This is a genomic window from Herbihabitans rhizosphaerae (assembly GCF_004216555.1).
GTDB lineage: Bacteria > Actinomycetota > Actinomycetes > Mycobacteriales > Pseudonocardiaceae > Herbihabitans > Herbihabitans rhizosphaerae.
On sequence record NZ_SGWQ01000012.1, the window covers coordinates 111,740 to 164,797 of the forward strand.

Sequence of the window (53,058 nt, forward strand, 5' to 3'; positions counted from 1 at the left end):
GGTCGGTGGCAGCGACAGCCGCTCGACCTGCCCGTTCAGATCGTCGATCTCCGAACGGGCCAGCTCCAGTTGCCTGGCCAGGTCTGCCGTCTGGGACGCGGCGGCGTCCCGGTCGGCGGCGAGCAGGCGCAGCTCACCGTCCAGCCGTTCGAGGTGCTCCTCCACCTGAGCACGGCTGTAGCCGCGCTTGGTGATGTCGAAGCCCGCTCCCAGCGGTACGAGATCGCGTTCGTCGCCAAGACCCATGTGCACCACGCTACCGGTTGTGATTGCCTGAACCGTTACTTGTCGAGCAACAACCGCGAGCGTACCGGTGAGTCACTGACCCCTGAAACGATTGATCTGGGTCAGATGCTCGTCCCGCAACTCCTGGTTGGTCACGCCGAGACCTTCCTCTGGCGCCAGGCAGAGTACGCCGACCTTCCCCTGGTGTGCGTTGCGGTGCACGTCCAGCGCGGCCTGGCCGGTGTCCTCGAGCCGGTAGGCCTTCGACAGCGTGGGGTGGATCATGCCCTTGGCGATCAGCCGGTTGGCCTCCCACGACTCGCGGTAGTTCGCGAAGTGCGAGCCGACGATTCGCTTGAGGTTCATCCACAGGTACCGGTTGTCGTACTGGTGCATGAATCCGCTGGTCGACGCGCAGGTGACGATCGTGCCGCCCTTGCGTGCCGCGTACACCGACGCGCCGAAGGTCTCCTTGCCAGGGTGCTCGAACACGATGTCCGGGTCCTCGCCGCCGGTCAGCTCGCGGATCTTCTTGCCGAACCGCTGCCACTCCTTGGGATCCTGGGTGTTCTCGTCCTTCCAGAACTTGTAGCCCTCGGCGCTGCGGTCGATGATCAACTCGGCGCCCATGCTGCGGCAGATGTCGGCCTTCTCCTGGTTGGACACCACGCAGACGGGGATCGCGCCGCCGTTGAGGGCGTACTGCGTGGCGTAGCCGCCGAGGCCGCCGGACGCGCCCCAGATCAGCACGACGTCGCCCTGCTTCATGCCGGAGCCGTTGCGCGAGACGAGCTGGCGGTACGCGGTGGAATTCACCAGCCCGGGTGAGGCCGCCTCCTCCCAGGTGAGGTGCGCCGGCTTGGGCATGAGCTGGTTCGCCTTCACCAGCGCCACCTCGGCCAGCCCGCCGAAGTTGGTCTCGAAGCCCCAGATTCGCTGCTCGGAGTCGAGCATCGTGTCGTTGTGCCCGTCCGGGCCCTCCAGCGGCACGTCCAGGCAGTGCGCGACCACCACGTCGCCCGGCTTCCACTGGTGCACGCCCGGGCCGGTGCGCAGCACGACGCCGGCCGCGTCCGAGCCGACCACGTGGTACGGCAGGTCGTGCCGCTTGGCCAGCGGTGACACCCGGCCGTAGCGCTCGAGGAACTTGAACGTGGGGATCGGCTCGAAGATCGAGGTCCACACGGTGTTGTAGTTGATCGCGCTCGCCATGACGGCGATCAGCGCCTCGCCCGGCCCCGGCTCGGGCGTGGGCACCTCGTCGACGTGCAGCGACTTGCGCGGGTCCTTGTCACGGCTGTCGAGGCCGTCGAACATGGCGACCTCGTCGGCGTGCACGGTCACCCCGCGGTAGCTCTCCGGCACGGGCAGTTCGCCGACGGCGTCCGGCTTGTCGGCCTGGATAGCGGCGAGGATCTCTTGCACGGCATTGCCTCCCGGGTGTCTGACGGCTGTGGCTTCACTGGCTGTGAGTTCACAGAGCCGAGGCTTCGAGGTGAGGCGCAGGTTACCGATGAGTAAGGTCAGCCGCGCCCGCGATGTGAGGGATGGCACGCGACAGCCTGCGAGGTTACCCCAACCGTGGCGGCTCCGGCGTTGCCGAAGTGTTGCACAGACGTGGTTGACCGGCCGGCCAACCAAGGCGGATCATCGCAGGTGGGGATCTCCTGAAACTCCTCACTTGGAGGTGATCCCATGGCCGATACGTCGGTACGTCCGTGGACCCGCCCGCATGACTGGGCCGAAGTGGTACTCGGACTCGTCGCACTGCTCTCGCCGTTGTGGATGGACACGACGGACGGGGCGATGTGGACGATGATCATTCTGGGCGCCCTCGTCACCCTGGACGGGCTGGCCTCCCTCGCCATGCCAGGCATGGTCTACGGCGAGATGGTGCAGATCGTCATGGGTGTGCTGATGTTCATCTCGCCGTGGGTCATCGGCTACACGGAGATGAACGGCATCGCCTGGACGTCCTGGATCGTCGGTGCGCTGATCGTCATCGCGGGTGGCGCCGCGCTGCCGATCGCACAGGAGGCACACCGCAGCGGTATGGCGGGACAGCACTGACCATCCTCTCCGGGAGCCAGGGCACGTCTCCCAGTTCCATGGTCGCGGGCTTCGCGCCGAGACGGCCCCTGACTGCGTTGTCGAAAAGCCCAAGTACGGCCCAGTAGGGTTTCCGATATTTAGTGACCTTATCGTAACCGTCTCCGTCGGGGGTCGGCCCTACACCCCTGGACAAGAAAGTTCGTGCTCGCTCTACCGGGCCTGGAGCGAGCTGCCGAACGTAAGCGTAGAGCGGGGATGCGCCCGGGAAGACTCACGGGCGCGTTCTCCTTCTTGCACGGCCGGACACGTGCGTGCCCGTGTCCGGCCGGATCGATCAGGCTGTCAGGGTGACCCGTTGGGCGTTCATTCCTTGCGAACGGCTGTGATCCATTCGCTGTCCGTGAGTACGAATTGGTTCCGTGTCAGGACTTCATCCAATCCCCACAGGTGTGCACCACCCCACATCGACACAACGTCTCTGTCGGTGTCAAGGATCGCTAGGGCGGCACATAGTTCTCGGTAGGTGTAGATGACGAGTTGGTCTATTGGGTCCTCGCTGGGATTCTTCTGTCTATTCCGGTCGAACAGCGCAAGATAGCTGTTCATCATCGCGTTGCGGGCGAGCCTGAACGGCATTGATCCTGGTTTGAGTCTGGACAACTGTGTGATCTGCTTTTTAGGTTGCGTGACTTGCGGAGCGAGCATCATTCGTCGGGGGCCATAGAGCCTCACGAGGTTCATAGCCCCGGCGTCGATCAGTTGCCAGTCGGGGCCAACCTCGTCAAGCACGCTTTCCGGCTGGCATTGCCAGCCTAGGTCAAGGATATGCAAGGGGAGGTAGCGATCCGAGATTGAGTCGCCGAACGCCCGTACGGCGTCGCGTTCCTCGTCAGTTCGTGCGTTTTCCTCTACACCTTTCCAGTCGGTTCGCTCATATTGGATCAGCGCGCCATCAGCTTCGGCCTTGTCGACCCGTTCACGAATGTTCTCGTAGTAGCCACGTTCGGCCATGTGTGCGAGACCAACGAGCGTCACCGTCCGGCCGTCCGGATGCGAATATCTGTTGATCGCTGTCTGGCCCTGATCTTCGAAGAGTCGTTCACCTCGACGCGGGTCCGACTTCTGTTGCCGCTTCAACGATTCCCTTTCACTCGTGATACCTGCTGTTTTGAATCAACCGCCGTATACGAAGAACACGGTCATGTCCCGGTGTGGCGGCGTGTCGTAGTCCATCGAAACCCCGACAACGGTGTTGACTTCCCGGTTGTCGGAAAACCACTCGCCGGCCGCTTGAAAGACCTCTTCCCAGGAATCGCCGCCAAACGTGACGCTTTCCACGGCCGTGACCCGCCATTCGCCCTCATACCGCGCGAGCCCGTCGAGGACGTTGCGTTGTTGGGAGCGTGACATGTACTCAAAGCGGTTTTCCGCGTTTGTCGCGGGGTCGGCGGGATAATCGGTGTGCCAATCGACCGTGTGGAACTCGGGAAGAACGGCGGCAATCCGGCTCACCAATTCGGCGGGATCGGTCGTATCCACCTCGGCGGCTTCCAGTCGGCGGACCCGCACACTGCGGAGGTTGCCGGTGATCCTGATCTCGATACGGATGACCGGGGACTCTGCCGTTTCATCGCGCCCAGTCATTTCAGAGACCGCCAGTCGGTAGGCACAACAGGATCGCTGTCAGGATTGCCGAATCAACACACAAGATAATCGCCACCTCGATGACCTTGAGATGGCGCAGAGCAGTGACCGGAAACCTCATCTCGACGTGGCTTAGCTCGGCGGGAGATTCGCCCGCACGCGCTACCCATCGATACGCCAATCTGGACAGCGCCTGCGGAATGCCGATGTTGTGCAGGCCGAGCCACACCGTCAGGCCAACACAAAACACAATGATGGTTTCGATCATCGGTCTAACCCTCAACGCTTGTTCGACGCGGTAGCGCGGAGTCGCAAACATCAGCAGGAACGACACCAAAGAAGCGGCACAAGCACACGAGCCGCGCACTCGTCAGCGCCCGTGAACCATACTCGTAGCGGGCAAGCGCCGTTTCCGAAAAGGGGTTGCCGAGTTGTGCGACCACCTCTTTACGAGTCAGACCTGCGCGTTTACGAACGCGCTGCAACTCAGCGCCTATCGCAACCGCTGCATTACGCTCCAGCGCACCAAAAGCTTCCTTGGTAAAGGTCGACAATTCGCAAGCCGCCTCATTCGGTGTCGCCGAGATCATCGGCTGGGTGCCGGTGCAGCCCCGGGCGCACTGGTCATCGGTGACCGCCTCCACGTACAGGTCGTGACGCTCGTTCTCATCGGGCGTGTAAATGTCGGTGTAAATCGAGTCGCCGCGCGATGCGATCAATGCGTGTTCCTCGCGCAGGTGCTGGAGGTCGTCCTCGTCGCCGATCGACACCCACATGCGGTTCTGAAAGGCGAAGGACTCGGCATGCAGCACATGAGCACGGGTTTTCTCGTCCAGCCACGAGGCAACCGCCCACGGATCACACAGCACCGCATCCGGTTCACGCGCCAACCGGACAACCCGTTCACCCGTCGGAACGCTGCCGTCATACGGACGCGTGTCGTGATAGCCGTGCCAGTGCACCCGAGGCGGAAACTGCCACTCGTCAGACGGCAAGAAATCGCTGAACCTGTTCACGACGTCTGCCCATCGGGCCTATCGGACAACGCATCGAAGAACCGCATGGGCGCTTTCATCGGCCCTTCGGTCGTCTCCGTCACCGCGATCGCCTCCGCCACCGTGCGAAGTAACCGGGCTTGCGATGCCGCACTCGCGGAATCTCGACAGTGGGCGACTGAACATTGCGGGCAAACTGACGCAGCCGTCCCCAGCACACCGGACAAGCAGGGCCGCGCGGATCAGCCATCGATCCCGGCGTAACCGTGTTCCCGCACACGGCCAGATACCGGCCATCACCCGCGCACATATCCTCATCCGTCACCGCGTGGTCGAAGCCGTCGCCAATGTCGGTATGCCATGTCGTCCACAACCACGCCACCGTCAGAACGCCCGTCACCCCGGGCTCACCTCCCTTCGCTGGACCACGGTTGAGGCCGAACGAACGACCAGTCCGACCCCAACCGCGAGATTCAGCGACACAGCGCGTGCTCTAAATCGATCGCTGTGTCAGACTGAAATCATCCTGACCGGAGCGGCGATCAGCCGTGAAGGACGGGAGCGCGCCATGTGCACGACAAGAGGACGACACGCGGGATCGGCGGAGGGCCGGATGCCGAACTATTCGAGGGGCGGCAACGCCGTGCCCCGCACGAGGCTTGAACAACTGATACGTGAACGACAGCAGACGTTCGAAGAGTTCGTTGCTTATGCGGAGAACTACGCGCGAGAACACGGCGAGACCGGCACGCTCAGCCATCGGCACCTTCAACGGCTTGTATCGGGCCGGCACCCGAAGGGCAACCAGATTCCCAACGTTCGGCCAGCAACCGCCCGCCTACTGGAACGAATTCTCGGCACGAGCATTCGTGAACTACTCGGTCCGCCCACGGCGAGTGTCGAAACGCCCCGCATGTTGACTGTGGCAGTCGCGATTGTGCTCCAGGGCTCAGAAGTTCTTCTTGTACGGCGGCGCGGGACAGCCAACAGCGGCGGCCTGACGTGGCAGTTCCCCGCCGGCATCGTGAAACCTGGACACGTAAAGGAAACGACAGCAGTTGACGAAACTTTCAAAGAGACGGGGGTTCATTGTGTCGTGGTATGCGAGCTGGGCGCACGACTCCATCCGAAAACCAACGTCTTCTGTCACTATTTCCTCTGCGACTACATCGGCGGCACAGCAACAAATGTCGATCCCGACGAGAACGATGCCGTCACTTGGATCGCTGGCCGCAAACTGGAGCGACTTATTCCACAAGAAGACGTCTACCCGCCAATTCATGATGCAATAGGCAAAGCTGTGCGACTTACTACGACCGACTAGCCGACCACCCTTCGGTCGCAGACTCAATTCGCGGCGCACTCATGACGCCGCGCTGTAGTCCTCGGCGTGGAGGCGCACCTGCACCCGCCTACTTCCGCCCCTCGCCCTGGTCTGCCAGGTACGCGCCTAGCGGGGTGGTCTTCACGCATCATGAACCGCCTCACGACTCCTCCATCCACGTCGGTAGAATCCGTGGCGTCATCAAACGAAAGGATCAAATGCCATGGCTGACTTGTCAAACCTCGGCGTAGAGCGGACTCTTGTATTGCTCAAGCCGGACGCCGTTTCTCGCGGCTTGGTGGGCCGTATCGTCGCTCGTTTCGAGGATTCCGCGTTGAAAATCGTCGGCGTGAAGATGAAGCAGATGGACGCCGAGTTTACGCGCAAGCATTACTTCGACCTCGAAGAGCGTGCCGGTTCCGAAATCTACAACTGCACGGCCGACTTCATGCAGAGCGGACCGGTTATTGCCGTTGCGTTTGAGGGTGTCGACGCAGTGGCCAAGGTTCGAAAGCTGATCGGTCCGACCTTCCCCAACGAGGCCGCTCCCGGCACCATTCGTGGCGACTTCGCACATCAGACGAAGGCATCCTCAGAAGTCAGCGGCAAAGCTGTAATGAACCTTGTGCACGCCTCCGGTAACTCCGAGGAAGCCAAGTACGAAGTCGAACTTTGGTTCGGGTCTGATGAGCAGTTCGATTACGAAACCCTCGCCGAGAAGCTCGCATACTGATGACCGACGACCTTGAAGACCGTCGCGTGTCGCTCGATGAGCTTCACGCGGCGTTTGATCGCGAGATCACCAGCGACAAACGGGCAGCGGCCGAAACCGCTTACGCTCTGGCTTTCCGTTACCGCAACGAAGATGTCGGTGGCCAGCGACATTTTGATATCGCGAAGATGTGGGCAGCTCGCGCAATCGGGCTTTTGGATAGCTTGCCGTCGTCAACGCTGGCCGAAGTCGCGAGCACGCGTATAGCTGTTGGTGGAGTTCCGATCCCAGAGCTTCTACATTCCGACGTGGTTCGCGACCGGCTCGGCGACGTGTTGCATTGAGTCCAATGGACGAGAACGAGCCCGTCGCGTTCACTTGAGGGTCAACGCGACGGCTCGTTCTGTATCCGTAAGTTGCATACGGCCGCCGCTTTGACGAATCCCTGGCCGAGTGACTCAGGCGTCGAGCTTCTTCTGTAGGTGGTCTTGAACTGGGCCGAAGAACCCGTACGGCACGTACTCGTTCAGTTCGCCCTTGCTTACCCATGAGAATTCGGCGAGCTCTTCATCGTCGACTACGCGAGCGTCGCCAGATACGGCCTCGCACGCGACATATACCATCGTGCGACCGGTATTAGGGTGCACCCTCTCGCCGAGTACCTCGGATGCCTTGACGACGAGACCTGTTTCCTCTTGCGTTTCTCTGACCGCGGCTTCGACCGAGGTCTCACCTTCCTCAATCGCACCCGCAGGGAATTGCCAGGAAAGGCTACCTTCTTTGACGCGGCGACGCACAAGAAGGACTTTGCCGCCCTGTACGACTACGGCGGCGGAGATCGGCGGTGTGGCGTGCTCACTCATTGTTGGCAACCTCCAATGCCTCAAGAATCGGCGAATAGATATGTTCAGCGGGTATAAAGCGTGCCAGTTGCGACCTTGCCGCCCAAGTGACACTCACGTTCTCTACGGGGTCCATGTTCTGCGCGTCTCCAGTGAGGTAGTCGCAGAGAAGATAGTCACAGTACACGTGGGTTATTGGGTGGAGTCTGCGCCCGAGGTGACGAACGACCGAGCAGTGAACGCCGGTCTCGGCGAGCGTCTCGCGGACGGCGACCAGGTCCGGTGAGCCGCCCGGCTTGACGACGCCGGCCGGGAACTGCCATGCGATCCCTGCTCCGTCCTCGCCGCGCCGCTGGACGATCAACACCTCGGAGTCTCGGACGACGACGGCGATCGCAACCGTGAGTGCTTGAGCGGTGTCAGCGTCACCGGTCGGCGGCGTGGCCTCGCGTTGAGGCGTCGTCGTGTCGAGCAGGGCCGCGAAGCGGGCTCTGGCGTCGTCGGGTGCCTGCTGTAGCAGGGTGTCGAGTGCCTGCTGCATGGTCGGGCGGAGCACGATGTCCGGCTCCTTGTGCCACTTCGACACGGTGCGCACATGCGCGCCGAGCTTCCGGGCGAACGCCTCGTTCGAGTACCGGAGCGCCTCCCGTAGCGCGCACGCGGCGCGGCCAGTCCACGTCTGCACCAAGTCCATGATCAACCGCCCCCAGAAACGCCGAAGGCAGTGTTAGTGCACCGGTAGGGCAGTGCTGGTGTGTTTGCAGTGCATGGGTAGTTCCTCGCTTTCGCCGTTGACTCATTGGCATGGAAAGCAGCCACGGGAACCCCTCAGCGACCAGGCCGTTTGCGGTCCGCGCGAAGTTGTTCGGCGAGGACGGTCACCTTTTCGTTGATCTCGCCGAGCCGCTCATTCGCGACGTCGACCTGGCTGAGCTTTTCCGTGATTTCGCGCAAATGGTGCTCTATCGCGGCGAGGCGACCGGGGACATCATCTTCGGTGCGCGGTGCAGGTTCACCGATACGCGGCGGCCGGCGGCCGGCGAGCACGGCCGCGAGATGTCCGGGGTTCCATTCGAGCGCGATCGACAGCGCTTCGAGCGTCCTCGTGCTGCGCCTGCGCTGAACGGTGTTCTGCCGCAACTCGCGCACGATCGCCTTCGAAACGCGCGACCGCTCGACCAGTTCGTGCGGGGCAAGGCCGAGTTCGGCCATTCGCTGGTTGATCGCCCTCGCGACCGCCGCCCAGTGCTCCGACACCAAATTCCTCCGCGCGCTCCGCCGTGTCGCCGAGAGTAGCGCGAGCGCGACAGCAGCGCGTTCCTACACGCGCATTGCGGCTCCGCCCTGTCTTTGTGGGACGAAATCATCCCGCTGTGTCGAATGAAATAGACCTTACTTCCTTAATCAAAGGACTTCATCATGAGTACAACTGTGTCTAGTGCCGGTTCTCCGGCGTTCTGTTCGATTCGAGAAGCCGCGTGGGCGCTCGGCGTCGCCGAGTCCGAGGTGTGCCGGTTGATCCGCGCCGGTGTGCTGCCCACGGTTCGGCGTCGGTCCCGCCTTGTGGTTCCGGTGTCGGCCCTTGCGCGGTTGCTTCCCGCTCCCGTCGAGGGGGTGGCGCTGTGAACGAGTACGAGGAGGAGTTCAGCGAGGTCGTTGCCGATCTCGATCAGGTTGAGGATGTGCCGACGGATGACCTGTTCGCGGTGTTGTCGCGGGACGGGGCGTGCATGTGGGTGCGCACGACCGGCGAGGAGCCGCAGTGGACCGGCGACGACCGGGTTGATCGGGCGTTGGCCGCGCCGATCTGCGGCGGGTGTCCGGTGCGGCGTGAATGTCTGGAGTTCGAGTTCCGCACGTCCGGCTACGCCCTGTCCGGTGTGTGGGGTCCGCTCTCGGAAGAGGAGCGCCGCGCGGCGTTCGTGGTGTGGCTGGATCGCCGTGACGGACTCGGCGACGAGGCCAGCGCGGGTGGTGATCAGCCGTGAACGGGTCGGACTTCACTCCGACGCAGATGTTGGCCGGGTTGGCCGTGCTGTTGATCGTGTTGTGGCTGTGGCGAGCTTCGACGCGGCGGGCGCGTGCTGCTGCAGACGCGGCACGGGCCGGGGGGCGGCTGTTCTCCCTGACTGGGCGTGTGGTCGTGGGTGCGGTGTTGATCGCGGGTGTTCAGTGGCTCGCGTTGTCGCACCCGGGCTCGGGCGGCGCGGTGAAGGTGGCCGCGCTGGTGGTGCCGGCTCTGTTGTGCTCGTGGGTGCTGGTGAAGGCGTTGACGATCACCACTATCGACAGCCGGCCCAATCGTCGTGCTGGTCGCCGGGGTGGTGGTCGCCGATGACCACGCGCACCCAACGGTTGGTGACCGACGCGGCGCAGGCCGCCGAGATTCGGGCGTATCAGACGCATCCCGATGTGGTGGCGTTGCGGATCGAACGAGTGCGGTCTCAGGTGGACCGGATGTGCTGGACGGGCATCGTGCTCGGGCTGGCGTTCACGATGACTAACGTTCAGCAGTTCGCGTCAGCCGGAACCGCGCCGTGGTCGCTGGCGTGGCTGGCGGCGTGGGTGCTTGATCCCACGGTGTCGCTGGTGCTGCTGGCGATTCTGCGGGCGGAGCAGGTGACCGCGCGGTATCGCGTTCGCACCGGGCCGTGGGTGCGGCGGGCGAAGTGGTTCACGCTCGCCGCCACGTATGTCATGAACACCTGGGAGTCCTACGCGTCGGGTGAGCCGGCGGCGATCGTGTTGCACTCGGTGCCTCCGCTGGTCGTGTTCGTCGCGGCGGAGGCGATCACTGAGGTTCGGGATCGGTTGTCCGAGGCAGTGGTCGCCGCGCACGCGGAAGCACAACAGCACGGCCCTGCCGTGTCTGCGGTGTCCACTGTGGACAGAGCCGTACACGAGGGTGCGGCATCGCAGCCACGGCCGAAGCCACGGCGGCGGAAGCTGTTCGCGGCCTACCTCGTGGACGCGCGGGCGGCGTGGACACCGGATGTGGTGGTCACGGCCGCGTGGGTTAGGCGGGTAACCGGGTGCTCGCGTGGCTTGTCGCCACGGTTGGCCCGCGCGCTCAGCGCCGAGCTGGACGGCGGTGAGCGGCCATGAACGGTGATGAACGGCGACCGTTCATGAACGGTGACGGCGGCGACAACGGCACGAACAACAGCGCGGGCAAGGAGTTGGCTCCGCACGTTTTCGAGGGTGAGATCGTGGAGGCGGGCGACCGTCCGGATTCTGTTGTGCCGCAACAGGAAAAACCGTCTCGGGTGCGGCATGTCGTGGGCCGCAAGATCGTCACCGCGGTGAAGGTCATCGGCGCCAACGATCACGTCGCACGGGCACGTTCGGTGCTCGGGTACCGACTGCGGAAGGCACCCCGCGATGTGTTGCGGCTGTTGTGGTTCTTCGTGCGGGGTGTGGGGCGCTGGATCGCCACGGGATGGCGGTGGGCGTCGTATGCCGACCTGCGCAGCGACGCTAGGGCGGCACGGTTGGCCGGCGATGTGGAGGCGCGGCGAACAGCACAGGAGCTGATCCGCGCCGACGCGAAAGCCCGCTGGGCGAAAGCGGGCCTGTTTCTGCGGCGGACGGTGATCACCACGGCCGTGGTGATCGTGCTCGTGGTGCTGCTCGCGTTGATGGAGATGGTGTTCGACCGGGCCGGGATGCCCGGTTGGCTCCAGGCCGTCTACGACGTGCGCGACGCCATCGGCACGGCCGTGGCGGCGGTGTGGCCGTGGCTGCCCACCATCGGTCTGCTGAGCATGCTCGTAGCGGCGGTGTGGGAAGGACGAGACCGCACACCCGGGGCCGGCTGGCTGACCCGTCCTGATCGGGACGACGCGGACTCGTGGGTTGACGAAAGGATGATCTCCAAAGCCCTCGCGCATCTCGGTATCGCGCCGCTCAACGCGTTCTTCAAGGACGGCGGCGAGCTGGTCTACACCGTGCCGGCCCGCAAGGACGGAGACGGCACCTACACGCAGGTGCGGCTCCCGCTCGGCGTCACCGCCGCCATGGTGGCCGACCGCAGGCGGGTGCTCGCCGCGAACCTCGGACGGGCAAGCCTGGAGACGTGGCCCACCACCGGGGCCGAGGAATCGCTGCTCGATCTGTGGATCGCGGACAAGGGCACGCTCTCGGGTGGCGCGGGTGACTGGCCGTTGCTCACCGAGGGCACCGTAGACCTGTTCAACGGGGTGCCGTTCGGGCTGTCTCAACGCGGCGTGATCATCAACGCGCCGTTGATCGAAAGCAACTGGTTGATCGGCGGAAGACCCGGGCAAGGCAAGACATCGGCCATGCGGGTGCTCATGCTCGGCGCATGCCTTGACCCGACCGTCGAGGCGTGGGCGTACATCCTGGGCGAGAGCCCTGATTTCGCGCCCCTGAAACCGCGCCTCGCGCGCTATCGCATGGGCTTGGACGACTCGGTTGTCGCCGACGCCGTACAGGCGCTGGAAGACCTTCTCAAGGAAATGGAGCGGCGCGGCAAGGTCCTGTCCGCGCAGCCGGGGCAGCCACCCAAGGTGTCCCGCAAACTGGCCGACCGGCCGGGGCTCGGGCTGCACCCGATCGTTCTGGGCATCGACGAGTGCCACGAGCTGTTCATGCATCCCCGGTACGGCAAGCTGGCCGCCGAGTTGTGCGTACGGCTGATCAAGCGAGGCAGGAAGTACGGGATCATCCTGCTTCTTGCCACGCAGTCCCCGACGCGGGATTCGATCCCGAAGGAGATCACCCGCAACGTCTCAGTCGGTGTCGCGTACTCGGTTGCCGATCATGTCGCCAATGACGGACTACTCGGAGCGGGCCGATACCGCGCAGGCGTACGAGCGACCGAACTGAGGACCAAGACCGACCGGGGAACCTGCGTCGCCGTGGGCGTCAGCGACTCCGCGTGGGAACTCGTCCGCTCCTACTACGTGGCATACGAAGACGGCCGCGACGACGTGACCATGATCGTCGCGCGGGCCATGGCCGCCCTTGCCGAGCACGGCCGCACCGTCGCCGCAACCGACCCGACTGGAGAGATCGAAGCGGCACCGGTCGACCACCTCGCCGACATCGCGCACGTGATCAACGGAGAGCCCCGCCTCCGGACTCAGACCGTGCTCTCACGGTTGGCCGGGCACAACCCCGGCGAGTACGAACCGTGGACCGCGCGGGACCTCCGCGCCGTTATCCGAGAGCACGGCATCCGACCCCGCAAGGTGCGCGGCCACTGGTACCTCTACCCCAACGATGTGGCCCACGCGATCACCCGCCGCGCCGCCCACCACGAGGACGACACGGCGGGGGACGCAGCGGGGGAAGCAAGGGGGAACGGGGGAACTTTCCCCACCACCATCCCCCAACCGAATCCCCCGCTTGACCTGGGTAAACCTCGCAGGGGGACGCAAAACGGCGCAGCCGCCGATGACCCCGAGAACCCCGGAAATCCGGGGTCGGATGGTACGGCGGATGGCTCCCTCCCCCGTGGTGGCGGGGGTGATCAACAAACGCCATGAGCGACCGCAACCCGCCAACACCCGGAGGTGACACCCCCAGCAACCGTTTCCTGTCCGAGGAGGACCACCAGGGCCTAGCCCGCTGGCGTGCCATCGTCGCCCAACGCCCACCGATGACCACCGAACAGATTGAGTCCGTCGCCGCGCTACTGCGCACCATCGGCACCGACCCCGCCGACCACGACCGCTGACAAGAAGCTGCCCAGCACGACGCAGGAACGGCCGACCCCGCCAACGGGTCGGCCGTTCTGGTTCCGGCTGTCGATCAGGTGGGTGGGTTCTTCGGGTCGATGAGTTGGACCCGTTCGCGTTTCCACCCGACGCCCCGTCGTCCCGGCATGATCCAGATTTCGTCGGTGCCGGTGGCGTCGGCGATCATGGAGCGGCGCTGATCGATGCCGGCCTTCTTCCAGTCGTGCGCCACCTGTTCGGCGGACATGGCCCGGACCTCACCGTCCGCGCCGCCGCCGCTGGTGCCGGTCAACTCCTTGCGTTCGGCCAGCAGCGGCGCAAGATCGTCGTTGAGCTGCCGGTTAGCCGCGTCGAACCGGTCCAAGGTGACCTCGCGTCGGGCAAGCCGGTCCGAGTAGGCATCCTGGAGCTTCTCGATCTCGCCGATCTCGGTGTTGAGTTCGGTCAGCCGTTCCGACACCCGTGCGCGTGCCGCCGTCAGGGCTTGCGCGTACCGGGAATCCGACAACCGCGCGATCACCATCAACCGCAACTCGTTGTCCACGCGACGGGCATTCGCGTACAGCTTGCCGCACCCGCGCTGTTGCCGGTTGCACCAATAGACCGCGACCGGCTCACCGCCGTTGCCCGGGTCCTTCATGCGCCCCGACAGCTTCCGCTTACACACCCCGCACCGGATCAACCCAGACGCCAGATACCGCCGACTCACCTGTGCCCCGCGCCGCCGTCCCTCATACATCGCGCGCAGACGTAGCCACGTCTTCTCATCCACGATCGGCTTGCCCGGCAACCGACCGACCAACACCCCGTCGTACTCGATCCGACCCGCCAACGCGGGACGCAGCAACGTCGCCCGCACCGTGTTGTTCACCCACTCCTTGCCGTTGACCGTGCGCAACCCCTGGGCGTTCCACGCCCGCACGATCTCCATCTGCGGTGCCGTGTCCTTGTCCGCCGCTGTGATCACCATCGCGTTCACCGCACGCCGCAACGCCGTGCGTTCCCGCGCGATCTGCCGCGCCGGCAACATCGGCCGGTCCTCCTCCGACTCACCCGGACCGGGCACCCAGTCCGGGTCCATGCGCGGGAACCCGAACCCCGGACGTCCGCCCGTGGTCCGCCCCTTCTCCCGATACGCGGCAAATCGGCGCTTGACCCGCCGCGACATGTCATCCGACGCCTTCGCAGCCTGCGCCACCTCGATACGCAAGATGTACCGGTCATCCGGGTCGGACAAGTCACGTGACCCGTGCGAGCTGATCACCCGGAAACCCTTGTCCGCCAAGTCGATCAGCCGCTCAAGATCACGCGGCTGACGAAACAGGCGGTCCACATGCCACACCGCGATTCCGTTGGACAAGCCTTGCTCGGCGCGCTCCAACAGCTTCTCGAAGTCCTTACGTCGAACGCCCTTCTTCCACGCGCTCAGCCCGTCCGACAACTCCAGACCGACCACGCCGCCGTGACGACCGATCGTCACGCGGTTGTCCGCCCACTGCGTCTCGATCTTCTCCAGCTCATGCGTGTTCGGGTTCCACGACAGCCGCCCATACGAGTCGAACACAGGGGCCTGGCCGCCCTGACCTGCGCTAACCTTGCTGTCATCAACCATGACCCAGATTAGGTCAGTAAATGGGCAAAACCCTACGAGGACTTTCCTCCGCCTTGTCAGGAACCGCCTCGATCACGAACCCCATCGACCGGGAACCGGGAGACGCGCCCACGGCCCACGACGTCAATTACGTTGTGGGCCAACGCTTCCTGTGTCAGGAGAGGAGTCCACATGCGACGGTCGGGCGCGGAAGACGATCCGTCGGCACGGGAGCGGATCCTCGTCGCGGCGGAGGAGTTGTTCGCCGAGTCGGGTTTCGACGCGACGCCGACCTCGCGCATCGCCGAGCGGGCCGGGGTGCCCAAGGGGCTCGTGCACTACTACTTCCGCCGCAAGTCCGACCTGCTGGCAGCGCTCGTGGAGCGGCTGCCGGACGAGAAGATCGAGCCGTCGCACGTCGTGGTCCCCGGCGACGTGGCGGCGAGTCTGCGCAAGCTGGTCGCCGAGTTGGACGCGCGGATGAGCGCCTCGCCGCTGCTGTCGCACCTGCTGTGGCGTGAGGCGGACACGCACCGGGCCGTGCGGGAGGCGCTGCAGGAGCGGTTCCGCGGTGTGGTGCGGCAGGTCCACGCGGTCATCGTCGCGGCGAGTGCCGGGGGAGTCGCGGTCGCCGATGTGGACACCGCGTCCGGGCTGCTCGCGCTGGCCATGAGCTACCGGCACTCGGTGGCACGGCACGCCGAGGCCGCCGGTGCCATCCCACCCTCGATGGACCGCGAGGTCGCCTTCATCGCCGACGCCCTGTCGCTGGGTGCCGGCGCGCCGCCGCGACCCGCGTAGCCGCCCTTCTGTTCGTGCCCTTGACGAGACATGTGATGCAATGGCATTGTATGCACATGCATGAAACGTCGAAGGGTCAGTCAATGTCGAACCAACGGTTCCTGTTCATCACCGGCAGTGCCCGCCCGGACGGCAACACCGATGCGCTCGCCCGACAGGCCGCCTCGCACCTTCCGGACACCGCGCGGCAGGAGTGGCTCAACCTCGATGACCTGCCGCTGCCGCCGTTCCGCGACATGCGGCACGCGGCCGACGGCGTGCCCGACCCGGTCGGCAACGAGAAGATCCTGTTCGACGCGACGCTGGCCGCGACGGACATTGTGATCGCCTCGCCGCTGTACTGGTACTCGGTGTCCGCGAGCGTGAAGTTGTACGTGGACTACTGGGCCGGCTGGCTCTACCGCAAGGACCTCGGCTTCAAGAGTGGAATGCGCGGCCGCACGCTGTGGGGCGTGACCGTGCTGGCCGAGCGCGACGAGGCCCAGGCGGACCCGCTGGTCGGCATGCTGCACAAGACCGCCGACTACATGCACATGGACTTCGGCGGCGTGCTGCTCGGCAACGGCAGCCGCCCAGGCGACGTGCTGCGCGACGAGCGCGCGCTGCGCCGGGCGGAGCAATTCTTCGCAGCCGCCCGGCACGGGCTGCCCAGGGTTTCCGTTCAGGTCTAGTCTTCTTTGCCGACCTCGGTGTCCGACAGATCAAGCCCGATCGAAAAATCGGCGGCGTATCCGTCCTGGGCGCTTGTCGGATCCAGTAGCAACTGGTCGCCGTGGGAGCCGGTGAAAATCCAGTCCGCGCTGTTGGTCGTGTCCGGCATTCCCCGGCTCGCGTACGGCTCCTTGGTGAAGTAGCCGGCTTTGAACTCTTCGTGGAAGTAGAGTTGTGATGTGAACTCGTAAGGCTTGCCGTCGGTTCCAGTGGTCCGGACCTTGATGTGGTGGTGAACCGCCCGTCCCTGGTACCACCCCGGCAGGATGGTCACGAACTGGACTTTCCCGTTCTCGTCGGTCACCTGGTATCCGCGTAGGTACTTCTTGCCGACCGTGCCTTGGTCCGCGACGTCGGAATACACACCGAGGGCGTCGCATTGCCAGGTATCGACGACAGCTCCCTTGATCGGGCGGCAATCACCGTCGACGATTTCCTGGATATCGAGGTTCAGGGTGAAAAGCGTGCCCGGCCTCATCGTTCCGTCCGAAGGATCCGACCGGATGTCGGAGCGATTGAGCTTTTCGTCTACGAAGTACGGGCCCTCCATCTGTTCGGGCCGGACAACGCAATTCAGGTGGTGGATGCCCATCGGCTTGGTCGCGGCCGCGGCGGGCCGGCTGAGGACTCCCGCCGTCGTCGCGAGCGTGGCACCGGCGATGCCGAACAGGGCCATTGCCTGGCGCCGGTCGAGCAAGCGGCCGACGGGTACGTCGTCGTCGTGCATGTGCGCCTCCAGTGGTGGCAGTTCGGGGAGGTTACGCACGGTAAAGGCTACGTGGCTCGGGGTGCTTTCGTTACCCGCCAGAGGATGGGTGTAGCGGGTGCGCGGCGAAGAACCGCTCGATCACCGGCGTCGCGTCCATCACCGACGGGACCTCGGAGTCCGGGTTCGGCCGGGTGCTCGGCCAGTCGTGCCCGAGGCCGTCGATCCGGTAGTGCGTGACCGCGCCGCGCCCGGCGCAGGAGTGCCACCGGCTGCGCCACACGCCGTCGCCGAGGTCGTGCGCCCGCGGCTCGGTGTCGCAGCCGTTGCGCGCGGACCAGGCGGCCAGCCAGTCCGGCAACGCTGGCAGGCCCCGCTCGGCGTCGCCGTCGTACGGAATCGTGGTGTCGGCCGTGCCGTGGATGGCCAGTACCGGCACCGGCCGGCGTGGCGCGCACTCGCCGGCCTGCGGGTAGAACGCCCCGGAGACGGCCGCGAACGCGGCGATCCGGTCACCCATCCGGCAGGCCAGCAGGCCGGTGAACCCGCCGCCGTTGGACTTGCCGGCGGCGTGGATCCGGCTCGGGTTCACGCACAGCGTCCGTTGCAGCTCGTCGATCAGGTCACCGGTGAACTGCACGTCGTCGACCGCGGCCGAGTAGGGCGCGCCCTGCCACGCGCTCTTGCCGTCGGTCCCGGTCAGGCCCTGCGGGTACACCGCGATCACGTCCGGCCTGGAGAAGTCGGACAGCTCGCGCTGGTACTCGGATGTGCGCCCGTGGCCGTGGAAGGCGAGCACCACCGCGTGCGGCCGGGTCGGCCGGTGGTTCTCCGGAAGCCGCACCAGGAACGTCCGCTCGACTCCGCCGGAGGTCACTGTCCCCGTGTAGCTCTGGCCGGGCGGCGCGGGCTGCCGGCACCCGGCGGACAGCGGCGTGTGCTCGTTCGACCTCGGCTCGGCCTGGGCGCTGACACCGCCCGCCAGCACGGCGAGGACCGCCAGCAGACAACTCGTTACGCGCCTCATGTCGTGGCTCCGATCCACCTGGACGGTGTCGAACTCGTCGGTTCAGGCGACTATGAGCCGTGCTGTGAACGGGGTCACGTTTGTGGTCATTGAGTTCGTCAGTGCGCGTCGGCGGCGGGCTCGACCAATTCGATCAGCACACCGCCGGCGTCCTTGGGGTGCACGAAGTTGACCTTGCTGTCCGACGTGCCACGCCGGGCCTTCTCGTACAGCACTCGGATTCCCTTGGCGCGCAGCGCGTCCGTGGCCGCCTCCACGTCGGTCACCCGGTAGGCGAGCTGCTGCAGCCCCGGCCCGTTGCGGCCGATGAACTTCGCGATGGTCGACTCCTCGGACAGCGGCGCGAGGAGCTGGATCGCGGTGTCGGCCGCTGATCCGCCCGGCGCGCGCAGCATGGCCTCCCGAACGCCCTGTTCCTCGTTGGTCTCGGTGTGCGTCACCTCGAGCCCGAAGGTGTCCCGCTGGAACGCGATCGCCTCGTCGAGGTCGGGCACCGCGATGCCGACGTGGTCGATGGCCGTGACGAACGGGGTCAGCGCACTGTCCATCGGTCCAGTCTAGGGCAACGCTACCGGCGAGTAGATTTGCGTTGTGCGGCTGCTCACATGGCATCGTGTCCGGATCGCTACAGCCGAGTATGGTCCGAGTTAACGCTCGCTAGCACGCGATATGGAGGCCGTTGTGTCCGGTTCCGTCATCCTCGCCGGGGCTCGTACCCCGATCGGTCGTCTGCTCGGCTCGCTCAAGGACTTCTCCGGCGCACAGCTCGGCGGAGTCGCGATCAAGGCGGCGCTGGAAAGGGCCGGCGTCAAGCCCGAGCAGGTGCAGTACACGATCATGGGTCAGGTGCTCACCGCCGGCGCCGGCCAGATTCCCGCACGTCAGGCCGCCGTGGCCGCCGGCATCCCGATGGACATCCCGGCGCTGACCATCAACAAGGTGTGCCTGTCCGGTCTGGACGCGATCGCGCTGGCCGACCAGCTCATTCGCGCCGGCGAGTTCGACATCGTGGTCGCCGGCGGCCAGGAGTCCATGACCCAGGCGCCGCACCTGCTGCCGAAGTCCCGCTCCGGCTTCAAGTACGGCGACGTCACGCTGCAGGACCACCTGGCCTACGACGGTCTGTTCTGCGCGTTCGACCAGGTCGCCATGGGCGCCTCCACCGAGAAGTACAACACCCGGTACGGCCTGACCCGCGACGAGCAGGACGCGTTCGCCGCCGCGTCGCACCAGAAGGCGGCCACGGCGATCGCCGAGGGCCGGTTCGCCGACGAGATCGCACCGGTGAGCGTCCCGCAACGCAAGGGCGACCCGGTCGTGTTCGACACCGACGAGGGCGTGCGCGGTGACACCACCGCGGACAGCCTCGGCAAGCTGCGCCCGGCGTTCTCCTCGGACGGCACGATCACCGCCGGCTCCGCGTCGCAGATCTCCGACGGCGCGGCCGCGGTCGTGGTGTGCAGCAAGGCGAAGGCCGAGGAGCTGGGCCTGTCCTGGATCGCCGAGATCGGCGCGCACGGCGTGGTCGCCGGCCCGGACGCCAGCCTGCACGAGCAGCCGTCCAACGCGATCAAGGCGGCGCTCGCCAAGCAGGGCGGCAGCGCCGAGGACCTCGACCTGATCGAGATCAACGAGGCGTTCGCCGCGGTGGGCGTGGTGTCCACCAAGCAGCTCGGCGTCTCCGAGGACAAGGTCAACGTGAACGGCGGCGCGATCGCGCTTGGCCACCCGATCGGCGCGTCCGGCGCGCGGCTGGTCGTGCACCTGGCCTACGAGTTGAAGCGTCGCGGCGGCGGCACCGGTGCCGCGGCCCTCTGCGGCGGTGGCGGTCAGGGTGATGCCCTGATCATCACCGTGCCGAAGGCCTGACTTGGCCCGAACCTTCGACATATCCGACCTGATCGACCGCGCGCGGCGCAGTGAGCCGCGCGCGGTCGCCAGGTTGATCTCGCTTGTCGAGGACAACAGCCCGCACCTGCGCGAGGTGGCGGCCGCACTGGCCCCGCTGACCGGGCGTGCGGAGGTCGTCGGCATCACCGGGCCGCCCGGCGCCGGCAAGTCCACCAGTACTTCGGCACTGGTGACCTCGTTGCGCGCCAAGGGAAAGCGGGTCGGCGTGCTGGCCATCGACCCGTCGTCGCCGTTCTCCGGCGGCGCGCTGCTCGGTGACCGGATCCGCATGCAGGAGCACGCCACCGACCCCGGCGTGTTCATCCGCTCGATGGCCACCCGCGGCCACCTCGGCGGGCTGGCCGTCGCCACGCCGCAAGCGCTGCGCGTGCTGGACGCGGCCGGCTGCGACGTGGTGATCATCGAGACGGTCGGCGTCGGACAGTCCGAAGTGGACATCGTGTCGCTGGCCGACACCACCGTGGTGCTGCTCGCGCCCGGCATGGGCGACGGCATCCAGGCGGCCAAGGCCGGGATCCTCGAAGTGGCCGACGTGTTCGTGGTGAACAAGGCCGACCGGGACGGCGCGGACGCCACCGTTCGCGACCTGAAATACATGATCTCCTTGGGGCGCAGGGAGATTCGCGGTGCGAAGTGGCGGCAGCCGATCGTCAAGACGGTCGCCTCGCGCGGTGAGGGTGTTGACGAGGTGCTGGACGCGATCGCGTCGCACCGGCAGTGGATGGCCGAGCACGGTGAACTCGAGGACCGCCGGCGGGCCAGGGCGGCGGGCGAGGTGGAGGCGATCGCCGTGGAGACACTGCGGGCCCGCCTCGGCGACGTGCACGGCGGCGACAAGCTGGAACGGCTCGCCAAGCAGGTGGCGGCCGGCGACCTCGACCCGTACGCGGCGGCCGACTCGCTGATCGAGGCGGTCCGGGCGGACTAGCCTGATTCTCGTGTCACACAAGGAAACCAGCTTCGTACTCGACGGTGCCACCCGGCGGTGGGCGTGGGCCGGCGTGTTCCTGTTCCTGCCCGGCGGGGCGGCGCTGACCGCCGCCGGCGTCCTCGGCCTGACGGGCGGGGAGCCCGGTCGGCGGCCCGCCGCCATCGGAATGGGCCTCGTCCTGCTCGCGCTCGGTGGCGGTGCGGCGTGGGCGCTCAGCCGAGGCGAGAACAGGCTGGTGCTGGACCGGCAGGGCCTCACCGTGCCCCAGGTGCCGGACGTCGAGTTCACCGTCGGTTGGTCCGAGTTGCGCGAGGTGCGGGTGTACCGCGAGCGGCGCGGCGGCGGTGAGACTCGGATGTGGCACTACGACCTGGTGCTCGCGCCGCGACTCGGAGACTTCGCCGAGCGGCACCCCGAGATGGCCGACTGGCACTCACTGGACGGCTACCGGTACTCGCTCGGCGCGCTTGGTCTGGCCGGGCGCCGGCTCGACCGGGCGTTCACGCGGTTCGCGGGCGGTTCCTGGACCGGCATGAGAACCGTTGACACATAAGGGAATCCTCAGCCCTCGACCCAGTTGATCGGGTTGTCCGCCCAGTCCTCGTCGTCCTCGGCGGCCGGCCGGGGCGGGGCGGGCGCGTGCCGGGGAGCCGGCTCGACGTCGTCCTCGATCTCGCCGAAGGAGTACACGGCCGGGTCCGCGTTGGGCTCCGGGCGCCGCGGGGTGGACCGCTGCGTGGGCGCACGGTCGACCAGCGGCTCGAACAACGGCTCCTCGGGTTGTTCGGCGACCGGGGCCGGCGCGGGAACCGGCCGCGTCTGGGGTGCGGTCCGCACGATGGGGCGCGGCGGCGGAGGTGGCTCGGGTGCCGGCTCGGGCTCGTCGTGCAGCAGGATCTCCTCGGCGAGCACCTGCGCCGCCTCCGCGGCCCGCGCCTGCGCGCGCTGGATGCAGCCGAGCACGGTCGGGCCGACGCGCACCGGCGGGATCGCGCCGAGTTCCGGCGTCGTCACCAGCTCCACGACCACGCCCTCGCCGTCCACGGTGACGCGCACGCCGGGCTCGCTCTCCGACACCCGCAGCGCGGCGGTTCTCCTGTTCAATTCGGCGAAACTGTCGGACATCGCGGCGGGCCCCTCTCCCGTTCGTATTGCACATGACCACGTTGCAACTGTAACGACTTGTTGTAGCTGACGGCCAGACGGCGCGATCGGTTCCGTTGATTTCCAACAGACCTCGAGCCGGTGTGACCTGGTCGTACACGGTGTGCAGCTGAAAAGCTGATAGAAAGACCGCAGTCGAGGAAGTGCGGAGGATCTGATGCGAGACGCGGTGATCTGCGAACCGCTGCGAACACCGGTCGGGCGGCTCGGCGGCGCGTTGAAGGCCGTGCAGGCGCACGAACTGGCCGCCGCCGTCATCACCGCGCTGCTCGAGCGGACCGGCCTGCCGCCCGACGCGGTAGACGAGGTGATCCTCGGCCAGTCCTACGTCAGCGGCGAGGCGCCCGCGATCGGGCGGGTGGCCGCGCTGGACGCCGGGCTCCCGGTGGAGGTCGGCGGCTCGCAAGTGGACCGGCGGTGCGGCTCCGGGCTGCAGGCGATCCTGGACGCGGCGATGCAGGTGCAGACCGGCGTCAGCGACGTGGTGCTCGCCGGCGGCGCGGAGAGCATGAGCAACGCCGTGTTCTACGCGACCGACGCGCGCTACGGCGCCCGCGGCGGCAGCATGGTGCTGCACGACTCGCTGGCTCGCGGTCGGGTCACCGCAGGCGGCAAGCACTTCCCGGTGCCCGGCGGGATGCTCGAGACGGCGGAGAATCTGCGCCGCGAGTACCGCGTCCCGCGCACCGAGCAGGACGAACTGGCCCTGCGGTCGCACCAGCGGGCGGTGGCCGCGCAGACCGACGGCCGGTTCGCCGAGGAGATCGTGCCGGTGACGATCAGGGGCAGGCGCGGCGAGTCCATTGTGGACACCGACGAGCACCCGCGCGCGGACAGCTCGCTGGAGTCGCTCGGCGGGTTGAAGCCGATCATGGTGAAGGACGATCCGGAGGCGACGGTCACCGCGGGCAACGCCAGCGGGCAGAACGACGGCGCCGCCGTGTGCGTGGTGACGCACCCGGCCCGAGCGGCCGAACTCGGCCTGAAACCGTTGGCGCGCCTGGTTTCCTGGGCCCGCGCCGGGGTGCCGCCGCGCACCATGGGCATCGGCCCGGTGCCGGCCACCGCGACCGCGCTGGACCGCGCCGGATTGAAGCTGGCCGACGTCGACCTGATCGAGCTGAACGAGGCGTTCGCCGCGCAGGTGCTGGCGGTCACCAGGGAATGGGCGTTCACCGATGCCGACTGGGCGCGCACCAATGTCAACGGCTCCGGCATCTCGCTCGGCCACCCGATCGGCGCGACCGGCGGGCGGATCGTCGCCACACTGCTGCGCGAGATGCGCCGGCGCGGCGCGCGCTACGGGCTGGAGACGATGTGCATCGGCGGCGGTCAGGGGCTCGCCGCCGTGTTCGAGACCGTCGGATAGAGCCCGTCCGGCTCAGCGTTTGAGCGTGAAGGTGAAGTCGCCGGAGAGCTTGCCGCTCAGCCGGACCGCCGACACGAGCCTTCCGTCCGCGAGCAGCCTCTCGACCTCGGCCCGCGAAAGACCGCACCCTTCGGCGATCAGTCGCACCGGCCGGACAGGGATCCGTGCCGCGAAGCGGACCGCGACGTCGATCACCTCGCGGCCCAGGTAATCCGCTCCGCCGGTGTCGAGACGCCAGGCGTCGTCCCAGTCCAGCGCGATGCGATTGCGGCGCAGCACGACCGAATCCTGGAGCAGCTCAGCCGCCAGGCCGGGGTCGTTGTCATGCAGCCGGTCCAGCAGCTCAGGTCGTACGGAGCGCACCTTCACCCGCTCGAGGACCGTGAGCTTCGTGGTCTCCCCGCACGCGGTACAGAGCGCGAGGAGCCAGGCGTCGATGAGCTTGTGGTTAGCGTTGACGCGAAATTTGCCGCCTGTCCGGAAGCGCTCGGACCCGCACACGTGGCAACGGCGGCGAACGAGCGGCAGACAGACGGGTTCGACTACCCAGTTTTCGAGCATGGAAGTACACCGGTCTCAGTGAGAAATCCGCAGCAAAAGGAAGCGCGGCGCACATGCGCGACGCGCGACGAATCAGCGCTTGGGAGGTCTCACCGGATGTACAACGGCACGTCCTTGACTAGACGACTCGGCTCGGCAGCACGGTAATCGCGCACAGCGGCGCTGCTCCACTGGTTTTCGGGCGGGCCGGTTACCCTCGACGTGTGAGCGCAGAGGGGTTCTCGCTGTTCGACACGCGGATCGGCACGTGTGCCGTGGCGTGGGGCGAGCACGGGATCGTCGGCCTCGGGCTGCCCGAGTCCACCGCCGGTGGGACGCGCGCGCGGATGCGCCGCCGCTTCCCGGACGCGCCCGAGGCCGAGCCGCCGTCATCGGTGACCGACGCGATCACGGCGATGGTGGCGCTGCTGTCCGGGGAGGCGGCCGACCTCGACGGTGTGGCGCTGGACATGGACGGCGTGCCGGAGTTCCACCGCCGGGTGTACGAGGTGACCAGGGCGATCCCGCCCGGCGACACGATGACCTACGGCGAGATCGCCACCCAACTCGGTGATCCCGGCTCAGCGCGCGCGGTCGGCCAGGCGCTCGGCGCGAACCCGTTCCCGATCGTGATCCCGTGCCACCGGGTGCTCGCCGCGGGCGGCAAGGCCGGCGGGTTCTCCGCGAACGGCGGCACCGCCACCAAGATGCGCATGCTCACCATCGAAGGCGCGCTGCCACCCACCTTGTTCTGAGACAGCGCCGCACAACGCCGTCCTGCCCGGGACTTGACATCTGTCCAGGCGCCGTCGACGTACTTTAGCCCGCTAAAGTCCCACGCCCACGGAGAAAGCCCAGGTCAGACAAGATCAACAGGTGGTGGGAAACGTGAAGGTGGTGCACGTCCGGCGGTGGGCGGCGGCGAGGTCACCCTCACGGCACTGCTAAGGCCAGCGGCCGATCAGGCCGAGCAGGCGTTCTTGGGGTGTCGCGCCGGCCGGGACGGGCACCTCGGGGCCGAAGACCTCGATGCCGGGGCCGAACGCGTCCGGGGTGCGGTACTTCTCCATGGTTTCCGGCGGAATGGACGACGTGCTGGCCAGCAGGCGTTCGACGGTCTCGGCGCGTCTTCGGTATCGGCCGGTGATCTCGCCCATGGCGATTCTCCTTACCCGGCAAGGATTTCAGTTGCCTGTCGCGGTGAAGTGCTGGATGTCCAGTGGTGAGGTCCAGGTGCCGCCCCAGCCCCAGCCGATCACGGCGAAGGACCGCACGGCGACGTCACCGGCGAACACCATTCCCGGTCGCGCCACCCGTCTGTCCACATAGGATGACGCCAGCTCGGGCAGCACGAGGTTGCCCTTCACGTACGGGTTGCAGAACGGGTTGAGGTCGATCGCCAGCCCGAACGCGTGCGCCGACCAGTGGTTCAGCCCGGTCGCGGGGCGGCACACGAACGCCGTGGTGTTGTTGCCGTCCCCGGTCGGATGCAGGGTCAGCTCCGGCCGCGCCACCACGCGCATCTCCTCGATCGGGAAGCGCGCCGCGTACAGCCGCTCGAACACGCGCGCCACGGCGTCGGCCACCCGCGCGTTGACGATCATCTCGCCGGTGTGCGGGCGGTCGTCGAAGCCCCAGAACGACAGGCGCAGGTAGCGCAGATCGTCCGGCCGCACCGGGCAGCCCGGCTGCCAGGTGCTCCTGGCCAGCACGGTGGCCGGCACCGGTGTCACGGACGCGGCGAAGCGCCCGCCGGCCGGCGGCGGGAACATGTCCGGCGAGGGCAGCCGGCGCCGGGCCAGCTCCGCCGGAGTGGGCCTGACCTGGCCGAATCCGTCCGGTCGCAGCGGCAGCGGAGTCGCCCCGATCCGCCAGCTCGGTGGGGTCGGTACCGGCACCGGGCTGGCCGGCGCGACCGGTGGCGGCGGCGCCTGCACGGCGGACGGCGGGGTCGCCGGCGTGATCACGGGCGGAGTCGGCGAGGTCGACGGGGACGGTGGCGCCGCCTGCGGCGTGTCACACGCCGCGACGACGGCGATGGCCAGCGTCGTGATCAGAACCGTTCGCACCCGCACCCGACCAGCGTGGCACGGATCCGCGCGGCGGTGCTATCAAGGACCGGTGAGCGAGATCCACCGCGCGTCGGGGAGCGAGCTGTCCGCGAAGGACCTGCACGACATCCTCGAGCTGCGCGTCCGCGTGTTCGTCGTCGAGCAGACCTGCCCGTACCAGGAGATCGACGGGCGGGACCTGGACGCGAGCACCCGGCACCTGTGGTTGCGGGCTGGCGCGTCGAAACCGTTGGCATACCTGCGAATTCTCCGGCCGGTGGACGCGCCCGTGCGGATCGGACGCGTGGTCACCGCACCGGAGGAGCGCGGCCGGGGGCTCAGCGCGACGCTGATGGCCGAGGCGCTCGCGGAGATCGGCGACCAGGAGGCCGTGCTCGACGCGCAGGTGGTCGCGCAGGGGCTCTACGCGAAGTTCGGCTTCCTCGCCGAGGGGGAGCCGTTCGACGAGGACGGCATCCCGCACATCACGATGCGGCGGCACCCGGTGGCGCACACCGTGTGATCACCTCGACCGCGCGCTCCACATCGGCTTCGCTGAGGTCCGCGCGCGCGGCCAACCGCAGCCGGGACACCTTGTCCGGCACCGACGGCGGGCGGAAACAGCCGACCCACACCCCGGCGGCGCGGCAGTCGTCCGCCCAGGTCACCGCGGCCTCGGGGGACGGCGCGCGCACCGAGATCACCGTCGCGTCCGGCAGGCTGGCGGCCAGGCCCGCCGCCCGCAGGCCGTTGGCCAGGTTCGCGGCGTTGTCCAGTGCGCGGGTGGCCCGTTCCGGCTCCTCGCGCAGCACCGACAGCGCGGTCAGCGCCGCGGCGACGCTGGCCGGCGCGAGGCCGGTGTCGAAGATGAAGCTGCGCGCGTGGTCCACCAGATGGCGGATCACCCGGCGCGGGCCGAGTACCGCTCCTCCTTGTGCGCCAAGGGATTTCGACAGCGTCATGGTCGTCACGACGTCCGGCCCGCCGATCAGCCCGGCGGCCGCGACCGCACCCCGGCCGCCGTCGCCGAGCACGCCGAAGCCGTGCGCGTCGTCCACCACGAGCCCGGCTCCGGTGCGCCGGCAGGCCGCCGCCAACTCGGGCAGCGGGCCGAGATCGCCGTCCACGCTGAAGATCGAGTCGGTGACCACCAGCGCGCGCTCGGTGCGGCGGGTGGTCAGCGCGTGCTCCACCGCACCCGGATCGGCGTGCCCCACCACGGCCACCTCGGCGCGGGACAGCCGGCAGCCGTCGATCAGCGACGCGTGCACGAAGGAGTCGGACACGATCGAGCTGCCGCGCCCGCCGAGCGAGGTCACCACGCCGAGGTTGGCCGCGAACCCGGAGGAGAACACCAGCGCGGACTGGGTGCCGCAGAACCTCGCCAGCTCGTACTCCAGCTCGGCGTGCAGCTCGGTGCTTCCGGTGACCAGCCGCGACCCGGTCGAGCCGGCGCCCCAGCGCAGGGCGGCGGCGGCCGCGGCGCCGGTCACCCGCTTGTCCCTGGCCAGGCCGAGGTAGTCGTTGCCGGCAAGGTCGAGCAGGTCGGAGTCGCTGCGCCGGGGGCGTAACTGGCGTCGGAGGCCGGCACGGCCGCGCTCCTCGGCCAGCGTGTCCAACCAGGCGAACACGTCATCGGGGTCGCGTCGGGTCACGGCTCGAGTCTCGCATCACGGCGGACCGGCACGGGTGTGGGATGCGATACGGTCGCGTCGTGAGTGACACCGCGTCTGATCTGGCACAGATGCCCGAGGACTGGGAGCGGGCGCTGGCCGTCGTGGCTCACCCGGACGACCTGGAGTACGGCGCGTCCTCGGCCATCGCGCGCTGGGCCGAGCAGGGCAAGTCGGTGGTCTACCTGCTGGTGACCCGCGGCGAGGCGGGTATCGACGGGATCGCGCCCGCGGAGTGCGGTGCGCTGCGCGAGCGGGAGCAGATCGAGGCGGCGGCCGTGGTCGGCGTGCGGGAGGTCGAGTTCCTCGATCACCGCGACGGCGTGATCGAGTACGGGTTGCCGCTGCGGGCCGACATCGCCACCGCGATCCGCCGGCACCGCCCGGAGTTGATGATCACCCTCAACCACCGGGACACCTGGGGCGGCACCTTCCGCAACTCGCCGGATCACCGCAACGTGGGCCTGGCCGTGCTGGACGCGGTCGGTGACGCCGCCAACCGGTGGATCTTCCCCGAGCGGATCACCGAGGACGCCCAGCCGTGGAACGGTGTGCGCTGGGTGGCCGTCGCGGGTTCGGCGGAGGCGAGTCACGCCGTCGAGATCACCGACACGCTCGACAAGGGCGTGGCGTCGCTGGAGGCGCATCGCGCGTATCTGGACGGCCTCAGCGGTGACATGGGGGACACCGGCTTCCTGCGCACGGTCGCCGAGGACACCGCTCGACGGTTCGGTGGACGGTTGGCCACCGCATTCGAGCTGATCTCCTTCTCCTGAATTGGCAAAAGGGAATTAACTCGCGTTTCATTACCCCTGATCGGGTAGACGTGAGGAGGCCATGCCGTGTCCTTATGTCCAGCTCAACCTGGGGAAATAGGGTGAACCTCACCCGAATGGCCTACACCTTCCGACGGTTGTGACCGGGCTTACGCGGCAGGTAGCCATTAACTAGCTCGCGGGACCCCAGCCCGCGTGCCTTCAGGAAGGAGAACGTTATGGCGAAGGCTTCGCGCCTTGCCGGGCTCGCCGGGGTGGCGGCGGCCGTGCTTGCGGCAGGGTTCGCGACCGTCGGGGTCGCCGATGCGGCACCTCAGCAGGACAACGGCCCGGTACGGCCGTTCATCGTGGGTGGCGAGGACACCACGACCGACGAGAATCCGTTCGTCGTGGCTCTGCTCACCCCGGACGGCCAGCAGTTCTGTGGCGGCTCGCTGGTCGCCAAGAACAAGGTCGTCACCGCTGCGCACTGCACTCAGGGTTCGCAGCCCGCCGACATCCAGGTCGTCGCCGGCCGCACCAAGATGTCGAGCCAGGACGGCAAGGTTTCCAAGGTCACCAACGTCTGGGTGCACCCCGAGTACACCGACGCCGTGAAGGGCTTCGACGTCTCGGTTCTGACGCTGGAGACCGAGCTGGACTTCAAGCCCGTCGAGCTGGCCAAGGCCGACGACCCGGGCTACGCGGAGGGCAAGGAGGCCCTGATTCTCGGATGGGGCAACACGTCCGAGGGTGGCGGCCAGGCCGACAATCTGCAGAAGGCCGCCGTTCCGGTGACCTCGGTCGACTACTGCAAGAAGGCTTACCCGGAGCTGGTCGCGGACGCCAGCGTGTGTGCGGGCAAGCCGGAGGGTGGCGTGGACACCTGCCAGGGTGACTCCGGCGGCCCGATCGTGGTCGAGGGCAAGCTGATCGGCGCGACGTCGTGGGGCGAGGGCTGTGCCCGTCCGGAGAAGCCGGGCGTGTACGCCAAGATCGGCACGTACTACGACGCGTTGATGGAGCAGATCGGTGGTGGCGGCACGCGCCGCTGATCCGTCTCGAAGACCCGGAATCCGGCCGGACAGTCCACTGTGGACCGTCCGGCCGGATTTCTTCGTGCTGGGCTTCTTCGTGCTGGGGCTTTCGGGGTCCAGGAGTTTCGGGCGATGATCGTGCCCTGGGCCGCCGCCGGCGAGCGCGAGCACATTGGCGAGAGGCTGATCGGCAGTGCCCGGGGGCCACCACACCTCCTCCCCATACATCGATCCTATCGGTGAAATTGGGGGGTCGCGGGGTATCGCGCGGGATCTGTGGACAACTCGGGTCATGTGGACAAGTCGCCGGCGCGTCCGAACTCACGGCGTCACGGTGTCGGCGAGCGTGTCCAGGAACGCGCTGGTGAGCACGTCCGGCTCGTCCCGGGTGTAGGCAGTCAGCATGCGGCGCACGGCGGGCCGGGCGCGCAGGACCACGCCGCCGAATCCGGGCGGGAGCACGTTCGACGGCACCAGCGTCGGCCCGAGCCCGGCCGCGGCGAGCACCGGCGCGGTCGCGGTCTGTTCGGTCCGGACAGCCGCCCTGGCAACGAATCCGGCTCGTGCGCAGGCCTGGTCGAGCACGTCGGCGAGCCCGTGGCCCTGCGCGAAGTGCACCCACTCGCGGTCAGCCAGCGTCTCCAGCCGCACGGTCCGTGCGCCGGGCTTCGCGGCCGGATCGCCTGGTGGTAGCACGACGACGAACTCCTCGACGCCCAGCTCGCGCACCGGTCCGCGCCAGCCGTCCGGCTGCGGGCCCACCGCGAGGTCGGCCTGGCCTTCGAGCATCGCGGCGCGCAGCTCGTCGGCGTGCCGGTGCTCGAACAGTCTGATGTGGACATTCGGGTGCTTGTCGCGCCAGGCGCGAAGGGTGGGCGGCAGCACGCCGAGGCTCACCGAGTACACGGTGGACAGCCGCAGTTCGGCGTGCAGCAGACCGGCGGCGTGCAGGGCGGCGCACTTGGCGCGCTCGGCTTCCGCGAGGGCCGCCCGCGCGTGCGGGAGCATGGCGCGCCCCATCGGGGTGAGGCGAACCGAACGGGGCAGCCGCTCCAGCAGCGGGCCGCCGGAGGACCGCTCGAGCGCGCGGATCTGGTGCGACAGCGCGGGCTGCGTCACGTGCAGGCGCTCGGCGGCACGGGTGAAGGAGCCGGTGTCTGCGACCGTGACGAGGTACTCCAGTTGACGCAGGCTCGACATGAGCAGAGTTTATGCGAACCGTGAAAAAGATGCCTTGGACTTATGGCGTGTCCGCGGTCAGGCTGAACGCATGAGTACGGACGGAAAGGTCGCGCTGGTGGTCGGCGCGCACGGCGTCATCGGCGGGAATCTGGTCGAACACCTTGTGACACAAGGGGATTGGGAGGTCATCGGGGTGTCGCGGCGGGGCGGGGCGCCGTCCGAAAGGCTGCGGCACATCGCGGTGGACCTGCTCGACCCGGTCGACGCGAAGGCGAAGCTCGGCGGGCTGTCCGAGGTGACGCACGTCTTCTACGCCGCTTTCCAGGACCGCCCGACCTGGGCGGAACTGGTGCCGCCGAACCTCGCGATGCTGGTGAACGTGGTGGACGCGGTCGAGCCGGTCGCGCGCGGGCTGCGGCACGTCAGCCTGATGCAGGGCTACAAGGTGTACGGCGCGCACCTCGGCCCGTTCAAGACACCGGCGCGGGAGGACGACGCCGGGCACATGCCGCCGGAGTTCAATGTGGACCAGCAGGACTTTCTGGTCTCGCGGCAGCGGGGTCAGCGGTGGACCTGGTCCGCGCTGCGGCCGTCGGTGGTGTGCGGTTTCGCGTTGGGCAACCCGATGAACCTGTCGATGGTGCTCGCGGTGTACGCGACGATCTCCGCCGAGTTGGGCCTGCCGCTGCGGTTTCCCGGCAAGCCGGGCGCCTACGACGCGCTGCTGGAGATGACCGACGCGGACCTGCTCGCGCGGGCGACGGTCTGGGCGGCGACCGATCCCCGGTGCGCCAACCAGGCGTTCAACATCAACAACGGCGATCTGTTCCGGTGGAGCGAGATGTGGCCCAAGATCGCGGACTACTTCGGGCTCGACGTGGCGCCGCCGTTGCCGATGTCGCTTGAGACGGTGATGGCGGACAAGGAGCCGCTGTGGCAGTCCATTGTGGACCGTCATGGCCTGGCACGGCACTCCTACGCCGAGGTGTCGTCGTGGCGGTTCGGCGACGCGGTGTTCGGGTGGGACTACGACTTCTTCGCCGACGGCACGAAGGCGCGGCGCTTCGGGTTTCACGAGTTCGTCGACACCTCGGAGATGTTCACGCGCATCTTCGACGACCTGCGGGCGCGACGCGTCATCCCCTAGTCGGTTGTCGGTTGTCCACAGGGCTCGGTTATCCACAGATCGCGATCGGCCGGCGATCTGCCATGCGCTTCGGCCGTAGCGTCGGTGGCGTAGGACAACCGAGCGGAGGTGGTCGATGGGCACACCCACAACCGAATAGTGATGTGGCGACGCGAATCGGGTCACACTGGCGAGTCGTGGCTCGGCGGTTCCGGTACCTCACGGGCATGCTGTCTGCCATGGCTCAGCACTATCTGTCCGGATTGGACCTCACCGGCCGTCGGGTGGTCGTGGTCGGAGGCGGCACGGTCGCCCAGCGGCGGCTGCCTCGGCTGATCTCGGCCGGTGCGGCGGTGGAGGTGATCTCGCCGCACGTGACGCCGGCGGTGCAGGCGATGGCCGACGGCGGTGAGCTGAGCTGGCACGAGCGGCGCTATGCCGACGGTGATCTCGACGGCTCCTGGTACGCGCTCGCGTGCACCTCGGACACCGCGGTCAACGCGGCGGTGGTGGCCGAGGCGGAGCGGCTGCGCGTGTTCTGCGTGCGCGCGGACGCCGGCAGCGAGGGCACCGCGGTGACACCCGCGTCGGGGGAGTACGACGGGCTGCTCGTCGGAGTGCTCGCCGGCGGGGTGCACCAGCGGTCGGCCGCGATCCGGGACGGCGTGCTGGAGGCGCTGCGCTCGGGCGTGCTGACCGACCGGGTGGTCGGCGCGGAGGCCGGTGTCGCGCTGGTCGGCGGCGGGCCTGGTGATCCGGAGTTGATCACCGTGCGGGGCCGGCGGCTGCTCGCTCGCGCGGACGTCGTGGTGACCGATCGCCTTGCGCCGCAAGAGCTGCTGGACGAGCTGTCGCCGGACGTGACCGTCGTGGACGCGTCCAAGATCCCGTACGGCCGTGCGGCCAGCCAGGACGTGATCAACTCGACGCTGATCGAGAACGCCAAGGCGGGCAAGTTCGTGGTGCGGCTCAAGGGCGGCGACCCGTATGTGTTCGGGCGCGGTTTCGAGGAGGTGCTGGCCTGCGCGGAGGCGGGTGTGCCTGTCACCGTGGTGCCGGGTGTCACCAGCGCGTTCGCGGTCCCAGCGGTCGCCGACGTACCGGTCACCCACCGGGGCGTGGCGCACGAGGTCGTGGTGGTGTCCGGGCACGTCGGTCCCGGCGACGAGTCCTCGCTCGTGGACTGGTCCGCGCTGGCGCGGCTGCGCGGCACGATCGTGCTGATGATGGGTGTGCAGCGGATCGCCGAGTTCGCCGGCGCGCTGCTGGGCGGCGGCCGGCCGCACGACACGCCGGTCGCGGTGATCCAGGAGGGCACCACGCGCAACCAGCTTGTCGTGCGGTCCACTTTGGACGCCGTGGCGGAAACCATTGCCGCACAGGGCATCCGGCCGCCAGCGGTGATCGTGATCGGTCCGGTGGCAGCGCTGGGGCCGGCCGATCGCTAGCCGGCCGCGGTGAACAGCTCGGCGTGGTCGCGCGCCCAGACGCGGTAGCCGGTCGCCGGCCGGCCGAGGATCTCGCGCACGTCGTCGGTCAGTACGGCGTTGCCGTCGGTGCGCACGATCTCGGCGCCCCGGAGCGCGGTGTCGATCATGGCCGGGTCCATGCCGGTGGCGGTCATCTGCTCCCTGGCGACATCCGCCGGCACGTCCACGGTGCCGATCTCGCGGCCGAGCGCCTCGGACAGCGCGGCGACCTGGTCGGCGGTGCTGATCAGCTCGGGGCCGGTGAGCGTGTAGGTGCGCTCGTGGTGCCGGTCGGTGGTCAGCGCGCGCACCGCCACCTCGGCGATGTCGCGCGGGTCGATCACGCCCTGCCGCCCGCCGCCGAACATGTTCGGCACCGGCTGGCCCGCTCGGATCGCGTCGGCCCAGCTCAGCGAGTTCGACGCGAACGTGGTCGGGCGCAGCACGGTCCACGTGCGCCCGCTGGCGCGCACCGCTTCTTCGCCGGCGTGGTGCCACGGGAACTCGGACTCCTCCGGCGGCCCCGTGCCGATCGCGGACAGCTTCACCAGCGTGCGCACGCTGTCCGTCGTCGCGACGGCGGAGGCCATCGCCAGGTCGTGCCGCTCGACGTCGGGGCCGGGCATGGTCAGCAGGAACACCGCGTGTGTCCCGTCGACCGCCTTGGCCAGCGACGTCGGATCGGCGAAGTCGCCGTCGACGACGTCGAGGCCGGGGCGCGGCGTGAGCCGGGACGGGTCGCGGGTCAACGCGCGGACCCGCTCCCCGGAGTCGATCAGCATCGGGACGAGTGCGCGGCCGATGGTGCCCGTGGCACCGGTTACCAGGATCATGGGAGCCATCGTTCGCGCGGGAACCGTTGTCCTCTAGGAAGAATCGGCACAGTTCGCCCTGAGCGGACGGGTCCGGCGCGCGTCCCGGCATAGCCTGGAGCCGTGACGTCGATCAGCTATCAGCTCGCCGAGCAGTCGGTGGCTCCGTTCACCACCGCCGACGGCCATCGGACGTGGACGCACTTGCCGGACGCCGCGACCACCGTCGTGTTCCGGACCACGGCCGGCGGACGCGGCGACCTGCTGGTGGTCGGACCGCGGACCCGCGCGTCCTACCACCCGGACAAGGACGTCCCGCTGTGCGTCAAGATCCGCGTGCGGCCCGGCTGGGCGAGCGAACTGCTCGGCCGTCCCGTCGGCGGGCTGACCGATCAGGTCGTGCCGATCGAGCGACTGTGGCACGAGGACGGCGCCCGCCTCACCGCCGAACTCACCGAACTCGCCGTGGGCGGTCCGGCCGCCGCCGCGACGATTCGCCGGACGCTGGAGGATGCGCTCGCCGAGCGGCTGACCGAGGCGTCGCCCCGGCATCGCGATCACGGCCGGCTCGTCCGCACCGCGATCGCGGGCCTGTCCCAGGGGCCACGGCCGCTGAGCGTGCACGATCTCGCGCGGCGGCTGCGGATCAGCGAACGCCAGCTGCGCAACGTGTTCACGTCGGCCGTTGGCGTGTCACCGAAGCGGTTCGCCGCCATCGACCGTGTGCGGACGGTGCTCGCCGGCGCCGGACGCGACGAGTTGGCCGGCCTCGCGGCAGCGGCGGGTTACTACGACCAGTCGCACATGACCGCCGAGTTCCGCGCCACGATGGGCGTCCCGCCGGCGCGGTTCATCGCGGGCCGGCTGCCGACGCCGGTGGCCTGCAGCGCGTAGCGCGAGTCACCTGCGTCCGACGAGGTGGAACACCCGGCTGAGCCGCCGGTAGGGATCGCGTCGACTGGCTTCCAGTTCGACCTCGGCGATCCGAGTCAGCTCGTCCCCCTCGGCGTCGATGTCCATCCAGTCGGTGAACAGCCACACGCCGTACCAGGTCAGCGGCCGCACGTCGTGTGCGGCGAGCAGGCCGCTGAGTTCCTCGACGGTGTCGGCACGCGTCTCCAGACCGAGCACCCCGCGCTCGCCGTCGGCGTCGAACGCGGCCCGCGCGTCGTCCCACCGATGTTCCAGCGCGGGACGGACGGCCAGGGTCGCGGCGTTGAGCGCCATCACGGAGACGATGCTGTTCGGGGCAGCGCACGCGCACAGCGACTCGATCATCGCGGCCGGCTCGCGCAGATACATCAGCACGCCATGGCAGAGCACGGCGGCGAACCGTCGGCCGCGCAGCAGCGAGGGCGCGTCCTCCCCGTCGCCCAGCACCAGCCGGACCCGGTCGCGAACGTCGGCAGGCTCGGCGGCCAGCCGCTGCTCCGCGGCGGCGAGCATCGACTCGGACGAGTCGAGCAGGACGACCTCATAACCCAGGCGCGCCAACGGAAACGACTGGTGTCCGGCGCCGCCACCGACGTCGAGCACGGTCGCCGGTGGCGGCGGCAGGTGATCCAACAGATGACAGTGCAGGACGTAGGTGCGTACGCGACCCTTCACGGTCGCGTACGCACTCTCGACGAACCGATCGGTCAGGCCCCGCCCACACGTCCTCGGCCATGGCGACCAGGTGTCAGTAGCGGTCGGTGTCCCGACGCTTCTGGGGACGCCCACGGCGGTCGGCCTGACGGCCGGACTGTCCGCGCCGCTCGGGGTGCCCACCGCGCCGGTCGCCCTGCGCGCCGCCTCGCCACTCCGACTGTCCGCCACGGCCTTCCGGCTTGTGCGCCCGGCCGCCGCGCCGCTCACCGCGCGGCGACGGCCCGCGGTGGCGCGAACCCGGAGCGGACCTGGACCGGTTGGAACGTGCCGGCGCCGGCTCGGCGACCGGCTCGCCGCTCGGCGTGCGCGCGCCGGCGATCGTGGCGAGCGCGTCGTCGCCCGGCCGCACCTTGGTCGTGGTCGCGTCGACGCCGGCCTTCTCGGTCATCCGGCGCACGGTCCGCCGCTCCTCGAACGTCACCAGCGTCACCACCGTGCCGGACGCGCCGGCACGCGCCGTCCGTCCCGCGCGGTGCAGGTAGTCCTTGGAGTCGGCCGGGGGATCGACGTGCAGCACCAGGCTCACGTCGTCCACGTGAATGCCGCGCGCGGCGACGTCGGTCGCCACGAGCACCGGCATGGTGCCGTCCTTGAACTGGCTGAGCACCCGGTTGCGGGCCGACTGCGTCTTGCCGCCGTGCAGCGCGCCGGCGAGCACACCGACCGCGCGCAACTTGCCGGCAAGCCGGTCGACGTGGTGCTTCGTGCGCACGAACATGATCGTGCGGCCTTCGCGCGCGGCGATCTCGGCAACGACGTCCTGCTTGTCCTGCCGGGAAAGCAGCAGCACGTGATGGTCCATTGTGGACACACTGGCGGTCACGGGTGCGACCGAGTGGGTCACCGGGTCGGTCAGGTACTTGCGCACCAGCGTGTCGACGTCGCCGTCCAGGGTGGCCGAGAACAGCAGCCGCTGGCCGTTCGGGTCGGTGAGGTCGAGGATCTCCCGCACCTGCGGCAGGAAGCCCATGTCGGACATCTGGTCCGCCTCGTCGACGGCGGTGTACCGCACCTCCGACAGGTCACAGGTGCGCTGCCGCACGTGGTCGGACAGCCGCCCGGGCGTGGCGATCAGCAGGTCGACGCCGCGCTCGAGCTGTTCGGCCTGCTTGCCGAACGACAGCCCGCCGACGACGGTGCGGCACCACAGGCCGAGCGACCTCGCCAGCGGCGACAGCGCGTCGGACACCTGGATGGCCAGCTCGCGCGTCGGCACCAGCACCAGGGCGCGCGGCCGGCGTGGCGTGGCCTTGCCACCGTCCAAACGGGACAGCAGGGCGAGGCCGAACGCCAGCGTCTTGCCGGAGCCGGTCTGCGCGCGGCCGAGCACGTCGCGCCCGGCGAGCGCGTCCGGAAGGGTGGACGCCTGGATCGGGAACGGTGTGGTGATGCCGGCGTTGTGCAGAGCCTTGCGCAGCGGCTGCGCGAGGCCGAGCTCGTCGAACGAGCTGATCGGCGCGGCCGCCTTCGCGGTCTGGCGGTGCCTTGGCTTGCGATCTGTGTTGTCGCGCGCGGGCATGGTTGAACTGGTCACGGGGTCCTCTCCGAGAGTGGCACGTCTCGGCAGGCCCCGCCATCAGTGGCGGCGGTCATTCACGCGGACGAGCCCGGCGCACGGTGCGCCGTTTCAGGGGTGAGCATCGCTGCCTTCCGGCCGGCGATGGTGCCTTGCCGGGCAAGGAGCGGCCATCTACGCCACTCGCGATGCTTAGCAAAGCTTAGCATGGCCCATCGGTCACCTCATTCCGGCCGTCGCGATCAGGTCCGCGGTCAGCGCACCGGGGTCCGCTTCCGCCTCCGGCATCCCGCGCGCGTGGAACCAGCGGGCGATGTTGGCGACATCGCGAGCCAGGAACTCCGCGCCGCTCGGGTTCGCCACCACGTCGACGAGCTGCGGCATGTCGATCAGCATCAGCTGGCCGTCGAGCACCAGGATGTTGTACGCGGACAGGTCGCCGTGTGTGACTCCTTGGGACGCAAGGAGATCCAGCGTCGCGGTGAGCTGGTGCCACAGCTCGGACAGCTCGTCCGCGCTCGGGCGCAACTGGGCCAGCCGGGGTGCCGCGGAGCCGTCGGCCTCGGCCAGGTACTCCATCAGCAGCTCGGTCCCGTCCCGCTGCACCGGGTACGGCACCGGGGCGCCGACCGACCACAACCGGGTCAGCGCCGCGAACTCGGCGACCGCCCACTGCTCGGCGATCAGGTTGCGGCCGAACGCCGTGCGGTTGGCGATCGCGCGCGTCTCGCGCGACCGGCGCATCCTGCGGCCCTCCAGATAGCCGGCGTCCCGGTGGAACAGCCGGTGCTCGGAGCTGCGGTAGCGCTTGGCGGCCAGCAGGCACTCCCTGAGGCCCAGCGCTCGCCGGATCAGTGAGACGTCGGCCTCCTTGCCGGTCTTGATCACTCCGAGCTCGTAGTCGGCCGCGGAGAGATCGGTCACCAGCCAGTCCGGCCGAGGGTGCGGGCCATGGTCGGCGCTGCCCCAGGTGGACCAGCGGTCGGCTCCGGCCGGGAGGTCCGACGTGACCAGGGCGGCTTCGCGGTCGCGGGCCAGTCGCCCGCGCTCCTCCAGGGTGAGCCGGCCGGTTCGGCGCGGCTGCGGCTCGTCGTCGAAACGCCGCCGGCGGGACCGGCGCGCGTCGGGGTTGTCGTCGAATTCGTCGAAATGGTCGTACTTCTCGTGCTCGCGCACTGGGGAACTCCTAGAGACAGGCCCCGCGCGCGAGCGCTCAACGCATCAGCGGCGGCGGGGAGAAAATGGTGGACGGGACGGCGCCACGTCACGGACAGCGTCTGACATCTGGCACCTCCTCGGTCCACCGGCTCGCGCGCCGGTCCTGACAACGAGACAAGATTGCCCTGCCGGCGAATCGGCTCGCAACCGAATTAACGGACCTGTGCCGCGAGCCCGTCCAGCATCCACCGCAGTCCGATCTCGAACAGCCGGTCCAGGTCGAGATCGAAGTCGTCGCCGGCGATCAGTTCGGTGAACATCGGGAAGTCGCCGCCGGCGAGAATCCGCTGCATCGCCGGCTGCTGTGTCTCCACCCACTCGTCGCTGGTGACGCCGGTCGCGTCCTGCGCCTGTGCCTCGTACTCCAGGTTGATCGCGATACCGCGCACGAAGGTGAACACCGAGATGGCGACGTAGAGCATGGTGGACGGATCGAGACCGCGCCCGTGCAGCGCGCGGAGCGTCCATTCGGTGTGCGGCAACAGGTTTCGCGCGAACTGCGGTCTGGTCACCGACAGCGCGGGCGCGAGCCACGGGTGCCTGCGGTGGATCGCCCACTGGACCCGTGCGGACACCTCGATCATGGCGCGCCAGCCGTCCGGGGCCGGCTCGGGCAGCGGCTGCTCGCCGAACACCACGTCCGCCATGTGCAGCAGCAGATCGTCCTTTGTGGACACATGGCGGTACAGCGACATGGTGGCCACGCCGAGTTCGGCGGCCACCCGGCGCATGGACAGCGCGGCGATGCCCTCCCGATCGGCCACCTCGACGGCCGCGGCCACGACGCGGGACAGGGTCAGGTCCCGGTCGGTGCGCCGGGCGGCGACGCGAACGGGCCGCGCGGCCGCGGGCTGGCCCGCGACCACCGTGCCGACGCCGGGGACGGCGCGCACCAGCCCGTCCTGCCGCAGTGCCGCCAGGGCTTTGGTGGCGGTCGCCATGGCGACGTTCCAGTCCTTGGTGAGCTGCCGGGTGGACGGCACGCGATCGCCCGGACGCAGGCTGCCGCTCTCGATCTGGTCGCGGATGCCGGCCGCGATGCGCGCGTAGGGCGGGTCCGGTCGGCTCGACATGCGGTCATCGTACTAGTGCATGCCAGGGCAAAGGCCCAGGATCTCAGGTCTGTACGGCGTACGCTTTGCAATCTCCTTTGCAGTTGGAACCCGCGGCCCGCCGGTCGAGTCAAAGGCCGGGACGAGGGGAGAACGGGATGTTCGGGGACGACCTGGCGGCCACGGTCGCGGTCAACGGGGCACTGGTGGCGGTGTTGATCGCGGTCGGTCTCGGCGTGCGTGCGCTCGCCACGCGGGCCGACGCGGCCACTGCGCCGGAGCGGCCGCTGACCGTCGACGAGCTGGCCTACCTCGCCGGCGGTCCCAGGCGGGTCGTGCAGACCGCGTTGGCCAGGATGATCGAGGCCGGTGTGTTGCGGCCGTCTCGCCATGGTCAGGTCTCCGGCACGCGGTGGCCGGCCGAAGGTCCGGTGGACAAGGCGATCGTCGTGATGGTCGAGGCGTCCGGCAGCGCGAACGTGCCCCGGCTGGTCCGCGCGGTGGGCAGCGGGCCGGAGGTGGAGGCGATCGGCGCGTGGCTGCGGGCGCGTGGGCTCGCGGTGCCGCTGTCCCGTGCGCGGCTCGCGCAGCGGGTGCCGCAGTGGTTGATCCCCGTCGCGTTCGCGCTGTGCGCGATCCAGTTCATCGCCGGCGGTCGTGGCGCCGGCCCGTCCGATTTCGTGCTGGTCGGCACGGTGATCGTCATGGTTCTGGTCGCTCAAGGGTTCAAGCGGCTGCCGTTCCCGATCGCCACGCGCGCCGGTCGGCGGGTGCTGGTGGCGGCGAGGAATGCCGCGTCGCCGCACGGGCGGCGCAGGCCGATGGTCGGCATACTCGGCGGGGCGACCGGGCTCGTGCTGCTCGGCGGCCTGTCCGCGTTCCCCGACCCGACGATCCGTGACGCGCTCGCCGCGCGGCCGCCGGTGGACGGCGGTGGAGGCGGCGGCTGCGGGTCGGCGTGCGCCACCGGCTGCGGCAGCGCGTGCAACTCCAGTGGCTGTGGCGCCGGGAGCGGCTGCGGCTCCAGCGGCGGTGGCTGTGGCGGAGGTGGCTGTGGCGGAGGTGGTGGCTGCGGCGGCGGGGGAGGCGGTGGCTGCGGCGGTGGCAGCAGCTCCTAGTTGATCACGAGATCCAGCGCGTGCGGGTCGGTCTGTTCCAGGCGCAGGCCGGCCTTCGCCGCGATGCTGACGATGCCGCGCACCGTGCTCGGCTCGCGCGCTGCGGTGGCCAGCGCGGCGGCGAGCCTTCCCTTGTGCGCCTTGTTGAAATGGCTCACCGTCGTGCGCTTGCCGGTGCCGTCGGACACCACCCGCACGGTGATCGCGTGCGGCACGGCGGCCAGGTTGGCGTAGGTGCCCGACCGCAGATCGATCACCAGATCGTCCACAGTGGACAGTGTCTTCTCCAGCGGGCCACGCCACAGCGGACGCAGGCCGCCGAGGCCGGGCAGCGACGAGCCGCCGGAGAGCCGGTACGCCGGAATCGGATCGGCCGCCCGCACCACACCGAACAGCGCGGACGCCACCGCGAGCCGCTCGTCCGCGCGCGCCCGCTGCGCCCGGCGGAAACCGGCCACACCAAGCGTGTCGTAGAGCACGCCGGTGTACCGCTCGACGGCCGGCAGGGTGGGCGATGTGCGCAGCTCGCCGTTCAGCGCCACCTCGTCGGTCTGCCGCTCGGACAGCCCCAGCGCGGCCTGGCTCGCCGGCACGTCGGCGGCCAGCGTCACCAACGCCGACACCAGCCGCTCGCGCACGGCGTTCAGCTCGGGGAACGACAACGCGTCCGGATCCAGGGGTGCGCCGTCACCACCCGGCGCCTTGGTCTCCGACGGGGGAAGAAGCAGCAGCACGAGAGTGCACCCTACTGCGGCGTCGCGACCTCCATTTCCTGGCCGACACAGAACTCGTTGCCGTCCGGATCGGCGAGCACCGTCCAGGTCAGCCCGGGGACGGTGTGCTCGGCCAGTTCGGTGGCGCCGAGCCCGACCAGCCGCCGCACCTCGCCGAGCCGGTCGGCGGTGTGGAAGTCCGCGTGCACCCTGTTCTTGCCGGCCTTGGATTCCGGAACCTGTTGCAGCCCAAGGGAAACGCCGGTGCCCGCACGCGGCGTGAGCACCATGTAGAAGCCCTCGAAGTCCATCGCGACCTCGGCGTCCAGCGCCTTGGTCCAGAACTCGGCGAGCCCGCGCGGATTCGCACAGTCGACGGTGACCATGCCCAGTTCGATCGTCATGCCGGCACGCTACGACCGTCCACCGACAATCGCGGACCGGTAACCCGTTGGAGCTGATCAGGGGTGGCTCACTACTCTTTGCGGTGCTTCTGTGGCGCAGATCGCGCCGAGTGAGTCAAGGAGACGAATCGTGATCACCAGGATGTCATCGCTGTTCCTGCGAACCCTTCGCGAGGATCCGGCGGACGCCGAGGTGCCGAGCCACAAGCTGTTGGTGCGCGCCGGGTACGTCCGCCGCGTCGCACCGGGCGGCTACTCCTGGCTGCCGCTCGGGCTGCGCGTGCTGCGCCGCATCGAGGACATCGTGCGCGACGAGATGAACGGGATCGGCGCGCAGGAGATCCAGTTCCCCGCGCTGCTGCCCCGCGAGCCCTACGAGGCGACCGGCCGCTGGACCGAGTACGGCGACAGTCTTTTCCGGCTCAAGGACCGCAAAGGCCTCGACTACCTGCTCGGGCCCACCCACGAGGAGCTGTTCGCGCTCACCGCGAAGAGCGAGCTGTCCTCGTACAAGGACTACCCGGTGATCTTGTACCAGATCCAGACCAAGTACCGGGACGAGGCGCGTCCCCGTGCCGGAATCCTGCGCGGGCGGGAGTTCCTGATGAAGGACTCCTACTCCTTCGACCTGTCCGACGAGGGGCTGGAGCGGTCCTACCAGCTGCACCGGGACGCCTACGTCAGGATCTTCGACCGGCTCGGGCTGAAGTACGTGATCGTGAAGGCCACGTCGGGCGCGATGGGCGGCTCGGCCTCCGAGGAGTTCCTCGCCGAGGCGCCCACCGGTGAGGACACCTACGTGCGCAGCACCGAGTCCGGCTTCGCGGCCAACGTGGAGGCGGTGGTGACGCCGGCGCCGCCCGCACAGTCCACTGAGGACAAGCCTGCCGCGCAGGCGCACCCCACGCCGGACACGCCCACGATCGAGACGCTCGTCGCCTTCTTGAACGACTCCAGCCTCAACACGAAGGCGGACCTGGGTCGCACGTTCACCGCGGCGGACACGTTGAAGAACGTGCTGCTGAAGGTGCGCCGGCCTGGCGACGAGGAGTGGCAGCTGCTGGCCGTCGGCCTGCCCGGCGACCGCGAGGTCGACCAGAAGCGGCTCGAGGCGTCGCTGGAGCCCGCCGAGGTGGCCATGCTCGAGGAGGCCGACTTCGCCGCGAACCCCTTCCTGGTGAAGGGCTACATCGGCCCGAAAGCCTTGCAGGACAACGGGGTTCGCTACCTGGTCGACCCTCGCGTCGTGACCGGGACGGCGTGGGTCACCGGCGCGGACAAGGTCGACCACCACGTGGTGGACCTGGTGTGCGGGCGCGACTTCACCCCGGACGGCACGATCGAGGCCGCCGAGGTGCGTGAGGGTGACCCTTCACCCGACGGCAAGGGCACCCTGGTCGCCGCGCGCGGCATCGAGATCGGGCACGTGTTCCAGCTCGGCCGCAAGTACGCCGACGCGTTCGAGCTGGACGCGCTGGACGAGAACTCCAAGCTGGTGCGGATCACCATGGGGTCCTACGGCGTCGGCGTGTCCCGGCTGGTCGCCGTGATCGCCGAGCAGAGCCACGACGAGCACGGGCTGGTGTGGCCGCGCGAGGTGGCGCCGTTCGACGTGACCGTGGTGATCGCGGGCAAGTCCGACGAGCAGATCGCGGCGGCCGAGAAGATCGCCGACGAGCTGGACTCGGCCGGTGTGCGGGTGCTGCTCGACGACCGCAAGGCGAGCCCCGGCGTGAAGTTCGCCGACGCGGAACTCGTTGGCGTGCCGACGATTCTGGTGGTCGGGCGCGGTCTGGCCAACGGTGTCGTGGAGGTCAAGGACCGCCGGTCCGGCGAGCGCGAGGAGATCGCGGTGGACGGCGTGGTCGGTCACCTCACCGCGCTGGTCCGCGGCTGACCCGCGCGGTCAGCGGAGCGGGCGCAGGCTCGCGATCACCTTGTCGAGTACGGCGGGCGGCGGCGCGTTCGGCGTCTGGTGGTCGGCCTCGATCAGGAAGACCACCGTGCGCGTGCCGCTGGCGAAGCCGACCGCGGTCAACTGGATCGTCGGCGGGTTGCAGTCGTCCGCCTTGCCGACGTTGAGCGCGACGGTGGCGACGGTGGCCTGGATCGAGCCCTGCGCGACGGGTTTCGTACTGGTTTGCGGTGGGCTGGGCACCGCGCCCTGGATCCCCGCCGCGAGGTTCTCCGCCCAGCCCTTCGCGGCCTCGGTCGCCGCCGCCGCCGGATCGGTCGGCCTGCGCTGCGCGATGAACCCCATGCGGGCTCTGCGTGACTCGGGGTGTCCACCGCAAGCGCCCTGCTTGTAGGTGGTGATGACGTGCATCTCCATCGGCCGCAGGCGGTAGCCCTGGAACCTGGCCGGCTCGGCCAGCCAGTCCTTGTCGGGTGGCACCGAGTAGGAGGCGCCGTGCGGCCGGCTCGGCACGATCAGCCAGCCGTTCGCGTCCTTCTCGAGTTCGGGCCTCGGCGGTTGGTCGCCGGGGCTCGGCTCGGCCTCGTCGGTCGGCTGCTGGCCGGCGGAGGTCTGTGTGCCGCCGCCCTTGTCACGGTTGACCAGGATCAGCGTGGTGGCGACACCGGCTCCGACCAGCAGTACCGCGATCAGCGTGACGATCAGCGGCGTGCGGCTGCGCCGAGGCGGGGGCGGCGGTGCGGGGTACGGCGGCGGGTAGTGACCATACGGGCCGGGCTGGCTCATGGGGCGTCACCTTACGGAGAGGGGAGGGTCGTCGTGTCCGTTTCGGGTGTTTTCACCCGCGCCGGTAACTGGTGACGATCTTCTCCAGGTCGGCCTCCGACACCGCGTCGGGCACGCCCTGGTCGCTGTGCGCGAACAGCAGCACCGAGCCGGTGGCGGGGGCCGTGGCCGGTACGCCCATCACCACGACCGTGCCGGCCGGCGACAGGCAGGGGTGCGGCGGCGTCACCTTGGTCGCCCGCGCGATGACCACGAACGCCTGCACGCCGCCGGTGAGGGTGACCGGCCTCGGCTCGGATACCGCGGTGGTGGTCGGCGGGGCGCCGGGCGCGGACAGGTAGCCGATCTGCATCGCCTTCTGCGCCACGGCCTTCGCCGCCGCCCCGGCCGAGCTGTCCTGGTGCGCGGTCACACCGGCGGCCGCGCGCACCTTGCCCGGCTTCTCCTGGCAGTACCCCGGCTTGGTCACCGCGGCGACGTCCAGTGTGATCTGGCCACCACCCAGTTCGGGATTGCCGTACGCCACGTTCATCCGCTTGTCGCCGACATCGAACTCCCAGGTCGGCGGCACGTCGTAGGCGTTGGGCGAGTTCGGGAACACCACCGCGCGCCAGCCCGGGACGATGGCCGGCTTGGTGGCCGGCGCCTCCAGTGGGTTGGACGGCCTCGTGGTCGTCGGCGCGGGCGCGGTGGTGGTCCGCACCGTCGTGGTGGCCGACGTCGTGGCCGGCGGGGGAGCGCTTCGCGGCTCGTCCTGGCTGTTGAGCAGCACGACGGCGACCGTGGCGACCACGGCGACGACGATCACCGTGCACAGCACCGGCACCAGCCACTTGCGCGGGCGGCGGGGCGGTTCAGGTTGACCGAACGCCCCGAGACCCTGGTATCCGCCACTCGGAAAGCTGCCGCTCGGCTCGTGCACGGGCGACAGGGTAGCCACGCCTCGGGTCAGCCGAGCAGCGTGGTCACCACCGCCGGGGTGTCGGACAGGTCGGTGAGCACGGCGTGCGCGCCCGACTCGGCGAGCAGGCCGGCCGAGTGCCGCCCGGTGGCCACGCCGATCGCGACCGCGCCGTGGTGCAGCGCGCACGCCACGTCGTTCGGGGTGTCCCCGATGACCACGACGTCGGCCGGCGCGAAAGCGTTGCCGTGCTTGGCTTCCGCGAGGTTCATCGCGTGCGCGACGAGGTCGTGCCGGTGTTCGGACAGCGATCCGTAGCCGCCGATCGCGAAGTCCACGTGGTGGTGCAGGTCCAGCGCGGACAGCTTGTGGTCGGCCAGTTCCGGCAGGTTCCCGGTGACCAGCGACTGCACCACGTCGTCCCGGCCGGCGAGCGTCTTCAGGACGGCGGCCGCGCCGGGCAGTGCGCGCCCGCGTTCGTGCAGCGTGTCCCGCGCCTCGGTGGAGATCGCCACCAGCTCGGTGAACAGGCTCTGCACGTGCTCCTCGCGGTGATCGACGCCGTGCGCGGCGAGCATCTCGGCGACGATGCCGCGCTCGGTGCGGCCGGGGAACGTCGGATGGTGCGTCATCTCCACGCCGAGCGCCCTGGTCATCGCGATCGCGTACCACTCCCGGCCGATTCCGCTGTAGTCGACCAGCGTCAGGTCGACGTCCCAGAGGACGAGCTTGGCCATCAGTCGACCAGCCGCGCGGTGTCGAGGATCTTCTGCAGGTCGGCCTCCGGGGCGGACGGCGGGGTCGCCGGCCCACCCTGCAGGTCGATGTTCACCATCAGCATCACGTACTTGTCCTTGTAGTCCAGCGCGAGTATCGACAGCTTGCTCCTCGTGGCCAGGCACGGGTTCGAGCCGGTGGTGACGATCGCGTCGACCTGGACGCCGGTGACCTGCAGCCCGCCCTTGGCCGTTCGGGTGACCGGCCTGGCCGGCTGCGCCTGCACCTGGGTGTCGGTCGCCGAGTCGTAGAACTCCTGGCTGAGCGCGATCGCCAGGTCGCCGGCGGCCTTGGCGATGTCCGAGCGTGGAGTGGCGACGCTGCCCAGCACGCCTCGGCTGAAGCCGCCCTGCTTGCCGGCGACGTCGCACTGGTACGGAGTGAGGCTGGCCATCTTGTTGAGCGGGTTGTTCGGCAGCGCCTTGCTCGCCTGCGTGCCGGAGCCCTGAGTCCACTGTGGAGGGACGTCGTAGGCGAGGCCGATCTGCTCGTTGAGGATCCCCTGCCAGCCGGGCACCTGCGGCGCGATCGTGGCCAGCGGGTTGGTGGACCGCGTGGTCGTCGTGGTCGGTGCGCGGCTCGTCGTGGTGGTCACCGGCGGGCCGGCGGACGTGGTCGGCTGCGGGCCCTGCGTGGTCTGCTGCGGCTGGGCGGTGGTGTCCTTGCGGCTGACCAGCACGATCGTGGTGACCGCGCCGACGATCACCACCAGCGCGACGACCGAGAGGATGACCGTCCAATTCGGACGCTTGGGCGGCTTGCCCTCCGGTGGCTGCGTCCCCTGCGCGTCGAAGGCGCCCAAGCCCTGGTACTGCCCGCTGAACTGCCAGTTCTGCGAGCCGTCGCCCTGCCGCGCGAACCGGTCCTGCTCGTCGCCCGGATACGTCACCCCACGACCGTACCGTCACCCGGCTGATGGCCCGCCAGCGATCCTGGCCGTTCCGTGTGACGCTATTCAACGCGCGTTGACCGATTGTCCGTGCGTGTCGTATCGTCACGCTCGAATTCAACGCGTGATGAACTTATGAAGGAGCTGCTGAGATGGCGACGTCGAACACGCCCCGGCCCGTCGTGGTGGCCGTGCTGTTGTCGGTCGCCGGTGCGCTCGTGGCGGCCTTGATCGGGTTGCTGACGTTCGGCGCGCAGGCGACAGCCAGTCCGGACCACGTGCCGCTGGCCGTGGCCACACCGTCCGAAGGGCCGGCCGCCGCACCGCTGCGCGCGGCCGCCGAACGGCTCACCGCGCAGGGCGGCGACGCGGTCGGCTGGCGCGTCGTGACCGGCGGCGAGGGGCGGAAACTGTTGGCGGACAAGGAGGTCTACGGCGTACTCGAACTCGTCGCCGAGCCGACCGGCGAACTCCGCCCGACCGTGGTGCTCTCCGGCGCGGTCAACCCGTCGGCCACCCAGATCGCCCAACCGGCGCTCACCGGAGCCGCCCAGGGCATCGCCGCCGCGGCGCCCCGGCTGGCGCCCGGGGTCACCGTCGCGCCGGCGCAGACGATCACGCTGCACCCGGCCAGCGCCGCCGGTCGCACCGCCCCGCTCGGCGGCACCGCGCTGCTCTGGCTCGCCGGGCTGGTCGCCACCCTCGGGTCGACCGTCCTGATCACCCGGGCCGGCAAGCGGGTCGGCATCGGCAGCCGGCTCACCGTGCTGGTGGGCGTCAGCGTGCTCGGCGTCGCCGTGGTCGCCGGGCTCCTCAGCTGGTGGGACTCGTCGCTGCCGCTGAACCCCGAGGTGATCGGCTTCCTGCTGCTCACCGCGGTCGCGTTCGCCGCCGTGCAGGGCGGGCTGGTGCGGCTGCTCGGCATCCGGGCGGCGGCCATCCTCGGCCCGCTGTACCTGGTCGCGCCCGCGGTCGCCGGCCAGGTGCCCGAGCTGCTGAACCCGGCCTATCGCGCGGTGCTCTGGTCGTGGACGCCGTTCCGGTTCTCCGCCGAGGGGCTGCGCAGCCTGCTGCAGGGCACGCCGGACGCGCCGGACGTGCGCACCGGCGTGATCGTGCTCGGCGCGATGGCCGTCGGCGGTCTGCTGGTGATGCTGATCCCCGGGCGGCGCTCAGCCGGCGAGGTAGCTCAGTCGCACACGCCGAACGGGGTTGTCGACGTTGGTGTCGACGAGGCAGATCGACTGCCAGGTGCCCAGGGCGAGGCGGCCGTCGAGGACCGGAACACTGGCGTAGGGCGGCACGAACGCCGGTAGCACGTGATCGCGGCCGTGGCCCGCCGATCCGTGCCGGTGGCGCCACCGGTCGTCGCGGGGGAGCACGTCGCCGAGGGCGGCGAGCAGGTCGTCGTCGCTCCCGGCACCGGTCTCGATGATCGCCAGGCCGGCCGTCGCGTGCGGCGCCCACACGTGCAGCAGGCCGTCCACCGCGTCCGCCTCGGTCAGGAACCGCTGGCAGGTCTCGGTCAGGTCGTGCACCACCTCGCGCGACCCGGTGCGGACCTCGATCTCTTCGCTGTGCACGCCTGAAAGCGTAGGGACTCTCAGCCGGCGGCGGTGGACCGAGCCAGGTTCGCGGTGGCCATCGCGGCCGCGCGGCGCACCTGCTCGGCGATCACCGGCAGCCGTCGCGCGTCCAGTACCGACACCCCGAGCGCCGCGACGATCTCGCCGGACGGCACGCGGATCGGCGCGGCCACACAGCTCACCGAGTCCAGGTACACCTCGTCGAACGCGATGCCGTCCGTGCGGGACCGGATGATCAGCCGTCGCCACTCCCGCTCGGTGTAGCGGCCGGGCGCGCTCGGTGTCGCCGGCGTGGTCAGGATCTGCTCGGCCGCGGTGGCCGGCGGCAACACGGCGCCGCGGTACAGCGGAAAGACGTCGTGCACCTCACCGGTCATGCCGCCGACGACCACGAGGTCGTCGCCCTCGGTCACCGTCACGGTGAGGCTGGCGCCCGGCGCGGCCACCGCCAGCTCCCGCAGCGGGCGGGCGGTCGCGGCGCGCAGGGCGGTGTCGGGCTGCCACGCCTGGCCGATGCGGACCATTCGCGATCCGATCCGGTAGGTCCTGCCCTGGCGCTGGACCGAACCGAGCGCCACGAGCTGATCGAGCAGCCGGTGCGCGGTCGCCTTGGGTAATCCGGTCTCGGTGGCCAGCGTGCTCAGCGCGGCCTCGCCGTGCCTGGTGAGGACCTCGAGCAGGGCGAACGCGCCTTCGAGCACGCCTCGCCCACCCGATCTCCGGATGACCTGGACAGATTCCCGCTCGATCATTTCCCGAACCCCCCGTCCGCGATGTTCTGAGAATACGAGTGCACCAGAAGGAACGCACTCGTATTCGGTGTCGGTCCGCTCAGCGGAACGGCTTCTTCCACCGGTCGTCCGCACGCCCGAGTACTTCGCGAGTAATCCGTGAGGTTGAGACGGCCGCCAGCGGTAATCCGGTGGCGGGCGTCGGTACGGTCGACAGTATGCGCACCGCGTTCGGCAAGACGTTCGACAACGATCCCGGTTTCCTCAACACGGCCAGCATCGGCGTGCCGCCCCGTGACGCGGTCGAGGAGCTGACCGCGGCGGTCGAGCGGTGGCGTACCGGGGCGAAGATTCCCGACTACGGCGACCACGGCGACATCGCGAAGCAGGCCTGGGCGCGGATCGTCGGCGTGCCGGCGGAAACCGTCGCGCTCGGCGGCTCCGTGGCTCAGTTGGTCGGGCTCGTCGCGTCCAACCTGCCGGACGGCGCGCGGGTGCTGGTGGTCAAGCAGGAGTTCACCAGCGTCGCGTTCCCCTTTGCCGCACAGGAACATCGCGGTGTGAAGGTGTCCGAAGTGGACGGTGCGGCGCTGGCGTCCACTGTGGACGGACACGACCTGGTCGCGGTGAGCGTGGTGCAGTCCGTCGACGGCACGATCGCCGACCTGGACGCGCTGCGGGACGCGGCGAAGGCCACCGGCGCGCGGGTGCTGCTGGACGTCAGCCAGGCGGCCGGCTGGCTGCCGCTGGACCTGTCCTGGGCGGATTTCGTGGTCGGCGCGAACTACAAGTGGCTGATGAGCCCGAAGGGCGCGTCCTGGCTCGCGGTCGCGCCCGGCGCGCTGGACTCGGTCACCCCGCACAACGCCGGCTGGTGGGCCGGCGAGGATCCGTGGACCTCGGCGTACGGGCTGCCGCTGCGGCTGGCCGGCACGGCGCGCAGGCTGGACGTGTCGCCGTCCTGGTTCGCCGCGGTCGGTTCGGCGGCCACGCTGCCCTGGATCGCCTCGCTGGACATGGCGGAGGTGCGGGAGCACTGCGTCGGGCTCGCGGACTCGGTGCTGGCCGGGCTCGGCCTGCCGCCGCGCGGTTCGGCGATCATCTCGCTGGACATGCCGGGCGGTGCCGAACGCCTCACTGAGACAGGTGTCACGTTCAGCCAGCGCGCCGGCCGGATCCGGTTGGCGTTTCACCTGTACAACACGGCGGAGGATGTGGCGCTCGTGCTGCGGGCTTTGCGCTCCGAGTAACGAATGGGACCGGCCACTGACACGGCGATCCCGAGCCGATACGGTGGCTAGCCGTGTCCGATACCTACCGCACCTCTGGGCAGCTCCCGCTTGACGAGCTGGGTGCGGCGCCGTATGCCAACCAGCCGCCGCCACCGGCCGGGTACGGGCAGCAGCAGTATCACCAGCATCCGCCGACGGCGTACGGCCAGCCGGTCCGGCCGCAGGAACAGCGTGCTCCTGAGCCGCCTCGACGGGATCGGGACCGGATGGGGTGGGTCGTCAAGGGGCTCGGGTTGCTGGCGGTCGCCGTGGTGTCCGGGTTCGTGTGGTGGTTCTTCGCCAACGACTCGCCGGACGACTCGCCGTCGACGTCGTCTCAGGGGCCGGGGGTGCAGAAGCCGGCCAGCGAGTTCACCTACACGCCGTTGCGGGAGCCGGTGACGGACTCGAACTGTGCCGATCACGCGTACGGGAAGATCAAACAGTTCCTGGTCGGGACGCCGTGTTCGCAGTTGATGCGGTCGCTGTACTCGTTGCAGGACAGCGGGAAGCAGGTGCTCGTCTCGGTCGTGGTGGTGCGGATGCCGGACGTGGAAACGGCGACGTCGTTGAAGGCGCTCACCGACGAGGACAAGACGGGGAACGTGTACGACCTGGCCAGAGAGGGCACGGTCAAGGTGCCGGGCGGGCCGGAGTGGGTGGCGCACGGCGGGTACTCGTCCGGGCATTCTGGTCGCGATGTGGTCATTGTCGAGGCTGACTACTACGGGGCGAAGAAGGGTGATCAGCGGGACGAGGCGCGGCTGGATCGCATCAGCAAGGACGCGGTGCGGCTCGGTCCTGAGGTGGCTCGGTAGTTCGCGAGTTCCGCGCTGTGCACTGGCGAGTTCCGCGCTGTGCATCGGCTCGGGGGCGCACTTGGGGTGTGGCGGCGCGGAATTGTGCGGGCCGATTCTCACAAGTCAAGGGCGCCTACGGCGTCGCTTCGCGATTCCTCGCTAGCGCTCGTCACCCTGGACTTGCGAGCCTCGATCGGCCCTAACCGCAGGCGCTACGGGCAGGCTCCGCCTGCCTTTTGCCCGTACCGCGCCGCCACACTCTTTCTGCTTTTGATTCACCCCATAGTGGTGGGCCTTTTTCGGTAGAATCGAGGTATGAGGGGACAACAACTCATCGACGAGCTCCGGGCTCGCGAAACCCACATTCGACAACTCGAATATGAACGACTTCAACTCATCCACAAAATCCATGAGCAAGGCCTCGCGAAAGAAATGGGCGCCTACTCCACATCCTCGTTCCTGCGGGACACCGTGCGGATCACACCCGCCGACGCACGACGGCGAGTCGCCGACGCCAACGCCTTGTTCGGCTCCACCACACTGACCGGGCAGCCCATCGAAGCGCAGCTCCCCGTGGCGGCGCAGGCACTCGCCGCTGGAGTGATCAGCCGTGACCACGTGCAGGTCGTGCGCACCACCCTCGACACACTTCCCGACGAACATCACGCCGAGGTGGAGCAACTGCTCGTGGACGAGGCCGAGCGCTTCGACCCGGTGAAGCTCGGTAAGCTCGCCCTCCGGACGAGGGCGCACCTGCAGCCCGAACAGGTTGTCCTGGAAGAACAAGCCGCCCGCAAGCGGATGGAGTTCTCGATGGTCGAGGACGTCGACGGGACGATCATCGTGCGCGGGCGGCTCTCACCCGAATGCGCCGAAGTCCTCAAAGCCGCACTCTCCCCGCTCGCGAAACCGGCCGGGAAGGACGACGTCCGATCCGCCGCGCGACGGTGGGCCGAGGCGCTGGTCGAACTTGCGAATCGGGTGCTCGACTCGGACACGCTCCCGCAAGACGGCGGCAGGCGACCACACCTGGCGGTGACGATTTCCTACGAACAACTTCGCCACCAGATCGGCCTCGGCCACGGTGACTTCGGCGCGCAGATCACACCACAAACGATCCGGCAGATCGCCTGCGACGCCGGAATCACCCCCATCGTGCTGAACAGCGAAGGCCAACCACTCGACGTCGGACGCGAAGAACGACTCGTCACACAACACATCCGAGCAGCACTCATCGCCAGAGACAAAGGCTGCACATTCCCCGGATGCGACCGACCACCAGAATGGCAATACCGCTAAGTTAAGCTGCTCGTCTCTGTAGTTTGATGGTTGGCGGTCCGGTATGTCGAATGCCGCGTTCTGTTGGTTTCTTGACTCGG

59 protein-coding genes and 1 pseudogene (1 of these 60 running past the window's edge) are annotated in these 53,058 nt (G+C 68.9%); 28 read left to right on the forward strand and 32 right to left on the reverse strand.

Features of this window, described 5'->3' with window-relative positions; genetic code table 11:
* Window positions 1-246 carry the 5' end (the start) of a coiled-coil domain-containing protein gene (locus tag EV193_RS27960; RefSeq protein ID WP_242613719.1) on the reverse strand. 876 nt of this gene lie to the left of the window's left edge, so only the first 246 of its 1,122 coding nucleotides appear in the window; it begins with the start codon at window positions 244-246; its stop codon lies off the left edge, out of view.
* 72 nt (window positions 247-318) lie between these two features.
* Entirely contained in the window at window positions 319-1,650 is a 1,332-nt protein-coding gene (ccrA, locus tag EV193_RS27965) for a crotonyl-CoA carboxylase/reductase (protein WP_130347924.1), read from the reverse strand.
* Window positions 1,651-1,920: 270 nt separating this feature from the next.
* Between ccrA and EV193_RS27970 the strand changes: the two genes are divergently transcribed.
* Window positions 1,921-2,295, forward strand: a complete 375-nt coding sequence (locus EV193_RS27970) for an SPW repeat protein (RefSeq protein ID WP_130347925.1) — start codon at window positions 1,921-1,923, stop codon at window positions 2,293-2,295.
* A gap of 345 nt (window positions 2,296-2,640) precedes the next feature.
* Here EV193_RS27970 and EV193_RS27975 read toward each other — a convergent pair whose 3' ends face one another.
* The 4 genes from EV193_RS27975 to EV193_RS27990 all read right to left on the reverse strand — a co-directional run bounded on the left by EV193_RS27975 (window position 2,641) and on the right by EV193_RS27990 (window position 4,937).
* A complete protein-coding gene (locus EV193_RS27975) occupies window positions 2,641-3,288 on the reverse strand; it encodes a hypothetical protein (RefSeq protein WP_130347926.1) in 648 nt (215 codons plus the stop codon).
* Between the two features lie 162 nt (window positions 3,289-3,450).
* Window positions 3,451-3,921, reverse strand: coding sequence for a hypothetical protein (locus tag EV193_RS27980; RefSeq protein ID WP_130347927.1), 471 nt, complete (start codon window positions 3,919-3,921; stop codon window positions 3,451-3,453).
* Window position 3,922: 1 nt separating this feature from the next.
* Window positions 3,923-4,189, reverse strand: a complete 267-nt coding sequence (locus tag EV193_RS27985; RefSeq protein WP_130347928.1) for a hypothetical protein — start codon at window positions 4,187-4,189, stop codon at window positions 3,923-3,925.
* A 4-nt stretch (window positions 4,190-4,193) separates the two neighbouring features.
* A complete protein-coding gene (locus EV193_RS27990; protein WP_130347929.1) occupies window positions 4,194-4,937 on the reverse strand; it encodes a helix-turn-helix domain-containing protein in 744 nt (247 codons plus the stop codon).
* Between the two features lie 592 nt (window positions 4,938-5,529).
* On the opposite strand from EV193_RS27990, the gene EV193_RS27995 reads away from it, so the two are divergent.
* The 3 genes from EV193_RS27995 (at window position 5,530) to EV193_RS28005 (ending at window position 7,296) form a co-directional block, all read left to right on the forward strand.
* Entirely contained in the window at window positions 5,530-6,240 is a 711-nt protein-coding gene (locus EV193_RS27995; protein ID WP_130347930.1) for an NUDIX hydrolase, read from the forward strand.
* A 223-nt stretch (window positions 6,241-6,463) separates the two neighbouring features.
* Entirely contained in the window at window positions 6,464-6,973 is a 510-nt protein-coding gene (locus tag EV193_RS28000; protein WP_130347931.1) for a nucleoside-diphosphate kinase, read from the forward strand.
* Window positions 6,973-7,296 carry a hypothetical protein gene (locus EV193_RS28005; RefSeq protein ID WP_130347932.1) on the forward strand — a complete coding sequence of 108 codons (324 nt, stop codon included), beginning with the start codon at window positions 6,973-6,975 and terminating at the stop codon, window positions 7,294-7,296. Before EV193_RS28000 ends, EV193_RS28005 begins: the two co-directional genes overlap by 1 nt.
* A 114-nt stretch (window positions 7,297-7,410) precedes the next feature.
* On the opposite strand, the gene EV193_RS28010 is transcribed toward EV193_RS28005, so the two are convergent.
* The 3 genes from EV193_RS28010 to EV193_RS28020 all read right to left on the reverse strand — a co-directional run bounded on the left by EV193_RS28010 (window position 7,411) and on the right by EV193_RS28020 (window position 9,051).
* The gene (locus tag EV193_RS28010; RefSeq protein WP_130347933.1) at window positions 7,411-7,815 is read right to left on the reverse strand and encodes an NUDIX hydrolase; all 405 of its coding nucleotides are present in this window, start codon (window positions 7,813-7,815) and stop codon (window positions 7,411-7,413) included.
* On the reverse strand, window positions 7,808-8,488 hold the full coding sequence (locus EV193_RS28015) for an NUDIX hydrolase (protein ID WP_130347934.1): 681 nt from the start codon (window positions 8,486-8,488) through the stop codon (window positions 7,808-7,810). The genes EV193_RS28010 and EV193_RS28015 overlap by 8 nt, the downstream gene beginning before the upstream one ends.
* 134 nt (window positions 8,489-8,622) lie before the next feature.
* Window positions 8,623-9,051: a transcriptional regulator gene (locus EV193_RS28020; RefSeq protein WP_130347935.1), complete on the reverse strand. Its 429-nt coding sequence runs from the start codon at window positions 9,049-9,051 to the stop codon at window positions 8,623-8,625.
* Window positions 9,052-9,416: 365 nt separating this feature from the next.
* Between EV193_RS28020 and EV193_RS28030 the strand changes: the two genes are divergently transcribed.
* The 5 genes from EV193_RS28030 (at window position 9,417) to EV193_RS28050 (ending at window position 13,495) form a co-directional block, all read left to right on the forward strand.
* Window positions 9,417-9,782, forward strand: a complete 366-nt coding sequence (locus EV193_RS28030) for a WhiB family transcriptional regulator (RefSeq protein WP_242613720.1) — start codon at window positions 9,417-9,419, stop codon at window positions 9,780-9,782.
* Between the two features lie 44 nt (window positions 9,783-9,826).
* On the forward strand, window positions 9,827-10,132 hold the full coding sequence (locus tag EV193_RS28035) for a hypothetical protein (RefSeq protein WP_242613730.1): 306 nt from the start codon (window positions 9,827-9,829) through the stop codon (window positions 10,130-10,132).
* Complete coding sequence (locus EV193_RS28040; RefSeq protein ID WP_130347938.1) at window positions 10,129-10,899, forward strand: hypothetical protein; 771 nt, start codon at window positions 10,129-10,131, stop codon at window positions 10,897-10,899. Before EV193_RS28035 ends, EV193_RS28040 begins: the two co-directional genes overlap by 4 nt.
* A 104-nt stretch (window positions 10,900-11,003) precedes the next feature.
* A complete protein-coding gene (locus tag EV193_RS28045; protein WP_130347939.1) occupies window positions 11,004-13,304 on the forward strand; it encodes a hypothetical protein in 2,301 nt (766 codons plus the stop codon).
* The gene (locus tag EV193_RS28050) at window positions 13,301-13,495 is read left to right on the forward strand and encodes a hypothetical protein (protein WP_130347940.1); all 195 of its coding nucleotides are present in this window, start codon (window positions 13,301-13,303) and stop codon (window positions 13,493-13,495) included. Before EV193_RS28045 ends, EV193_RS28050 begins: the two co-directional genes overlap by 4 nt.
* A 74-nt stretch (window positions 13,496-13,569) precedes the next feature.
* On the opposite strand, the gene EV193_RS28055 is transcribed toward EV193_RS28050, so the two are convergent.
* Window positions 13,570-15,060: a recombinase family protein gene (locus EV193_RS28055; protein WP_165401531.1), complete on the reverse strand. Its 1,491-nt coding sequence runs from the start codon at window positions 15,058-15,060 to the stop codon at window positions 13,570-13,572.
* A gap of 219 nt (window positions 15,061-15,279) precedes the next feature.
* On the opposite strand from EV193_RS28055, the gene EV193_RS28060 reads away from it, so the two are divergent.
* The gene (locus EV193_RS28060; protein WP_130347942.1) at window positions 15,280-15,888 is read left to right on the forward strand and encodes a TetR/AcrR family transcriptional regulator; all 609 of its coding nucleotides are present in this window, start codon (window positions 15,280-15,282) and stop codon (window positions 15,886-15,888) included.
* Window positions 15,889-15,971: 83 nt separating this feature from the next.
* Window positions 15,972-16,559, forward strand: a complete 588-nt coding sequence (locus tag EV193_RS28065; RefSeq protein ID WP_130347943.1) for a flavodoxin family protein — start codon at window positions 15,972-15,974, stop codon at window positions 16,557-16,559.
* On the opposite strand, the gene EV193_RS28070 is transcribed toward EV193_RS28065, so the two are convergent.
* The 3 genes from EV193_RS28070 to mce all read right to left on the reverse strand — a co-directional run bounded on the left by EV193_RS28070 (window position 16,556) and on the right by mce (window position 18,880).
* A complete protein-coding gene (locus EV193_RS28070) occupies window positions 16,556-17,326 on the reverse strand; it encodes a dioxygenase family protein (protein ID WP_130347944.1) in 771 nt (256 codons plus the stop codon). The two genes, EV193_RS28065 and EV193_RS28070, sit on opposite strands and share 4 nt — an antisense overlap.
* Window positions 17,327-17,396: 70 nt before the next feature.
* On the reverse strand, window positions 17,397-18,332 hold the full coding sequence (locus EV193_RS28075; RefSeq protein ID WP_130347945.1) for a CE1 family esterase: 936 nt from the start codon (window positions 18,330-18,332) through the stop codon (window positions 17,397-17,399).
* Window positions 18,333-18,430: 98 nt separating this feature from the next.
* Entirely contained in the window at window positions 18,431-18,880 is a 450-nt protein-coding gene (mce, locus tag EV193_RS28080; RefSeq protein ID WP_130347946.1) for a methylmalonyl-CoA epimerase, read from the reverse strand.
* 133 nt (window positions 18,881-19,013) lie between these two features.
* Here mce and EV193_RS28085 point away from each other — a divergent pair, with 133 nt between their 5' ends.
* Genes EV193_RS28085 through EV193_RS28095 form a run of 3 tightly spaced genes read left to right on the forward strand, consistent with a single transcriptional unit; the run spans window position 19,014 to window position 21,727 of the window.
* Window positions 19,014-20,201, forward strand: coding sequence for an acetyl-CoA C-acetyltransferase (locus EV193_RS28085; protein WP_130347947.1), 1,188 nt, complete (start codon window positions 19,014-19,016; stop codon window positions 20,199-20,201).
* Between the two features lies 1 nt (window position 20,202).
* A complete protein-coding gene (gene meaB / locus EV193_RS28090) occupies window positions 20,203-21,171 on the forward strand; it encodes a methylmalonyl Co-A mutase-associated GTPase MeaB (RefSeq protein WP_130347948.1) in 969 nt (322 codons plus the stop codon).
* Window positions 21,172-21,181: 10 nt separating this feature from the next.
* Window positions 21,182-21,727, forward strand: coding sequence for a hypothetical protein (locus EV193_RS28095; RefSeq protein ID WP_130347949.1), 546 nt, complete (start codon window positions 21,182-21,184; stop codon window positions 21,725-21,727).
* An 8-nt stretch (window positions 21,728-21,735) separates the two neighbouring features.
* Here the strand turns inward: EV193_RS28095 and EV193_RS28100 are convergent, their stop codons facing one another.
* On the reverse strand, window positions 21,736-22,278 hold the full coding sequence (locus EV193_RS28100) for a hypothetical protein (protein ID WP_130347950.1): 543 nt from the start codon (window positions 22,276-22,278) through the stop codon (window positions 21,736-21,738).
* Between the two features lie 217 nt (window positions 22,279-22,495).
* Between EV193_RS28100 and EV193_RS28105 the strand changes: the two genes are divergently transcribed.
* Window positions 22,496-23,707 carry an acetyl-CoA C-acetyltransferase gene (locus tag EV193_RS28105; protein ID WP_130347951.1) on the forward strand — a complete coding sequence of 404 codons (1,212 nt, stop codon included), beginning with the start codon at window positions 22,496-22,498 and terminating at the stop codon, window positions 23,705-23,707.
* 12 nt (window positions 23,708-23,719) lie between these two features.
* Here EV193_RS28105 and EV193_RS28110 read toward each other — a convergent pair whose 3' ends face one another.
* Entirely contained in the window at window positions 23,720-24,268 is a 549-nt protein-coding gene (locus EV193_RS28110; protein ID WP_130347952.1) for a DUF1062 domain-containing protein, read from the reverse strand.
* A 203-nt stretch (window positions 24,269-24,471) separates the two neighbouring features.
* On the opposite strand from EV193_RS28110, the gene EV193_RS28115 reads away from it, so the two are divergent.
* Window positions 24,472-25,002 (forward strand): methylated-DNA--[protein]-cysteine S-methyltransferase, encoded by a 531-nt coding sequence (locus EV193_RS28115; protein WP_130347953.1) that lies wholly within the window; start codon window positions 24,472-24,474, stop codon window positions 25,000-25,002.
* 189 nt (window positions 25,003-25,191) lie between these two features.
* On the opposite strand, the gene EV193_RS28120 is transcribed toward EV193_RS28115, so the two are convergent.
* Both EV193_RS28120 and EV193_RS28125 read right to left on the reverse strand, forming a co-directional pair.
* A complete protein-coding gene (locus EV193_RS28120; RefSeq protein ID WP_130347954.1) occupies window positions 25,192-25,404 on the reverse strand; it encodes a hypothetical protein in 213 nt (70 codons plus the stop codon).
* A gap of 27 nt (window positions 25,405-25,431) precedes the next feature.
* Window positions 25,432-26,322 carry a M15 family metallopeptidase gene (locus EV193_RS28125; RefSeq protein ID WP_242613721.1) on the reverse strand — a complete coding sequence of 297 codons (891 nt, stop codon included), beginning with the start codon at window positions 26,320-26,322 and terminating at the stop codon, window positions 25,432-25,434.
* 46 nt (window positions 26,323-26,368) lie between these two features.
* On the opposite strand from EV193_RS28125, the gene EV193_RS28130 reads away from it, so the two are divergent.
* Window positions 26,369-26,821: a GNAT family N-acetyltransferase gene (locus EV193_RS28130; protein WP_242613722.1), complete on the forward strand. Its 453-nt coding sequence runs from the start codon at window positions 26,369-26,371 to the stop codon at window positions 26,819-26,821.
* Here the strand turns inward: EV193_RS28130 and EV193_RS28135 are convergent.
* Window positions 26,784-27,953 (reverse strand): 8-amino-7-oxononanoate synthase, encoded by a 1,170-nt coding sequence (locus EV193_RS28135; protein WP_242613723.1) that lies wholly within the window; start codon window positions 27,951-27,953, stop codon window positions 26,784-26,786. The two genes, EV193_RS28130 and EV193_RS28135, sit on opposite strands and share 38 nt — an antisense overlap.
* Window positions 27,954-28,012: 59 nt before the next feature.
* Here EV193_RS28135 and EV193_RS28140 point away from each other — a divergent pair, with 59 nt between their 5' ends.
* Window positions 28,013-28,747, forward strand: coding sequence for a PIG-L deacetylase family protein (locus EV193_RS28140; RefSeq protein WP_207222838.1), 735 nt, complete (start codon window positions 28,013-28,015; stop codon window positions 28,745-28,747).
* 218 nt (window positions 28,748-28,965) lie between these two features.
* Window positions 28,966-29,781: a S1 family peptidase gene (locus EV193_RS28145; protein WP_130347956.1), complete on the forward strand. Its 816-nt coding sequence runs from the start codon at window positions 28,966-28,968 to the stop codon at window positions 29,779-29,781.
* 303 nt (window positions 29,782-30,084) lie between these two features.
* Here the strand turns inward: EV193_RS28145 and EV193_RS28150 are convergent, their stop codons facing one another.
* Window positions 30,085-30,963: a LysR family transcriptional regulator gene (locus EV193_RS28150; protein ID WP_130347957.1), complete on the reverse strand. Its 879-nt coding sequence runs from the start codon at window positions 30,961-30,963 to the stop codon at window positions 30,085-30,087.
* Between the two features lie 70 nt (window positions 30,964-31,033).
* Here EV193_RS28150 and EV193_RS28155 point away from each other — a divergent pair, with 70 nt between their 5' ends.
* Both EV193_RS28155 and cobA read left to right on the forward strand, forming a co-directional pair.
* A complete protein-coding gene (locus EV193_RS28155; protein ID WP_130347958.1) occupies window positions 31,034-32,092 on the forward strand; it encodes an SDR family oxidoreductase in 1,059 nt (352 codons plus the stop codon).
* A gap of 218 nt (window positions 32,093-32,310) precedes the next feature.
* Window positions 32,311-33,519, forward strand: coding sequence for a uroporphyrinogen-III C-methyltransferase (gene cobA, locus EV193_RS28160; protein ID WP_242613724.1), 1,209 nt, complete (start codon window positions 32,311-32,313; stop codon window positions 33,517-33,519).
* Here the strand turns inward: cobA and EV193_RS28165 are convergent.
* Window positions 33,516-34,373: an NAD(P)H-binding protein gene (locus tag EV193_RS28165; protein ID WP_130347960.1), complete on the reverse strand. Its 858-nt coding sequence runs from the start codon at window positions 34,371-34,373 to the stop codon at window positions 33,516-33,518. The genes cobA and EV193_RS28165 overlap by 4 nt on opposite strands.
* Before the next feature lie 102 nt (window positions 34,374-34,475).
* Between EV193_RS28165 and EV193_RS28170 the strand changes: the two genes are divergently transcribed.
* Complete coding sequence (locus EV193_RS28170) at window positions 34,476-35,246, forward strand: helix-turn-helix domain-containing protein (protein WP_130347961.1); 771 nt, start codon at window positions 34,476-34,478, stop codon at window positions 35,244-35,246.
* A gap of 6 nt (window positions 35,247-35,252) precedes the next feature.
* Here the strand turns inward: EV193_RS28170 and EV193_RS28175 are convergent, their stop codons facing one another.
* From EV193_RS28175 to EV193_RS28190, 4 genes are all read right to left on the reverse strand, one after another.
* The gene (locus EV193_RS28175) at window positions 35,253-35,960 is read right to left on the reverse strand and encodes a class I SAM-dependent methyltransferase (RefSeq protein ID WP_242613725.1); all 708 of its coding nucleotides are present in this window, start codon (window positions 35,958-35,960) and stop codon (window positions 35,253-35,255) included.
* Window positions 35,961-36,033: 73 nt separating this feature from the next.
* Window positions 36,034-37,521: a DEAD/DEAH box helicase gene (locus EV193_RS28180; RefSeq protein ID WP_130347993.1), complete on the reverse strand. Its 1,488-nt coding sequence runs from the start codon at window positions 37,519-37,521 to the stop codon at window positions 36,034-36,036.
* Between the two features lie 216 nt (window positions 37,522-37,737).
* Window positions 37,738-38,694, reverse strand: coding sequence for a serine protein kinase RIO (locus EV193_RS28185; protein ID WP_130347963.1), 957 nt, complete (start codon window positions 38,692-38,694; stop codon window positions 37,738-37,740).
* 194 nt (window positions 38,695-38,888) lie between these two features.
* On the reverse strand, window positions 38,889-39,809 hold the full coding sequence (locus EV193_RS28190) for a TetR/AcrR family transcriptional regulator C-terminal domain-containing protein (protein WP_130347964.1): 921 nt from the start codon (window positions 39,807-39,809) through the stop codon (window positions 38,889-38,891).
* A 137-nt stretch (window positions 39,810-39,946) separates the two neighbouring features.
* On the opposite strand from EV193_RS28190, the gene EV193_RS28195 reads away from it, so the two are divergent.
* Entirely contained in the window at window positions 39,947-40,906 is a 960-nt protein-coding gene (locus EV193_RS28195) for a TIGR04222 domain-containing membrane protein (protein WP_130347965.1), read from the forward strand.
* On the opposite strand, the gene yaaA is transcribed toward EV193_RS28195, so the two are convergent.
* Both yaaA and EV193_RS28205 read right to left on the reverse strand, forming a co-directional pair.
* Window positions 40,903-41,640, reverse strand: a complete 738-nt coding sequence (yaaA, locus tag EV193_RS28200; RefSeq protein ID WP_130347966.1) for a peroxide stress protein YaaA — start codon at window positions 41,638-41,640, stop codon at window positions 40,903-40,905. The genes EV193_RS28195 and yaaA overlap by 4 nt on opposite strands.
* Window positions 41,641-41,651: 11 nt before the next feature.
* Window positions 41,652-42,023, reverse strand: a complete 372-nt coding sequence (locus tag EV193_RS28205; RefSeq protein ID WP_130347967.1) for a VOC family protein — start codon at window positions 42,021-42,023, stop codon at window positions 41,652-41,654.
* A gap of 130 nt (window positions 42,024-42,153) precedes the next feature.
* Here EV193_RS28205 and EV193_RS28210 point away from each other — a divergent pair, with 130 nt between their 5' ends.
* A complete protein-coding gene (locus EV193_RS28210) occupies window positions 42,154-43,920 on the forward strand; it encodes a proline--tRNA ligase (RefSeq protein ID WP_130347968.1) in 1,767 nt (588 codons plus the stop codon).
* Between the two features lie 9 nt (window positions 43,921-43,929).
* Here EV193_RS28210 and EV193_RS28215 read toward each other — a convergent pair whose 3' ends face one another.
* From EV193_RS28215 to EV193_RS28230, 4 genes are read right to left on the reverse strand one after another with little or no spacing between them, the layout of a single operon-like run.
* Window positions 43,930-44,724: a DUF8017 domain-containing protein gene (locus tag EV193_RS28215; protein ID WP_130347969.1), complete on the reverse strand. Its 795-nt coding sequence runs from the start codon at window positions 44,722-44,724 to the stop codon at window positions 43,930-43,932.
* A gap of 52 nt (window positions 44,725-44,776) precedes the next feature.
* Window positions 44,777-45,646: a DUF8017 domain-containing protein gene (locus EV193_RS28220; protein WP_130347970.1), complete on the reverse strand. Its 870-nt coding sequence runs from the start codon at window positions 45,644-45,646 to the stop codon at window positions 44,777-44,779.
* A gap of 26 nt (window positions 45,647-45,672) precedes the next feature.
* A complete protein-coding gene (locus tag EV193_RS28225) occupies window positions 45,673-46,362 on the reverse strand; it encodes an HAD family hydrolase (RefSeq protein ID WP_130347971.1) in 690 nt (229 codons plus the stop codon).
* Window positions 46,362-47,291, reverse strand: coding sequence for a DUF8017 domain-containing protein (locus EV193_RS28230; RefSeq protein ID WP_130347972.1), 930 nt, complete (start codon window positions 47,289-47,291; stop codon window positions 46,362-46,364). The genes EV193_RS28225 and EV193_RS28230 overlap by 1 nt, the downstream gene beginning before the upstream one ends.
* 152 nt (window positions 47,292-47,443) lie before the next feature.
* Between EV193_RS28230 and EV193_RS28235 the strand changes: the two are divergent.
* Window positions 47,444-48,520, forward strand: a pseudogene (locus EV193_RS28235) (ABC transporter permease); the annotation flags it as partial.
* On the opposite strand, the gene EV193_RS28240 reads toward EV193_RS28235, so the two are convergent.
* Window positions 48,464-48,874, reverse strand: coding sequence for a secondary thiamine-phosphate synthase enzyme YjbQ (locus tag EV193_RS28240; protein ID WP_130347973.1), 411 nt, complete (start codon window positions 48,872-48,874; stop codon window positions 48,464-48,466). The pseudogene EV193_RS28235 and the gene EV193_RS28240 sit on opposite strands and share 57 nt — an antisense overlap.
* 20 nt (window positions 48,875-48,894) lie before the next feature.
* A complete protein-coding gene (locus tag EV193_RS28245) occupies window positions 48,895-49,629 on the reverse strand; it encodes an IclR family transcriptional regulator (protein ID WP_130347974.1) in 735 nt (244 codons plus the stop codon).
* Window positions 49,630-49,826: 197 nt separating this feature from the next.
* Here EV193_RS28245 and EV193_RS28250 point away from each other — a divergent pair, with 197 nt between their 5' ends.
* From EV193_RS28250 to EV193_RS28260, 3 genes are all read left to right on the forward strand, one after another.
* A complete protein-coding gene (locus EV193_RS28250) occupies window positions 49,827-50,858 on the forward strand; it encodes an aminotransferase class V-fold PLP-dependent enzyme (RefSeq protein ID WP_130347975.1) in 1,032 nt (343 codons plus the stop codon).
* Between the two features lie 53 nt (window positions 50,859-50,911).
* A complete protein-coding gene (locus EV193_RS28255; RefSeq protein WP_130347976.1) occupies window positions 50,912-51,697 on the forward strand; it encodes a hypothetical protein in 786 nt (261 codons plus the stop codon).
* A gap of 297 nt (window positions 51,698-51,994) precedes the next feature.
* The gene (locus EV193_RS28260; RefSeq protein ID WP_130347977.1) at window positions 51,995-52,978 is read left to right on the forward strand and encodes a DUF222 domain-containing protein; all 984 of its coding nucleotides are present in this window, start codon (window positions 51,995-51,997) and stop codon (window positions 52,976-52,978) included.
* The last annotated feature ends 80 nt before the right edge of the window (window positions 52,979-53,058 follow it).

Bases quoted from the DNA above. Each gene is read 5' to 3' on its own strand.
- EV193_RS28060 (WP_130347942.1), top strand. From the start codon at position 15,280: ATGCGACGGTCGGGCGCGGAAGACGATCCGTCGGCACGGGAGCGGATC.
- EV193_RS28245 (WP_130347974.1), bottom strand. From the start codon at position 49,629: ATGATCGAGCGGGAATCTGTCCAGGTCATCCGGAGATCGGGTGGGCGA.
- EV193_RS28250 (WP_130347975.1), top strand. From the start codon at position 49,827: ATGCGCACCGCGTTCGGCAAGACGTTCGACAACGATCCCGGTTTCCTC.
- EV193_RS28050 (WP_130347940.1), top strand. From the start codon at position 13,301: ATGAGCGACCGCAACCCGCCAACACCCGGAGGTGACACCCCCAGCAAC.
- EV193_RS27980 (WP_130347927.1), bottom strand. From the start codon at position 3,921: ATGACTGGGCGCGATGAAACGGCAGAGTCCCCGGTCATCCGTATCGAG.
- EV193_RS28260 (WP_130347977.1), top strand. From the start codon at position 51,995: ATGAGGGGACAACAACTCATCGACGAGCTCCGGGCTCGCGAAACCCAC.
- EV193_RS28105 (WP_130347951.1), top strand. From the start codon at position 22,496: ATGCGAGACGCGGTGATCTGCGAACCGCTGCGAACACCGGTCGGGCGG.
- EV193_RS27975 (WP_130347926.1), bottom strand. From the start codon at position 3,288: ATGGCCGAACGTGGCTACTACGAGAACATTCGTGAACGGGTCGACAAG.
- cobA (WP_242613724.1), top strand. From the start codon at position 32,311: ATGGCTCAGCACTATCTGTCCGGATTGGACCTCACCGGCCGTCGGGTG.
- EV193_RS28205 (WP_130347967.1), bottom strand. From the start codon at position 42,023: ATGACGATCGAACTGGGCATGGTCACCGTCGACTGTGCGAATCCGCGC.
- EV193_RS28040 (WP_130347938.1), top strand. From the start codon at position 10,129: ATGACCACGCGCACCCAACGGTTGGTGACCGACGCGGCGCAGGCCGCC.
- EV193_RS28180 (WP_130347993.1), bottom strand. From the start codon at position 37,521: ATGCCCGCGCGCGACAACACAGATCGCAAGCCAAGGCACCGCCAGACC.
- EV193_RS28005 (WP_130347932.1), top strand. From the start codon at position 6,973: ATGACCGACGACCTTGAAGACCGTCGCGTGTCGCTCGATGAGCTTCAC.
- EV193_RS28065 (WP_130347943.1), top strand. From the start codon at position 15,972: ATGTCGAACCAACGGTTCCTGTTCATCACCGGCAGTGCCCGCCCGGAC.
- EV193_RS28015 (WP_130347934.1), bottom strand. From the start codon at position 8,488: ATGGACTTGGTGCAGACGTGGACTGGCCGCGCCGCGTGCGCGCTACGG.
- EV193_RS28000 (WP_130347931.1), top strand. From the start codon at position 6,464: ATGGCTGACTTGTCAAACCTCGGCGTAGAGCGGACTCTTGTATTGCTC.
- EV193_RS27985 (WP_130347928.1), bottom strand. From the start codon at position 4,189: ATGATCGAAACCATCATTGTGTTTTGTGTTGGCCTGACGGTGTGGCTC.
- EV193_RS28110 (WP_130347952.1), bottom strand. From the start codon at position 24,268: ATGCTCGAAAACTGGGTAGTCGAACCCGTCTGTCTGCCGCTCGTTCGC.
- EV193_RS28195 (WP_130347965.1), top strand. From the start codon at position 39,947: ATGTTCGGGGACGACCTGGCGGCCACGGTCGCGGTCAACGGGGCACTG.
- EV193_RS28010 (WP_130347933.1), bottom strand. From the start codon at position 7,815: ATGAGTGAGCACGCCACACCGCCGATCTCCGCCGCCGTAGTCGTACAG.
- EV193_RS28150 (WP_130347957.1), bottom strand. From the start codon at position 30,963: ATGTCGAGCCTGCGTCAACTGGAGTACCTCGTCACGGTCGCAGACACC.
- EV193_RS28225 (WP_130347971.1), bottom strand. From the start codon at position 46,362: ATGGCCAAGCTCGTCCTCTGGGACGTCGACCTGACGCTGGTCGACTAC.
- EV193_RS27995 (WP_130347930.1), top strand. From the start codon at position 5,530: ATGCCGAACTATTCGAGGGGCGGCAACGCCGTGCCCCGCACGAGGCTT.
- EV193_RS28215 (WP_130347969.1), bottom strand. From the start codon at position 44,724: ATGAGCCAGCCCGGCCCGTATGGTCACTACCCGCCGCCGTACCCCGCA.
- mce (WP_130347946.1), bottom strand. From the start codon at position 18,880: ATGGACAGTGCGCTGACCCCGTTCGTCACGGCCATCGACCACGTCGGC.
- EV193_RS28075 (WP_130347945.1), bottom strand. From the start codon at position 18,332: ATGAGGCGCGTAACGAGTTGTCTGCTGGCGGTCCTCGCCGTGCTGGCG.
- EV193_RS28165 (WP_130347960.1), bottom strand. From the start codon at position 34,373: ATGATCCTGGTAACCGGTGCCACGGGCACCATCGGCCGCGCACTCGTC.
- EV193_RS28155 (WP_130347958.1), top strand. From the start codon at position 31,034: ATGAGTACGGACGGAAAGGTCGCGCTGGTGGTCGGCGCGCACGGCGTC.
- EV193_RS27970 (WP_130347925.1), top strand. From the start codon at position 1,921: ATGGCCGATACGTCGGTACGTCCGTGGACCCGCCCGCATGACTGGGCC.
- EV193_RS28145 (WP_130347956.1), top strand. From the start codon at position 28,966: ATGGCGAAGGCTTCGCGCCTTGCCGGGCTCGCCGGGGTGGCGGCGGCC.
- EV193_RS28070 (WP_130347944.1), bottom strand. From the start codon at position 17,326: ATGCACGACGACGACGTACCCGTCGGCCGCTTGCTCGACCGGCGCCAG.
- EV193_RS28190 (WP_130347964.1), bottom strand. From the start codon at position 39,809: ATGTCGAGCCGACCGGACCCGCCCTACGCGCGCATCGCGGCCGGCATC.
- EV193_RS28120 (WP_130347954.1), bottom strand. From the start codon at position 25,404: ATGGGCGAGATCACCGGCCGATACCGAAGACGCGCCGAGACCGTCGAA.